This is a genomic window from Vibrio sp. ED004, assembly GCF_023206395.1.
In the GTDB taxonomy this organism is placed as follows: Bacteria; Pseudomonadota; Gammaproteobacteria; order Enterobacterales; family Vibrionaceae; genus Vibrio.
This window is the reverse complement of sequence record NZ_CP066149.1, coordinates 2,364,353-2,422,023: the sequence shown is the minus strand read 5'-3', so window position 1 is coordinate 2,422,023 and position 57,671 is coordinate 2,364,353. Positions and strand designations below refer to the sequence as shown.

51 protein-coding genes and 1 pseudogene (1 of these 52 cut by a window edge) are annotated in these 57,671 nt (G+C 44.7%); 18 read left to right on the top strand and 34 right to left on the bottom strand.

All coding sequences use genetic code 11. The features are described from left to right. The 3 genes from ettA to ITG10_RS10910 form a co-directional block, all read left to right on the top strand. Positions 1-307, top strand: the final stretch of a protein-coding gene (gene ettA, locus ITG10_RS10920; RefSeq protein WP_017629779.1) for an energy-dependent translational throttle protein EttA. 1,361 nt of this gene lie to the left of the window's left edge; only the last 307 of its 1,668 coding nucleotides appear in the window; the start codon falls outside the window, past its left edge; it ends in the stop codon at positions 305-307. A gap of 90 nt (positions 308-397) precedes the next feature. Beyond that, on the top strand, positions 398-766 hold the full coding sequence (locus tag ITG10_RS10915; RefSeq protein ID WP_017629780.1) for a PilZ domain-containing protein: 369 nt from the start codon (positions 398-400) through the stop codon (positions 764-766). Between the two features lie 48 nt (positions 767-814). Beyond that, positions 815-1,825, top strand: coding sequence for a M23 family metallopeptidase (locus ITG10_RS10910; protein ID WP_248386389.1), 1,011 nt, complete (start codon positions 815-817; stop codon positions 1,823-1,825). Positions 1,826-2,014: 189 nt separating this feature from the next. Here the strand turns inward: ITG10_RS10910 and tyrA are convergent, their stop codons facing one another. From tyrA to ITG10_RS10890, 4 genes are all read right to left on the bottom strand, one after another. Further along, a complete protein-coding gene (tyrA, locus tag ITG10_RS10905) occupies positions 2,015-3,142 on the bottom strand; it encodes a bifunctional chorismate mutase/prephenate dehydrogenase (RefSeq protein WP_017629782.1) in 1,128 nt (375 codons plus the stop codon). 101 nt (positions 3,143-3,243) lie between these two features. Next, positions 3,244-4,317 carry a 3-deoxy-7-phosphoheptulonate synthase gene (locus ITG10_RS10900; protein ID WP_017629783.1) on the bottom strand — a complete coding sequence of 358 codons (1,074 nt, stop codon included), beginning with the start codon at positions 4,315-4,317 and terminating at the stop codon, positions 3,244-3,246. Between the two features lie 246 nt (positions 4,318-4,563). After that, complete coding sequence (gene nagZ, locus ITG10_RS10895) at positions 4,564-5,553, bottom strand: beta-N-acetylhexosaminidase (protein WP_017629784.1); 990 nt, start codon at positions 5,551-5,553, stop codon at positions 4,564-4,566. An 11-nt stretch (positions 5,554-5,564) separates the two neighbouring features. Further along, on the bottom strand, positions 5,565-6,413 hold the full coding sequence (locus ITG10_RS10890) for a MurR/RpiR family transcriptional regulator (RefSeq protein ID WP_026084130.1): 849 nt from the start codon (positions 6,411-6,413) through the stop codon (positions 5,565-5,567). A gap of 247 nt (positions 6,414-6,660) precedes the next feature. Between ITG10_RS10890 and ITG10_RS10885 the strand changes: the two genes are divergently transcribed. From ITG10_RS10885 to murQ, 4 genes are read left to right on the top strand one after another with little or no spacing between them, the layout of a single operon-like run. After that, positions 6,661-8,253, top strand: a complete 1,593-nt coding sequence (locus ITG10_RS10885) for a sodium:solute symporter (protein ID WP_248386388.1) — start codon at positions 6,661-6,663, stop codon at positions 8,251-8,253. A gap of 3 nt (positions 8,254-8,256) precedes the next feature. Then, positions 8,257-9,141, top strand: coding sequence for a BadF/BadG/BcrA/BcrD ATPase family protein (locus ITG10_RS10880; protein WP_017629787.1), 885 nt, complete (start codon positions 8,257-8,259; stop codon positions 9,139-9,141). Beyond that, positions 9,138-10,250, top strand: a complete 1,113-nt coding sequence (locus tag ITG10_RS10875) for an anhydro-N-acetylmuramic acid kinase (protein WP_017629788.1) — start codon at positions 9,138-9,140, stop codon at positions 10,248-10,250. The genes ITG10_RS10880 and ITG10_RS10875 overlap by 4 nt, the downstream gene beginning before the upstream one ends. Positions 10,251-10,294: 44 nt before the next feature. Continuing rightward, positions 10,295-11,215 carry an N-acetylmuramic acid 6-phosphate etherase gene (gene murQ, locus ITG10_RS10870; RefSeq protein WP_128644333.1) on the top strand — a complete coding sequence of 307 codons (921 nt, stop codon included), beginning with the start codon at positions 10,295-10,297 and terminating at the stop codon, positions 11,213-11,215. Between the two features lie 143 nt (positions 11,216-11,358). Here murQ and ITG10_RS10865 read toward each other — a convergent pair whose 3' ends face one another. After that, positions 11,359-11,709 (bottom strand): DUF2799 domain-containing protein, encoded by a 351-nt coding sequence (locus ITG10_RS10865; RefSeq protein ID WP_017629790.1) that lies wholly within the window; start codon positions 11,707-11,709, stop codon positions 11,359-11,361. Positions 11,710-12,063: 354 nt separating this feature from the next. Between ITG10_RS10865 and ITG10_RS10860 the strand changes: the two genes are divergently transcribed. The 3 genes from ITG10_RS10860 to btsR all read left to right on the top strand — a co-directional run bounded on the left by ITG10_RS10860 (position 12,064) and on the right by btsR (position 16,313). Then, on the top strand, positions 12,064-13,554 hold the full coding sequence (locus ITG10_RS10860) for a carbon starvation protein A (protein ID WP_017629791.1): 1,491 nt from the start codon (positions 12,064-12,066) through the stop codon (positions 13,552-13,554). 264 nt (positions 13,555-13,818) lie between these two features. Beyond that, a complete protein-coding gene (locus tag ITG10_RS10855; RefSeq protein ID WP_017629792.1) occupies positions 13,819-15,489 on the top strand; it encodes a sensor histidine kinase in 1,671 nt (556 codons plus the stop codon). 92 nt (positions 15,490-15,581) lie between these two features. Further along, positions 15,582-16,313 (top strand): two-component system response regulator BtsR, encoded by a 732-nt coding sequence (gene btsR / locus ITG10_RS10850; protein ID WP_017629793.1) that lies wholly within the window; start codon positions 15,582-15,584, stop codon positions 16,311-16,313. Between the two features lie 99 nt (positions 16,314-16,412). Here btsR and ispH read toward each other — a convergent pair whose 3' ends face one another. The 6 genes from ispH to murJ form a co-directional block, all read right to left on the bottom strand. Next, complete coding sequence (gene ispH, locus ITG10_RS10845) at positions 16,413-17,369, bottom strand: 4-hydroxy-3-methylbut-2-enyl diphosphate reductase (protein WP_026084131.1); 957 nt, start codon at positions 17,367-17,369, stop codon at positions 16,413-16,415. A gap of 116 nt (positions 17,370-17,485) precedes the next feature. Continuing rightward, on the bottom strand, positions 17,486-17,917 hold the full coding sequence (gene fkpB / locus ITG10_RS10840; protein WP_017629795.1) for an FKBP-type peptidyl-prolyl cis-trans isomerase: 432 nt from the start codon (positions 17,915-17,917) through the stop codon (positions 17,486-17,488). A gap of 185 nt (positions 17,918-18,102) precedes the next feature. Beyond that, complete coding sequence (gene lspA / locus ITG10_RS10835) at positions 18,103-18,603, bottom strand: signal peptidase II (RefSeq protein WP_004739521.1); 501 nt, start codon at positions 18,601-18,603, stop codon at positions 18,103-18,105. Between the two features lie 158 nt (positions 18,604-18,761). Continuing rightward, on the bottom strand, positions 18,762-21,620 hold the full coding sequence (gene ileS / locus ITG10_RS10830; protein ID WP_017629796.1) for an isoleucine--tRNA ligase: 2,859 nt from the start codon (positions 21,618-21,620) through the stop codon (positions 18,762-18,764). Between the two features lie 63 nt (positions 21,621-21,683). Continuing rightward, positions 21,684-22,619 (bottom strand): bifunctional riboflavin kinase/FAD synthetase, encoded by a 936-nt coding sequence (gene ribF, locus ITG10_RS10825; protein ID WP_017629797.1) that lies wholly within the window; start codon positions 22,617-22,619, stop codon positions 21,684-21,686. A 70-nt stretch (positions 22,620-22,689) separates the two neighbouring features. Then, positions 22,690-24,252 (bottom strand): murein biosynthesis integral membrane protein MurJ, encoded by a 1,563-nt coding sequence (murJ, locus tag ITG10_RS10820; RefSeq protein WP_128644334.1) that lies wholly within the window; start codon positions 24,250-24,252, stop codon positions 22,690-22,692. A 251-nt stretch (positions 24,253-24,503) separates the two neighbouring features. Between murJ and rpsT the strand changes: the two genes are divergently transcribed. Further along, the gene (gene rpsT, locus ITG10_RS10815) at positions 24,504-24,764 is read left to right on the top strand and encodes a 30S ribosomal protein S20 (RefSeq protein ID WP_004739529.1); all 261 of its coding nucleotides are present in this window, start codon (positions 24,504-24,506) and stop codon (positions 24,762-24,764) included. Positions 24,765-25,033: 269 nt separating this feature from the next. Here rpsT and ITG10_RS10810 read toward each other — a convergent pair whose 3' ends face one another. Together ITG10_RS10810 and nhaR are read right to left on the bottom strand one after the other, a co-directional pair. After that, on the bottom strand, positions 25,034-25,327 hold the full coding sequence (locus tag ITG10_RS10810; protein ID WP_004735028.1) for a metalloregulator ArsR/SmtB family transcription factor: 294 nt from the start codon (positions 25,325-25,327) through the stop codon (positions 25,034-25,036). 100 nt (positions 25,328-25,427) lie between these two features. Beyond that, positions 25,428-26,318 carry a transcriptional activator NhaR gene (gene nhaR / locus ITG10_RS10805; protein ID WP_017629799.1) on the bottom strand — a complete coding sequence of 297 codons (891 nt, stop codon included), beginning with the start codon at positions 26,316-26,318 and terminating at the stop codon, positions 25,428-25,430. A 389-nt stretch (positions 26,319-26,707) separates the two neighbouring features. On the opposite strand from nhaR, the gene ITG10_RS10800 reads away from it, so the two are divergent. Then, positions 26,708-27,853, top strand: coding sequence for a Na/Pi symporter (locus ITG10_RS10800; protein WP_017629800.1), 1,146 nt, complete (start codon positions 26,708-26,710; stop codon positions 27,851-27,853). A gap of 18 nt (positions 27,854-27,871) precedes the next feature. Here ITG10_RS10800 and ITG10_RS10795 read toward each other — a convergent pair. The 6 genes and pseudogenes from ITG10_RS10795 to rppH all read right to left on the bottom strand — a co-directional run bounded on the left by ITG10_RS10795 (position 27,872) and on the right by rppH (position 34,571). After that, positions 27,872-29,115, bottom strand: a pseudogene (locus tag ITG10_RS10795) (ISL3 family transposase). Between the two features lie 146 nt (positions 29,116-29,261). Then, positions 29,262-30,113: a thymidylate synthase gene (locus tag ITG10_RS10790; protein WP_017630214.1), complete on the bottom strand. Its 852-nt coding sequence runs from the start codon at positions 30,111-30,113 to the stop codon at positions 29,262-29,264. Between the two features lie 9 nt (positions 30,114-30,122). After that, positions 30,123-30,944 (bottom strand): prolipoprotein diacylglyceryl transferase, encoded by an 822-nt coding sequence (gene lgt, locus ITG10_RS10785; RefSeq protein WP_017059338.1) that lies wholly within the window; start codon positions 30,942-30,944, stop codon positions 30,123-30,125. Positions 30,945-31,000: 56 nt separating this feature from the next. After that, positions 31,001-31,792, bottom strand: a complete 792-nt coding sequence (locus ITG10_RS10780) for a sulfite exporter TauE/SafE family protein (protein ID WP_017630215.1) — start codon at positions 31,790-31,792, stop codon at positions 31,001-31,003. Between the two features lie 8 nt (positions 31,793-31,800). Next, complete coding sequence (gene ptsP / locus ITG10_RS10775) at positions 31,801-34,050, bottom strand: phosphoenolpyruvate--protein phosphotransferase (protein WP_248386387.1); 2,250 nt, start codon at positions 34,048-34,050, stop codon at positions 31,801-31,803. A gap of 2 nt (positions 34,051-34,052) precedes the next feature. After that, entirely contained in the window at positions 34,053-34,571 is a 519-nt protein-coding gene (gene rppH / locus ITG10_RS10770) for an RNA pyrophosphohydrolase (RefSeq protein ID WP_004739545.1), read from the bottom strand. A gap of 616 nt (positions 34,572-35,187) precedes the next feature. Between rppH and mutH the strand changes: the two genes are divergently transcribed. Next, positions 35,188-35,853, top strand: a complete 666-nt coding sequence (gene mutH / locus ITG10_RS10765) for a DNA mismatch repair endonuclease MutH (RefSeq protein ID WP_017630217.1) — start codon at positions 35,188-35,190, stop codon at positions 35,851-35,853. Positions 35,854-35,921: 68 nt separating this feature from the next. On the opposite strand, the gene ITG10_RS10760 is transcribed toward mutH, so the two are convergent. The 8 genes from ITG10_RS10760 to xerD form a co-directional block, all read right to left on the bottom strand. Further along, complete coding sequence (locus ITG10_RS10760) at positions 35,922-36,233, bottom strand: DUF6482 family protein (protein WP_004735016.1); 312 nt, start codon at positions 36,231-36,233, stop codon at positions 35,922-35,924. A gap of 192 nt (positions 36,234-36,425) precedes the next feature. Further along, complete coding sequence (locus ITG10_RS10755; protein WP_017630218.1) at positions 36,426-36,677, bottom strand: hypothetical protein; 252 nt, start codon at positions 36,675-36,677, stop codon at positions 36,426-36,428. A gap of 568 nt (positions 36,678-37,245) precedes the next feature. Then, on the bottom strand, positions 37,246-38,580 hold the full coding sequence (vpsR, locus tag ITG10_RS10750) for a sigma-54 dependent transcriptional regulator (RefSeq protein ID WP_248386386.1): 1,335 nt from the start codon (positions 38,578-38,580) through the stop codon (positions 37,246-37,248). A 272-nt stretch (positions 38,581-38,852) separates the two neighbouring features. Next, positions 38,853-40,370 (bottom strand): lysine--tRNA ligase, encoded by a 1,518-nt coding sequence (gene lysS, locus ITG10_RS10745; protein WP_017630219.1) that lies wholly within the window; start codon positions 40,368-40,370, stop codon positions 38,853-38,855. Between the two features lie 80 nt (positions 40,371-40,450). After that, a protein-coding gene (gene prfB / locus ITG10_RS10740) for a peptide chain release factor 2 (RefSeq protein WP_102300662.1) occupies positions 40,451-41,549 on the bottom strand; the annotation gives its coding sequence in 2 pieces (ribosomal slippage) (positions 40,451-41,473 and positions 41,475-41,549; 1,098 coding nt in all). Positions 41,550-41,785: 236 nt separating this feature from the next. Next, the gene (recJ, locus tag ITG10_RS10735; protein WP_017630220.1) at positions 41,786-43,522 is read right to left on the bottom strand and encodes a single-stranded-DNA-specific exonuclease RecJ; all 1,737 of its coding nucleotides are present in this window, start codon (positions 43,520-43,522) and stop codon (positions 41,786-41,788) included. A 79-nt stretch (positions 43,523-43,601) separates the two neighbouring features. Next, positions 43,602-44,381 (bottom strand): thioredoxin fold domain-containing protein, encoded by a 780-nt coding sequence (locus ITG10_RS10730; protein ID WP_017630221.1) that lies wholly within the window; start codon positions 44,379-44,381, stop codon positions 43,602-43,604. Between the two features lie 26 nt (positions 44,382-44,407). Continuing rightward, entirely contained in the window at positions 44,408-45,322 is a 915-nt protein-coding gene (xerD, locus tag ITG10_RS10725; protein WP_017630222.1) for a site-specific tyrosine recombinase XerD, read from the bottom strand. 150 nt (positions 45,323-45,472) lie between these two features. Between xerD and fldB the strand changes: the two genes are divergently transcribed. Then, a complete protein-coding gene (fldB, locus tag ITG10_RS10720; protein ID WP_017630223.1) occupies positions 45,473-45,994 on the top strand; it encodes a flavodoxin FldB in 522 nt (173 codons plus the stop codon). Between the two features lie 120 nt (positions 45,995-46,114). Here the strand turns inward: fldB and brnQ are convergent, their stop codons facing one another. Next, the gene (gene brnQ, locus ITG10_RS10715; protein ID WP_017630224.1) at positions 46,115-47,428 is read right to left on the bottom strand and encodes a branched-chain amino acid transport system II carrier protein; all 1,314 of its coding nucleotides are present in this window, start codon (positions 47,426-47,428) and stop codon (positions 46,115-46,117) included. Between the two features lie 314 nt (positions 47,429-47,742). Between brnQ and ITG10_RS10710 the strand changes: the two genes are divergently transcribed. Together ITG10_RS10710 and srmB are read left to right on the top strand one after the other, a co-directional pair. Beyond that, complete coding sequence (locus ITG10_RS10710) at positions 47,743-48,471, top strand: methyltransferase (RefSeq protein WP_017630225.1); 729 nt, start codon at positions 47,743-47,745, stop codon at positions 48,469-48,471. Positions 48,472-48,578: 107 nt separating this feature from the next. Continuing rightward, positions 48,579-49,844 (top strand): ATP-dependent RNA helicase SrmB, encoded by a 1,266-nt coding sequence (gene srmB, locus ITG10_RS10705; protein WP_017630226.1) that lies wholly within the window; start codon positions 48,579-48,581, stop codon positions 49,842-49,844. Between the two features lie 111 nt (positions 49,845-49,955). Here the strand turns inward: srmB and yaaA are convergent, their stop codons facing one another. Both yaaA and ITG10_RS10695 read right to left on the bottom strand, forming a co-directional pair. Then, positions 49,956-50,732: a peroxide stress protein YaaA gene (gene yaaA, locus ITG10_RS10700; RefSeq protein ID WP_017630227.1), complete on the bottom strand. Its 777-nt coding sequence runs from the start codon at positions 50,730-50,732 to the stop codon at positions 49,956-49,958. Between the two features lie 207 nt (positions 50,733-50,939). After that, complete coding sequence (locus ITG10_RS10695; protein WP_032545312.1) at positions 50,940-52,367, bottom strand: sodium:alanine symporter family protein; 1,428 nt, start codon at positions 52,365-52,367, stop codon at positions 50,940-50,942. Between the two features lie 712 nt (positions 52,368-53,079). Here ITG10_RS10695 and ITG10_RS10690 point away from each other — a divergent pair. Next, entirely contained in the window at positions 53,080-53,268 is a 189-nt protein-coding gene (locus tag ITG10_RS10690; protein ID WP_008224353.1) for a DUF3545 family protein, read from the top strand. 181 nt (positions 53,269-53,449) lie between these two features. On the opposite strand, the gene ITG10_RS10685 is transcribed toward ITG10_RS10690, so the two are convergent. The 3 genes from ITG10_RS10685 to nfo form a co-directional block, all read right to left on the bottom strand. Beyond that, positions 53,450-54,001, bottom strand: coding sequence for a hemerythrin domain-containing protein (locus ITG10_RS10685; protein WP_026084176.1), 552 nt, complete (start codon positions 53,999-54,001; stop codon positions 53,450-53,452). An 86-nt stretch (positions 54,002-54,087) separates the two neighbouring features. Beyond that, positions 54,088-54,768 (bottom strand): uracil-DNA glycosylase, encoded by a 681-nt coding sequence (ung, locus tag ITG10_RS10680; RefSeq protein ID WP_017630229.1) that lies wholly within the window; start codon positions 54,766-54,768, stop codon positions 54,088-54,090. Positions 54,769-55,162: 394 nt separating this feature from the next. Then, positions 55,163-56,071 (bottom strand): deoxyribonuclease IV, encoded by a 909-nt coding sequence (gene nfo, locus ITG10_RS10675; RefSeq protein WP_248386385.1) that lies wholly within the window; start codon positions 56,069-56,071, stop codon positions 55,163-55,165. Positions 56,072-56,397: 326 nt separating this feature from the next. Between nfo and grcA the strand changes: the two genes are divergently transcribed. Continuing rightward, entirely contained in the window at positions 56,398-56,775 is a 378-nt protein-coding gene (gene grcA, locus ITG10_RS10670; protein ID WP_017630230.1) for an autonomous glycyl radical cofactor GrcA, read from the top strand. A 150-nt stretch (positions 56,776-56,925) separates the two neighbouring features. Here grcA and ITG10_RS10665 read toward each other — a convergent pair whose 3' ends face one another. Further along, a complete protein-coding gene (locus ITG10_RS10665) occupies positions 56,926-57,585 on the bottom strand; it encodes an NAD(P)H-dependent oxidoreductase (RefSeq protein ID WP_017630231.1) in 660 nt (219 codons plus the stop codon). Positions 57,586-57,671 lie beyond the last annotated feature (86 nt).

Sequence of the window (57,671 nt, the reverse complement as noted above, 5' to 3'; positions counted from 1 at the left end):
CTTAGCGAAACTGCTAAAAGCAGGCGGTAACGTACTGCTACTCGATGAACCTACCAATGACCTTGACGTTGAAACTCTACGTGCTCTTGAAGAAGCACTGCTTGAGTTCCCTGGTTGTGCAATGGTTATCTCGCATGACCGTTGGTTCCTAGACCGTATTGCGACCCATATCTTAGACTACCGTGATGAAGGTCAAGTTAACTTCTACGAAGGTAACTATACTGAGTACACTGAGTGGCTGAAACAGACTCTGGGCGCTCAAGCGGCAGAACCGCACCGCATCAAGTACAAGCGTATATCTAAGTAAATTAGCTTGTATTCTGAACAAAGGCCGCGATAATAGCGGCCTTTGATATATCTGGCTTACTATTTACCTATTGATATAGAGATATTACCTATGGTTGAAAGACGTCAATTTTCACGAGTTATTTATCAAGTCCCGACTGAGATCTCACAAGGACAAGTAAATGTATCCGGCTCAGTGCAAGATTTGTCGCTCCATGGTTTACTCATTCAATGTGAAGAATGGCAACAACTCAGACACGATGTGCCTGTTCATGTGAGCTTTACGCTGACAAACAGTGATATCAATATTCAGTTAGAAGCAACGATAGTCTCTACCATCAATACCTCAATGCGTTTACGCATAGAGCATTTAGATATTGATAGTATCAGCCACCTTAAGCGACTTGTTGAGCTTAACGTTGGTGACGATGAACTGCTTTATAGAGAGATTGAACACCTTACCGATTTAGGTAAAGAGTGACATCTCCATTACCCTTTTCTATTAGAAGCATTTAGTTAATACAAAACCATGTCTAAAAAAGTATCAATTACTATTCCCTCTAGTCAGGGGGAGCAGACGTTTTACTTCGGCCGTAAAGTCGTACTCATGTGCACCACTGCGATTTTTTCAGTACCGCTGCTGATTGGCGGAGCTGCGTACATGCACTTCGAGAGTAAACAAGAACTCGCACTGCAAGCGGGTGATGCCCAACAGTTGATTGAAACACTGATTGTTGAAAAAGAACAAACAGAATTTCTTTATGCTGAGCAGGTAGAAACCAACCATTCTCTATCGCAAATACTCACCGAGAAAGAAGGCACGATTCAGCTGCTTGGTAAGCGTGTATTTGATGTGGAATCAGTACTTGGTCTTGCCGATGAAGAACTACTTACTGATGAAGTCTCTTTAGAAGATCGCATTGATGCTGCAGCCGTCGATTCAGCGGTAAGAGCAACCATGTTCCGTTTGATTCCAAACGACAGCCCAATGGCGTACCAACGTATCTCATCTTCTTACGGTCGCCGCACCAACCCAATTACAGGTAAGCGCCACAACCATACCGGTATCGACCTGACCTGTAAGCGCGGCGAAGATATCTTAGCGCCTGCAGATGGTGTGATTGAAACGGTTCGCCCAAGTAATAAAGGCTTCGGCAACTTTATTACCATGCGTCACTCGTTTGGCTTCATGAGTTCTTACGCTCACCTACAGAAATTCAAAGTTCGTAGCGGTCAGTTCGTGAGTAAAGGCGATGTGATTGCGAGCTGTGGTAACTCAGGTAACTCTACCGGTCCACACCTACACTATGAAGTACGCTTCCTTGGTCGCTCGTTGAACCCTCAATACTTGATGGATTGGACACCTGAGAACTTCAACTACGTGTTCGAGAAAGAGAAAAAGGTTAAGTGGGGTCCACTGGTTCAACTGATTGATAATGTGGTTCGTTTGCAGATCAACCTAACAAACGTGCCTTACATCAGTTCGACCATCGACACAGTATCAAGTGAAGATACTAAAAAGCCTATCGCGACTAACTAGTTTTTAGCTGTTGGTTATTAGCTATTGGTTATTAGGAACAGTTGATTTGGCCTACGATGATCTAATTGCATTTAGCCTACGATGATCTAATTGCATTTAGCCTACTGTAGGCTAAATATTTTCATAGCGTTCAGCACAAACAAAAAGAGCGACCAAATGGTCGCTCTTTTTTATGATTTCAAACCGTACTTAGCCACGGTGAATCGAGTCATGTGCTTGTTTTAATAGGCTTTGACTCTCTTGCAAGAATTGTTGTGAGTAGTCACCAAACCAATCGCTCACTTGGTTAAAGCTATCAACAAACTTGGCTTTATCTTTCCCGTCTAAGATCTCTAGAGCTTCTCCGAAACAGCTATGGAAGCGTCGGATCATCTCAATATTCTCATCTGAAGACAGAATAATGTCTCCGTACAAGTTCGGGTCTTGAGCAAACAGACGACCAACCATCGCAATCTCAAGTCGGTAGATTGGCGAGCTTAACTTCAGAAGCTGATCGATATTCGGATTCTCTTTACTTAGGTGTAAACCGTAAGCAAACGAGGTGAAGTGACGCAATGCTTGAATCAAGGTCATACCATGATCATGCTCAGCGGCATCCATCTGGCACAAGCTTGCGCCCCAGATACCAAATTGATTCAGTAGCCATTGGTAGCTTTCAGAACCACGGCCATCACTGTAAACAATCACTTGTTTCGCTAGGCTTGGTACATCAGGGCCAAACATTGGGTGTAAACCAACCACAGGACCTTGGTGCATGTTCATCATTGCTTGAAGCGGTTTTGACTTAATCGATGTTAAATCACAAAGAATACAATCGCTTGGCAGGTTACCCAGTTTTGCAATCACACCTTCCGTTAGGTGAATTGGAACAGTAACAACCACAAGCCCTGCGTTATCTAAGATCTCATCGGCTTTATCCCAATCTTGGCTGCCAAGGATTTTAACTTCGTAGCCAGAAAGCTTAAACATACGGCCAAACAGACCGCCAAGTTGACCATTACCACCAACAATAACCACTGAACGTAACTCTGGGTTAAGACACTTAAAACCAGAATCTTTCTCGCTGGCATAAGACTCACGCATAGTACGACGCAAAATATCTTCGATTAACTGTGGTGGAACCCCTATTTTCTCGGCTTCTTGACGACGAGATGCCAGCATTGCCGCTTCGCGCTCTGGCACATAAATAGGTAAACCATGTTCACTTTTTACTTCACCAACTTTCTCTACTAGAGCCAATCGCTGAGCAAGTAAATCCAACATTTGTTTATCGACAGCATCGATTTGGTCGCGTAATTCGTTCAGTTCAACGGCCATTTTATTCCTTACTAATCTATAAGCCCGTACTAACCCAGATTTCGTTAGTAACAGATCTTAAAATGCCCCATTAGATGAGGCACTTAAATTTAAAACTCTGACTAACCTTTTAAGCGGTTCTCTAAGAACGGGACTAATTCCGTATGTGCATGTTTCAATAGTGCCTCAGTTGAATCCCAATTGATACACGCGTCGGTAATAGATACGCCGTATTTCATCTCATTGAGAGGTATATCCGAAGATTGGTTTCCTTCGTTAATATGGCTTTCAATCATAAGACCGATAATCGACTTGTTGCCTTCACGGATTTGGTGAATCACATCTTCTGCAACTAAAGGTTGGCGACGGAAATCTTTGCGAGAGTTAGCGTGGCTACAGTCAACCATCAGCGCCGCTTCTAAGCCTGATTTACCAAGCTCTTGTTCACATTCGTGTACCGATACTGAATCGTAGTTCGTTTGCTTACCGCCACGTAAAATAACGTGACCATTCGGGTTACCTTGAGTAGTAAGCAGTGCAACTTGACCTTCGCGGCTGATACCCATGAAGCGATGGCTAGAAGAAGCTGCCTGCATCGCATTGATTGCAGTACCTAAGTTACCGTCTGTACCGTTTTTGAAGCCGATTGGCATTGAAAGGCCACTTGCCATTTCACGGTGAGTTTGTGATTCAGTAGTACGCGCGCCGATTGCAGCCCAGCTGAATGTATCTGCTAGGTATTGTGGGCTGATTGGGTCTAGTGCTTCTGTTGCGAGTGGAATTTCCATTTCAGCAAGCTCAACAAGTAGCTCACGACCAACATGCAGACCATGCTCAATATCGAAAGTACCATCTAGGTGAGGGTCATTAATTAAGCCTTTCCAACCAACGGTAGTACGAGGCTTTTCAAAGTAAACACGCATTACAATATACAGTTGATCGCTCAGTTCTTCAGAAAGTGCTTTTAGGCGTTTCGCGTACTCTTTCGCAGCTTCAATGTCATGGATAGAACATGGGCCACATACAACAAGCATGCGATGATCTTTCTTATGAATGATGTTTGCGATAGTTTGACGAGACTCTTGAATGAAACGACGAGCATTATCACTCAAAGGCAGTTTTGCTTTTAACTCTTCTGGAGTAATTAGTACCTGTTCGTCGATGATATTGACATTGCTTAATTCACTTTTCTGCATAACTCAACCTGTATATTTATTTTTACACCCAACATTTCCATTTGGGCTAACAATCTTTAAAAACACAATAACAGCTACAAAAACGATTGCAAGTGTAAACATTAAAAAACATTTTCTGTAAATTTTAATTTACACCACCACTTTAGCCCGCCATGGGTATCAAATAGCTCTAAACCTCATTCTACACATACAAAAAAGGCGATATTTGTCATATCGCCCTATCTAAAATTATTATGTGTTTATTTATCACTCATTGCCTAGCATTCGCTTAATTTGCTCTGAAGCCTTTTTCCATCGGCTGTCTGAGTGAAGAGTCGATAAATCAAAGCTGTGTTTTTTAAGCAATGAGTTGGCTAAAGGCACCTCTTGGATAGCTAAGTGCTCGAGAGCCTCTATTTGTGCATCTCGTTTATTACACATTAACACCATGTCGCACCCTGCATTCAAAGCAGCCTTTGCTCTGTCGGCAGGACCGCCCATAATCGCAGCGCCTTCCATGGTTAAATCGTCAGAGAACACCAAGCCTTTAAACCCAAGTTGTTGTCTTAATACTTTCTGCAGCCAATACTGAGAGCCACTTGCTGGCTGATCATCATAGTGAGAGAAAACCACGTGTGCAGGCATCATCGCATCCAATATTCCGGCTTCAATTTGCGCCTTGAAGATAGCCATGTCGGTTTCAAAGATGTCATCTCTTGGGTCATAAGGCGTTTCAAGGTGTGAATCAGCAATCACACCGCCATGTCCGGGAAAGTGCTTTCCAGTTGTCGCCATGCCAACCGACTTCATACCCTTAATAAAAGCGCTGCTGTGGCGGACAATGGTATCGATATCTGCACCAAATGCTCGGCTACCAATTGCTTTACATTCGTGACCTTTGTCTAAAACGGGCGCAAAGCTCAGATCGATATCATGGGCAATCAATTCCGCAGCCATCAACCAGCCCGCTTGTTCGGCTAATTGTTCACCATTGTCTTTGGTCGCGAACTCTTGAGCTGCAGGGATAATTGAAAAGCCGTCACGGAAGCGTTGTACTCGACCGCCCTCTTGGTCAACACCAATCAAAAGAGGACGCTTAGCTACCTTGCGGATCTCTTTGTTTAGCGCCGATAGTTGTTTGCTATCGTGGTAGTTTCGAGCAAATAAGATGAGACCACCAACGGTTGGGTGCTCTAAAATCTCTCTGTCTTCAGCGGTCAGTTCGTAGCCTGCAACATCAACCCACAACGGTCCCATAAAATTTCCTTCTATTGCTTAAATTCCGCTACTGCAGATTTACTTTGTTCAATTAATTGGTCGGCTTGCTCTTCTTGCTGAGTTAACGCAATGAACAACAAGTCAGTAATAAAAAGTTGGCTATCACGAGCCGTAATCGATGAACTGCGAATATGGTTTTCGTCAGCTGCCGAGATAAGTTTGATATCCGCATATTTGTCTAAAGCAGAGGGAGATAACTGACTAATCACAATCACCTTTGCCTTTTTCGATCTCGCCAGCTGGGCTACCTTCACCACTTCTCTGGTTTTTCCTGAATAGGAAATCGCAACCAACACATCATTTTCAGAAAGAGAAGCAGCGTTAGCTATCTGAATGTGGGCATCTTGTTCTGCGTTGACAGCATGGCCTATTTTCATCAGCTTGTAAGCGAAGTCTTTGGCGACCAGAGACGATGCACCCACACCTGAAATCTGTACTTTATTAGCAAGATGCAGTAAATCAGCGGCGTTGCTCAGCTGTTCGCCTTCATTTAATAACACGGTACGCTCAAGCGATTGTGTTTTACTTGCAAGAAGTTTGTCCATCACGGTATCAGGCGGATCTTTTCTGGTGATGGTGCCATGGATCCCGCGCTGGGATACTGGCTGATAAGTCATGTCACTCTGGTACAGCTTCATCTTCATCTCAGAAAACCCTTTGTAACCGAGCTTCTGACTAAACTTTACGATCGTCGATTGGCTTACCCCTACCGCTTTGGCCAATTCAGGAGAGGAGAACTGCTTAACTTGTTGTGGATGATCCAATACGTAACGAGCCACTAACGAATCCGATGGAGAGAGTTTTGGTAATAACGCCTTAACTTTCGCAATGCCTTTCATTAAACGCTCTTCCCCTTCCATCTGACCACTCCTCGTTATCATAACGAGTTTTGTATTTTCATTGGAATAATTATTCCTTCACATTCTGCCGTTTGGAATAGCTGACATAACCTTCTGGGATCACTGTCAAAGAAAACCATTGGTCACTATTCCACCAAGGAATAGGTTTTGAAACTCATTATTCAAACTGACATTCTGAAAAAATAACAATAAACACCCTCTACTCTATTCATGCTACGGAGCTGCTATGAATTCACTATTTACCTCGCTGGACTGGGCGGTATTTGCGATATATTTCGCCATTATCGCTTTTACTGGTTGGCACTTTAGCCGAACAAAAATCACAAGTACCAAAGACTATTTCTTAGGTGGTAACTCCATGCCAATGTGGGTTGTTGCTATCTCGGTACTGGCGACCTCACAATCCGCAGCGACGTTTTTAGGTGGACCAGAGTCGAGCTACCGTGGTGATCTCACTTACCTAGCGACCAACATTGGCGGTATTCTTGGTGCGATTTTTGTCGCGCTGGTTCTAATTCCTCGTTTCTACCAAAACAAAGTCTCTACCGTTTATGAACTACTGAAAGTGCGCTTTGGTGAGAAGACCAAACAGCGCGCAGGTGTGATGTATTTGGTGGGGCGTGTATTTGCTTCTGGTGCGCGCCTATACATGGCGGCTATCGCAGTATCCATGATTCTGTTTACCAACATTGACCCAAGCAGTGTAGTCACATCGGTTGTGATTCTTGTCGCCGTTGGCCTCGCTTATACCTACATGGGCGGCATTCGTTCCGTTATCTGGAGTGACTTAATCCAACTCGTTGTTTATGTCGGCGCAGCTATTGCGGTAATTATCTACCTGTTAGGTCAGATCCCAGCTGACTTTAGCCAAATTGCTCAGGTACTTGCTAATCCGGGGGAAGGGCAATCATCGAAGCTGACCCTACTCGATTTCACGCTCGACTTTAGCCCTGCTGGCACCTTCAGCTTCTGGGCATGTATCACTGGTTTTGTGCTGTTAAACATCGGTGCGTTCGGTCTTGATCAAGATATGACGCAACGCGTTTTGACGTGTAAAGATGCCAAGCAAGGTTCAAAGGCGATGATCAACTCAATCATCTTCTCGATTCCTGTCGTGTTGGTATTTATGTCGATTGGCCTACTCTTGTATGTATTCTACCAAAGGCCTGAACTCATGGGTGTTGAAGGCAAAGACGTCGTACAAAATTTCAATGGCGAAAACGTCACGATCTTCATGTACTACGTGCTGAATGAAATGCCTGCTGGTCTTCGTGGCTTAGTGACTGTCGGGGTAGTGGCTGCAGCGCTTTCAACACTAAACTCTGGCTTAAACTCGATGTCTTCAGTTGCGGTTCAAGATATTTACAAGCCTTGGTTAGAAGCTCGTAAGGGAGAACAAGATGACTTCCATTACGTGAAAGCTGGCCGCTTTGGAATGGCTGCAGCGGCCGTAGCCTTGGGTAGCATGGGTATCCTTTGTTACTACTGGCAACAGTACACAGACATGCCACTGTTATCGTTCGCTTTGAGTGTGATGGTGTTTGCTTATACCGGGTTATTGGGCGTCTACTTCACGGCAATTTTCACTGATCGCGGCAACGAGACTTCTGTCGCTTTAGCTCTAGTGGCAGGCTTCTTAACGACATTACTGATGCAAGCTTATGTGTGGGACAGTGTGATGGGCTTGATTAACGCGGATTGGGAGGGTATTCGATTAGCCTTCCCGTATCAACTCTGTGTCGGCACGTTTGTATCATTAATCGTGTGCCTTGCAGGAAAGAAGCAGACTCAAGAAGTTAATAAACTACAAACGGTTTAGCCAATGATTACCCATACTTTGGCAGTCGATGGCGGTGGAACCAAAACCGCCATGAGACTGAAGCAAATATCACCCACACCAAGTGTCATTCAAGAACGCACTTTAGCGGCGACGTCATTGACCTTATATGGTGAAACGGCAATCACTCAACTAACTCATTATATTGAGGAAATGTTGAGTGTGAATCAGATTAAAGCTAAACAGTGCTATATTGTGGTGGGCGTGGCTGGTGCAGGAAATAAACAATTAAAAGCCAAGCTACAATCGGCATTAGCCCACTGCCCACACCTATATGTGACAACTGATGCTGAGGCGTCGGTATTTGGTGCTAACGCAGGGCAAGGCGTTAACTGCATTGCGATTGGCACAGGTTCAGTTGCCATTCAGTTAGATAGCGAATATGTGACTCATCAGTTTGGTGGGTGGGGGTTCCCGATTGGCGATCAAGGGGGCGGCGCTTGGCTTGGATTTCGAGCTGTGCAGCAAACTCTAGCCGAATTTGATGACAAGCATTCCTCTTTAACGAGCCAGTTTGTCATGAATAAAATAGGTAACGAACGTAGTGATATTCTTAAGTGGATCAATACAGCCAATGCGACCGATTATGCGCAATTTGCACGAGAGATCGTTGATATAGAGCAGTGCTGCTCAACGGCAAGTACCTTATTAAAACAAGGTACTGAAGAAATAGAGAGGCTCACACGAACATGCTCAGAAAATAACAGCTTACCGATTATGTTTTTAGGCAGCTTAGGACAATTCTATCGCCCTAAGCTTTCTCAAGAGCTTCAAGCTCGCGCCTTAGACATTCAAGGTGATGCTCTGAATGGTGCTGAAGTTATCGCTCACCAAAAGATCCACATGCTCAATTTAGGAAATGAACAATGAAGTCAGAGTTATATATCGGCGTGATGTCAGGCACGAGTATGGACGGCGTTGATACAGCCTTAGTGTCGATAGAAGGCACTCGTATCACATTGCTCGCGCATGATGAATTCCCTATGCCTGATGACCTAAAAACCCGTCTGCTTGAGGTGTGTATTGGTCAGAAAACGGATTTGATTGCTATTGGTGAACTCGACCACCAGCTTGGTCATCTATTTGCTGATGCAGTTCTACAACTTCTCGAAAAGTCAGATACACCAGCATCTTCTGTGACGGCGATTGGTAACCATGGTCAAACGGTATTCCACCAGCCAACGGGCGAATCACCCTTTACCATGCAGTTGGGTGATGCCAATATCATCGCTGCAAAAACAGAGATTCAAACCGTCGCCGATTTCAGACGCAAGGACATGGCGCTAGGCGGGCAAGGTGCCCCACTCGTACCAGCATTTCACCATACTATTTTTCACCCGCAAGACAGCTCGGTTGTGGTGTTGAACATTGGCGGTATCTCGAACATTTCGGTGCTACGCCCGAATCAGCCAACGCTTGGTTATGATACAGGCCCAGGCAATATGTTGATGGACGCTTGGGTAGATAAACACACGGGTGAAAAGTTTGACCGTGATGCGCAATTCGCTCTTAAAGGCCAACTAAATCAAGCTTTACTCGAACAGCTGCTGAACGAATCTTATTTATCTCAGATGCCACCTAAAAGCACCGGTAGAGAGTTGTTTAACTTACCGTGGCTAGAGCAACAATTAACAGAATTTAAAGACCTTGCAGCAGAAGATGTTCAGCGCACGCTTTGCGAATACACCGCATTGACGATAGCCAATGAAGTGGAGACTTATCGCTTAGGTAATCAACCTGCACTCTATGTGTGTGGCGGCGGTACGAGAAATCCATTGTTGATGAAAAGGTTGGCTGAACTGCTTCCGAGTTGGGAAGTTGATTCAACGACCAGTAAAGGCGTTGATGCCGATTATATGGAAGCGATGGCCTTTGCATGGCTTGCTCAACGTCATGTTCATCAACTGCCAAGTAATTTACCCGAAGTGACTGGCGCAAGCAGGGCTGCCTCTCTAGGCGTTCTCTATCGTGCTGACTAAACAAGTCATAACCATAATTTTAGAATCACCATTTAAGGATCATTATGAGTAACGACGCTCTCATATCAGCGCTCTCGCACCTCGTTTCGGAGGGGAGAAACCCTGACACTATGGATATTGATCTACTCACCTCTCTCGAAGTGGTTGAAAAGATTAACCAACAAGACAAACAAGTACCACTCGCTATCGAGGCCGAGCTTCCACAGATCGCTCAAGCCGTTGACAAGATCGCTCACGCCTTCCAAAACGGCGGTCGACTGATTTATATGGGCGCAGGCACCAGTGGTCGATTAGGTGTGTTAGACGCATCAGAATGCCCACCAACTTTCGGTGTCTCAGACAAAATGGTGATCGGTCTAATCGCTGGCGGACCAGAAGCCATTTTAAAAGCCAAAGAAGGCGCGGAAGATTCGCTGACACTTGGTATTGAAGATCTGAAAGCGATTCAGTTTTCAGAAAATGATGTTGTGGTTGGCATTGCAGCCAGTGGCCGTACACCTTACGTGATTGGTGCACTTAACTATGCCAATCAAATAGGGGCGGTGACCGTAGCGCTCTCTTGTAACCCCGACTCTCCAATTGCCGAGATCGCGCAGATTGCAATAAGCCCAGTGGTTGGCCCAGAAGCATTAACGGGGTCAACACGACTCAAATCAGGTACGGCACAAAAGCTGGTACTTAATATGCTGACGACTGCGAGTATGATTCGCATTGGTAAGAGCTACCAGAACTTGATGGTGGACGTAAAAGCAACCAATGAAAAGTTGGTTGCCCGCGCCGCTCGCATCGTGATTCAAGCGACTGAGTGTGATAAAGCACTGGCCGTGTCGACGCTAAAAACCACCGATTATGACGTGAAGCTCGCTATTTTGATGATTCTAACTGGGCTTGATTTTGAAAGTGCCAAGGCTCAGCTTGACCAGCAAAATGGCTTTCTGCGAAAAGCGGTTGAGAATAATCAGTAAAATATCGGATTAGTCTTCGATACAGATGAAAGCTTGATACAAAAAACCAGTACACATTAGGTACTGGTTTTTTATTTAGCTAGGTGCTTTTTATGTAGCGAGATTTGCTATTTAACGAGGTAACGAATTAACCGTAAACTAGATTAATAGTCGTTCGAGAACTCATCCCAGCCACGCTGCCATTCCATACGGAAACGTTGAGCGTCTTCCGTACCAGAACATACACCTTCATACACCTGACCTGACAGGCCAATCTGATAAGCATGATTAGGGTTACAGTATTCTGTCACACCTGAGTGATAACCTTCTGTGTAACTTGCTTGGTCAACAGCGCCAAGCGCAGCCATCTCTTGATAAGAACGCTGAGTGTGGCCTTTGATACCATCACGGTAACCAATCTCTTTCCAGTTACCTTCTGCTGCTAAATCTTGAATATTGGCGCTGCATCCTGCAAGGCTAAATGCCACGGCGAATAGTGCGATTATTTTTTTCATTTCAATCCTTTATATTATTACTTCACCACTTTCTGACGAAGCGCTGCCTTTGTGGTGATTCTCCGCTGAACGCCTGTCGATGTCCACTTATTGTCTAATGTTCGCCACTTTAGGTTCATTCCGACCACTCAGAATCAATAGTCGCCGTTAAGCCAACTCAAACAACCTCTCTATAGAGCTAATAGGCCTCTCGATAGAAATATCGGCCACTCAGCGCAGTGAACAAACCACTCAATCAGTTATAACACCGTTAAATTGGCTATTCGACCACTCACTCTTGTAGCGGAAGTTTCTTCTCATCGACTCCTTTAATATACACCCTGACTTAATTAATACATTCAGGGATAACAAATTATGATGTGGTTTCTTACCTGTGTTGCAGCACTCATTGGTGGCTACTTTATTTACGGTACCTTTATCGAGAAGATTTTCGGTATCAATGAAAAACGTCAAACACCTGCTCACACTAAGCAAGATGGCGTGGACTACGTTCCAATGTCAACACCAAAGGTTTACCTAGTTCAGCTGCTTAATATCGCAGGTGTAGGTCCAATCTTCGGCCCTATCATGGGTGCCCTTTACGGCCCAGCCGCAATGCTTTGGATCGTTCTAGGTTGTATCTTCGCAGGTGCAGTACACGACTACTTCTCAGGTATGTTATCTATCCGTAATGGCGGTGCTTCGGTTCCAACCATCACTGGACGTTACCTAGGCAATGGCGCAAAACACTTTATGAACATCTTTGCCATTGTTCTACTACTTCTTGTTGGTGTGGTATTCGTATCTGCTCCAGCGGGTATGATCACTAACCTAGTGAACGACCAAACTGATTTCGCGATGTCTGCAACGACAATGGTTGTTATCATCTTTGCTTACTACATCATCGCAACGATTGTCCCTGTCGATAAAATCATTGGTCGCTTCTACCCACTGTTCGGTGCACTGCTTATCTTCATGTCCGTTGGCCTAATCACTGCGATTGGTCTATCTGACGAGCACCAAATCATGGGTGGCTTCGAGATGAGCGACATGTTCACCAACATGAACCCGAATGACCTACCACTTTGGCCTGCTCTATTCATCACAATCGCATGTGGTGCTATCTCTGGCTTCCACGCAACTCAGTCTCCTTTGATGGCGCGTTGTATGGAAAACGAGAAGAACGGTCGCTTCGTATTCTACGGCGCAATGATTGGTGAAGGCATCATCGCTCTAATCTGGTGTGCACTTGCTCTATCTTTCTTCGGTTCAGTTGAGTCTCTGTCTGACGCGATTGCAAACGGCGGCCCGGGTAACGTGGTATACAGCGCTTCATTTGGTCTACTGGGTGTATTTGGCGGTATCCTTGCTTTTCTTGGCGTGGTTATCCTACCAATCACTTCTGGTGACACAGCGTTCCGTTCAAGCCGTCTTATCCTTGCTGAATACTTCAACATGGAACAGAAAACACTGCGTAACCGTCTACTAATGGCGTTACCACTGTTCGTTATCGGTGGCATCCTGACTCAAGTTGATTTCGGTATCATCTGGCGCTACTTCGGTTTTGCTAACCAATCAACAGCCGTAATGATGCTGTGGACAGCTTCAGCTTACCTACTTCGCCACAACAAACTGCACTGGGTAACAACAGTTCCAGCTATCTTCATGACGTCTGTGTGTATCACATTCATCCTGAACAACAGCCAACTGGGCTTCGGTCTACCAATGCAAATCTCAACCATCATTGGTGTGGTGAGTGCGCTAGGTGTTGCGGCTTACGTTATTAAGATTTCAAAAGGCAAAGGCGATATCGACCTAGCTGATGAAGAAGAGAAAGAAGCAAAAGGCGTCACCAAAACAGCCTAGTTCTTTAAGGCTCTTGGGAACAAGAGACCAATCTTCATAGAAAGAGACAAAAGAACAGCCAAATACAACTTCGCTTGCTCCCGTAATCACTCAGTGATTCGTGGAAACTAAGACTAAAGCCCGTCCACTGTGATGGGCTTTATTGTTTTCAGGCGTTAGTGCTTTCAACTCTGGGAAGCGAATATAACCCACTAAAACACAAGCAAAGCTACCGTTACCAAGCAATGAGCTTTACACTTAACAAGCGTCTCAATAGGTGAAAATATGGAACTCATTCTCTCTCTGCTGCAACAAACCTGTGTCTACTTAGTGATTGCTTACATGCTAAGTAAAACCCCACTGATTCTCCCTTTGTTGAGCATCTCATCTCGCTTAAGCCATAAGATCAGCTGCTACGTTCTGTTTTCCCTATTCTGCATTATGGGCACCTATTTCGGACTGCAGATCAATGACGCTATCGCCAATACGCGAGCGATGGGCGCGGTAATGGGCGGCCTGTTTGGTGGTCCTGTCGTTGGCTTTGCGGTCGGCTTTACTGGCGGGATACATCGCTATTCATTAGGTGGTTTTACGGACTTAGCTTGTGCTATCTCAACGACAGCTGAAGGCCTGATTGGTGGCCTGCTGCATGTGTACTTAGTCAGAAAGAACAAAGCCAGTCAGCTGTTTAACCCACTGGTAGTGTTCTCTGTCACCCTGTTTGCAGAGATCATTCAGATGTTGATTCTGCTCGCAGTCGCCAAACCGTTTGAGCAATCCTACGCGCTAGTTTCCGATATTGCTGCGCCAATGATCATTGCAAACTCAGTGGGTGCGGCACTGTTCATGAGTATCATCCAAGACAGAAAAACCATCTTCGAGAAATACTCCGCCACCTTCTCACGCCGCGCATTAACCATTGCCGAGCGTTCGGTGGGTATTCTGCATGGCGGCTTCACTTCCGATAACGCACAAAAGATCGTGCGTATCGTTTACGAGGAAACTAACGTCGGTGCGGTAGCGATTACCGACCGAGAAAAAATCCTCGCTTTCGTCGGCATTGGCGATGAACACCATATTCCAAACACACCGATTTCATCGCAGAGTACTCTCACTTCGATGGAAAAGAACGACATCATCTACCTTGATGGTAAAGAGAACCCATATCAATGTTCTCTATCTCAAGATTGTAAGTTGGGCTCTGCGCTTATTATCCCACTGCGTGCCGGTAATGAAGTGGTCGGTACCATCAAATTGTATGAGCCTAAGCTGAAACTATTCTCGACCATTAACATGTCGATGGCTGAAGGTATCGCTCAACTATTGTCGAGTCAGATCCTGTTCAGCAACTATCAGCAGCAGCAAACCCTGCTCACCCAAGCTGAGATCAAACTGTTGCACGCTCAGGTTAACCCGCACTTCTTGTTCAATGCGCTCAATACCATCAGTGCAGTAACACGTCGTGATCCTGATAAAGCACGAGAGCTTATTCAACACCTGTCTCACTTCTTTAGAAGTAACCTTAAGCAGAACATCAACACAGTGAAACTCAAAGACGAGCTGGCACACGTCAATGCGTACCTCACCATAGAGAAAGCACGTTTCACTGACAGACTAGAAGTGGAATGGGATATCGACCCACTGTTGTATGAATCTCAACTGCCTAGCTTTACCCTGCAACCATTGGTTGAGAACGCCATCAAACATGGTATTTCGAACATGTTGGAAGGTGGCACAGTGAAGATCTATAGCGAGGCTTTCCAAGGTGGATTCAAACTGATCGTCGAAGACAATGCTGGTAACTATCAGAAGCCGTCTCAAGATCATGTCGGATTAGGTATGGAGATTGTTGATAAACGACTCACTAATTTCTTTGGACAAGACTCAGCACTAAAAATAGAATCTCAACCACAGCAATTTACTCGAATGAGCTTTATCATACCTATACTAAAATAGCGGTCTTTTCGTAGGTGATAGCTTCTCGGTAAGCATATTTAGAAGACATATATAGAAACAAGCAGGGATAGAATCAAGATGAAGATTGTAGGATGTTAAAAGCACTAGTTGTCGATGATGAGCTTTTTGCTCGCGAAGAGTTGATTGAGCTACTGACTGAAACCGGAGAAGTGGAAGTCATTGGTCAAGCGAGTAACGCAATTGAAGGGCTTAAGCAGATCAACCTTCTCAAACCTGATGTAGTGTATTTGGACATTCAAATGCCTCAGGTCACTGGGATTGAATTGTTGAGCATGCTTGACCCGGAAACCATGCCTTACGTGGTGTTTGTGACCGCCTACGATCAATATGCGATTCAAGCCTTTGAAGACAATGCCTTTGACTACCTACTCAAACCCGTTGAACCTTGTCGATTAAACAAGAGTGTTTGTCGCCTGAATAAGGTCATCAAACAAAACCAGAAAGCGCCGGAACAAGACATCTCTGCGATAGCTCCCTGTCACTTAGAGCAGATTCCGTGTATTGGTCATAACCGCATTGTGATCATGGCAAGCCAAACGGTTGAATGCGCCTATTCCGATATCAGTGGCGTGCATGTTCGTAGCTCATCACAAACAGCAACCTCGCAACTAACCCTGAAGATCTTGGAAGAAAAGACCGATTTGATCCGCTGTCATCGACAGTATTTGATCAACATAAAATCGATCCAAGAGATCAAACTGTTAGAAAATGGATTGGCCGAGATCATCACACTGACGGGCTTTGAAGTCCCTGTTAGCCGTCGCTATCTCAAGACGTTGAAAGAGCTACTCGGCCTCCAATAAACAGATTCCGGACCGAGATATAGCACGATCAAAAAAGCCAACGCATCAACGTTGGCTTTTTACTGTTTGCGAATCGCTAGTATCACAAGTCGATAGAGATTAGTCGACTTGCTTAATCTGCAGCTCTTTTGGCACTTCGAAGAACATGTTCTCTTCACGACCTTGAATCTCTTCAACGTCAGTCGCACCTAGCTCGCGGATACGGTCTAAGATTTGGTTAACTAGCTCTTCAGGAGCAGAAGCACCAGCGGTTACACCGATTTTCTTCTTGCCTTCAACCCATTCTGTTTGAATGTCTTCAGGGCAATCCGTTAGGTAACCTGGTGTGCCTAACTTCTCAGCCAGCTCTTTCAAACGTGTTGAGTTCGATGAGTTCTTAGAACCCACAACAATCACTACGTCGACATCATTTGCCATCTCACGCACTGCGTCTTGACGGTTTTGAGTTGCGTAGCAGATGTCGTCTTTACGAGGACCTTGGATCTCAGGGAACACACGACGTAGTTCTTCAATCACATCTGCTGTTTCATCAACAGACAGCGTAGTTTGGCTCACGTAGTGCAAGTTAGTTGGGTCATTTACCATTAAGTTCTGTACATCTTCTGGTCTTTCAACCAAGTACATACCACCGGTTTGGCTAGCGTACTGACCCATAGTACCTTCAACTTCAGGGTGACCTGCGTGACCAATCAGTACCACTTCCATATGTTTGCGGCTCGCACGAGCAACTTCCATATGAACTTTAGTCACCAAAGGACACGTTGCATCAAATACAGTCAGTTCACGCTCTTTCGCTTCTTTACGAACAGCTTGAGATACACCGTGAGCAGAGAAAATTACGATGTTATCGTCTGGCACTTCACTCAGCTCTTCGACAAAAATAGCACCACGTTGCTTAAGCCCTTCAACAACAAAGCGGTTATGTACCACTTCATGGCGAACATAAATCGGTGGCTGATACATTTCAAGTGCACGCTCTACGATGCTGATCGCACGATCGACACCGGCACAAAAGCCACGAGGGTTAGCTAACATTATTTTCATTTCATTGCTCATCATTTACCGCGGTACTAAGGTTGTTTCTATAGAGTTCGCCGTCAGCGAGGTTCGCATTCTACAGTGAAGCGCCTAGACAGTGAAGCTCTGGGTTGTGTCACAGCTGTAAGGTGATGTTATTCGACAGCTAAGATATTGACATCAAACGTAACGTCTTGGCCTGCAAGTGGGTGATTAAAATCAACCGTCACTGAGTCACCTGCGATATCTGTAATAATACCTGGGATTTCCATACCGTCAGGGCCAGAGAATGCCATGATGGTGCCGACTTCAACATCATTACCACCAACAAATTTTGCTTTATCCATATGGTGAATATGGTCTGGATTAGGCATACCGAACGCATCTTGCGCTTTCAGTTCGATAGACTTTTCTGTGCCTTCTTCAAGTCCAAGCAGGCATGCTTCGAAGTTCTCGCTTAGGCTGCCATCACCCATAACGAACTTCGCTGGTTTGCCCATATTTTCCGTACTATCGGCAACTGAACCATCCTTCATCTTAATCGTAAAATGTAGGGTTACTGCTGAATCATTTTTAATTGCTGCCACGTTACTTTCCTTAGACTTCTTTTATTATTTGAGAACGCATTCTGCTTTGCTCTCATATTAGTTGCAGCATAAAAAAAAGCGCCACCGGAATCAACCGACAGCGCTTAGGGCTATTCTATTCTGTGAGTCATAGACTGACTTTAAGGCAATCTATTTCAAAGCGTTTTTACTTAAGGCTTATTCGCCTATTTGCTTTCATCTTTCTTGCGGAAACCATCGAGGATGATCATCGCAGCACCGATACAGATTCCCATATCCGCTAAGTTGAATGCAGGCCAGTGGTAAGTGCCCCAGTAGAAGTCTAAGTAATCGACAACAAAGCCGTGTACTACACGGTCAAATACGTTGCCAACCGCACCACCAATGATGATTGCATAAGCGATGTTGTTCCACTTTTCTGTCGCTGGTAGTTTGCTCATCCAGTACGTCAGCATGCCCGTTACTGCAAATGCGATACCGGTAAATAACCAACGCTGCCAACCACTTTGGTCGCTCAAGAAACTAAATGCTGCACCGTAGTTATGAACGTACAAGAAGTTAAAGAACGGCAGCACCTCAATACGGTTTGCCCAGCCATAACCCATGTTGTCCATGACAAAAAGTTTAATGCCGATATCTGCAAGGAAGACCAATAGAGCCAACCATAACCAACGCACACCAGATTGTTTTAACGAAACTTCACTCATTTCTATTCCTAGTATTTACGAAGCTGGTATTCATTCTCACCTGATTTAAGTGATCATCAGTACCCAACTTGGCGAAACACATTTCCTATAATTAAAAATAACCCCAGTTGATACTGGGGCTATAATTTTTACAAAAAGTTCAGTCTTTCTCTGAGCGGTTATGCGAATTTACGCACTTCGCCTTCACCGTCAATGTTCGACACACAACGACCACAAACTTTCTCGTGACCTTCGATAGTGCCTACATCTGGAGTGTGGTGCCAGCAACGGTCACACTTCTCAGCTTCAGTCGCTGCTACTTCAACAAATAGACCTTCAACGTCTGTCGCTTGAGCTGCATCAGACTTCTCGCTTAGTGGCTTAACAACCGCAGCAGAAGTGATAAGTACGAAACGTAGCTCATCTTCTAGCTTGTTGATCTTAGCCGCTAGTGCGTCGTCAGCGTATAGAGTCACTTCAGCTTGCAGAGCACCACCGATTGTTTTCTCTTTACGAGCGTCTTCAAGAAGCTTGTTCACTGCGCCACGAACGGTTTGGATTTCAGCCCAGAATTCGTTGCTTAGCTCTTCGCCTTCAGCAAGACCAAATAGACCTTCGAACCACTCATCAGTGAATACGAACTTGTCGCGTTGCTCTCCAGTTGGTAAAGAGCTTGGCATCTCGTTCCAGATTTCATCTGCAGTGAACGACATGATAGGTGCCATCCAACGAACTAGAGCTTCTACGATGTAGTAAAGCGCAGTCTGACAGCTACGTTGAGCATGGCTGCCCTGCTTTGCTGTGTACTGACGGTCTTTGATTACGTCTAGGTAGAAAGAACCCATTTCGATAGAACAGAACTGCATTAGACGCTGAGTTACACCGTGAGTGTTGTACTCACCGTATGCTTTAACGATCTCTTCTTGTGCAGCTTGAGCACGGCCAACAGCCCAGCGATCAAGTGCAACCATCTCTTCAGCAGGAACTAGGTCAGTTTCAGGGTTGAAACCGTTCAGGTTCGCTAGGAAGAAACGAGCTGTGTTACGAATACGACGGTAAGCATCAGCTGAACGCTTCAGGATTTCATCAGAAACCGCAACTTCACCCGTGTAGTCTGTAGAAGCAACCCATAGACGCAGAATGTCTGCACCTAGCTTGTTGGTTACATCTTTAGGTGCAACAACGTTACCGATAGATTTAGACATCTTACGGCCGTTACCATCAACCACGAAACCGTGAGTTAGTACTTGCTTGTATGGTGCTTCGTCTTTCATCGCGATAGATGAAATTAGAGAAGACTGGAACCAGCCACGGTGTTGGTCTGAACCCTCAAGGTAAAGATCAGCACTGTTGCCGTTGTATTCTTCACGAGAATCAACAACAGAGAAGTGCGTAACACCTGAGTCGAACCATACGTCTAGTGTATCCATTACTTTTTCGTACTTATCAGCGTCTTCTGCGCCCATAAGTTCAGCAGCGTCTACATCCCACCAAGCTTGAATGCCTTTCTCTTCAACTAGCTTCGCTACTTTTTCAATAAGTGCTGGGCTATCAGGGTGAAGTTCTGACGTTTCTTTATGAACGAACAGAGCAATTGGCACACCCCAAGTACGTTGACGAGAGATACACCACTCAGGGCGACCTTCGATCATACCTTCGATACGGCTTTGACCCCACTCCGGCATCCACTCAACATTCTTAGTTGACTCTAGTGCTTTTGCACGTAGGCCAGCTTGATCCATAGAGATGAACCATTGTGGTGTTGCACGGAAGATGATTGGAGTTTTATGTCTCCAACAGTGTGGGTAGCTGTGCTCGTAAGCGTGGTGATGCAGAAGTGCACCTTTCTCTTTTAGAACTTCTAAAACAGAATCGTTCGCTTTGAATACATGCTGACCAGCAAATAGCTCAGTATCTGGCAGGTAAACGCCGTTTGAGCCTACTGGGTTAGCGATTTCTAGGTTGTACTTCTTACCAACCACGAAATCCTCTTGACCGTGACCAGGCGCTGTGTGAACCACACCAGTACCTGAATCCGTTGTAACGTGGTCACCAAGAACAGCTGGAACAGTAAAGTCGTAGAACGGGTGGTTGAACTGAGAAAGCTCAAGATCAGCACCAGTAGCAAAACCAAGGTTATGGAAGTGCTCGATACCTGCACGATCCATTACGTCTTTTGCTAGTTCAGAAGCAACAACGATACGTTGAGCAGGCTGGTCGCCATTCGCTTCAACTTGGATAAGCACGTATTCAAGATCATCACGTAGACATACTGCGCGGTTAGCTGGCAGAGTCCATGGTGTTGTTGTCCAGATAACGATAGAGATTTCGCCCTGACCCGCGTGGCCTTCAGCTAGAGTAAATTTATCTAGAAGCGCCGCTTCGTCAGCTGCAGTAAATTTCACATCGATAGATGGAGAAACTTTATCTTTGTATTCAACTTCAGCTTCAGCCAGAGCAGAACCACAGTCAGTACACCAGTGAACTGGTTTGAAACCTTTAAGAAGATGACCTTTATCTGCGATTTTACCTAGAGAACGAATGATGTTCGCTTCTGTGCCAAAATCCATAGTGCGGTAAGGTTTGTCCCACTCGCCCATGATACCAAGACGTTTGAAGCTCTCTTTCTGACCTTCAACTTGGCCCGCAGCGTACTTACGACACTCTTCGCGGAATTCAGCAGCCGAAATCTTCTGACCAGGCTTACCTTTCTTCTTCTCAACCATTAGCTCGATTGGAAGACCGTGACAGTCCCAACCAGGGATGTACGGTGCATCAAAACCAGAAAGGGTCTTAGATTTAATAATAATGTCTTTAAGAATCTTATTCAGCGCGTGGCCAATGTGAATATCGCCGTTCGCGTATGGAGGGCCATCATGCAGTACGAAAGATTTTTTACCTTTCTTTGCCTTACGGATTTCGCCGTAAAGATCTTCTTTGTACCAACGCTTAAGCATTTCTGGCTCACGATTTGCCAGATTGCCGCGCATTGGGAACCCTGTTTCTGGTAAGTTCAGGGTATCTTTATAATCACTCATCGATTCTTAATTCCGTTATATTGGGCGAAGTTAGACATTATGTTAATCGGTGGAATCATCCGATTAATTCTTTAGCTGAAGCAGCCACACCCTTGCGGCTTCAGCATCCAATTCTATTTGATTCTTTAATGCGTCGAACGATTCAAATTTTATCTCGTCGCGCAGTTTGTGCAAAAGTCGTACTTCTAACTGTTTACCATACAAATTGGCTTTAAAGTCAAAAAAGTGCACTTCTAATTGCTGCCTTACACCATTAACTGTTGGTCGTTGTCCAATATTAGCAACGCCACCGACAGGAACCCCGTCGATATCCAATGCTTCAACAACATACACTCCCGATACAGGAGAAACACAACGCTTTAATGGAATATTAGCGGTAGGGAAACCTATGGTTCTCCCCAGTTTACGACCATGGGACACACGACCACTAATACTGTAATCACGTCCTAACATGGTAGCACTTGCAGCCAAGTCATCGACCGCTAATGCATTTCGTATCTCAGTACTGCTGACTCGTAATTGGTTTAAGCAATAACTTTGGGTGCTTACCACCTCAAAACCATACTTTTCGCCCGCTTCTTTAAGCATAGCGAAATTACCAGTGCGGCCTTTGCCAAAGCAAAAATCGTCACCAACCACCAAGAACTTCACACCAAGCTTATCAACCAAAAGATTTTTAATGAATGCTTCTGCGGATAAACTTGCAAAATACTGATTAAAATTGACACACAATAAACGACTGATATCCAGCTTGCTCAGTTGCACGTACTTATCGCGTAAGCGAGTTAAACGTGCTGGCGCTCTATCTCGGGCAAACAGCTCCATAGGCTGCGGCTCAAACGTCATAACAACAGAAGGTAGCCCTAATGCTGCAGCTTGTTTAGAAACCTGACTCAGAACCTCTTGATGTCCTAAATGAACACCATCGAAGTTACCTATGGTTAATACACAGCCATGATGCTGCGCTTTAATATTGTGTATACCTCGGATCAGTTCCATTATGATCAGCTAAAACCTGTTATTTGCATCATTTATTGTGTGAAACCGACGGATTATATACTAATCAGTATTAATCTGTCGCTGCTTTTAAATGTTTTACTCGGATACCTAAAATCAGTACCGAAACAATATAAACAAAGCCACCAAGTCCAATCAAGCCTGTTAATGTCAGCGCTCTCTGGCTAAAGCTCCATTCAAGCCAATGTTGCATATTATCCAGCTGCCATAAAATAGCGGCTACCATCACCACACCCGAGAGAATCAATTTGGCACTGAACAATAAGGTTGTCTTCGTTAATTGATATACACCCGCAAGATGTAATCCTCTATATAACAAGGCCATATTCACAAAGGCTGACAATGCGGTCGCAATCGCCAAGCCAACATAACCATAGAAATAAGCAAAGATCGCGTTAAACACCATATTGGTCACCATAGCGATAATGCCGTACTTAACCGGTGTTTTCGTATCTTGGCGAGAGTAGTAACCCGGAGCCAATACTTTTATCAGCATGAAGTTAAGCAAGCCAGATGCGTAAGCAACCAATGACATTGATGCCTGCTGTACATCGTGTGGAGAGAACTCACCACGCATGAAGAGCACCATTAACATAGGTTTAGCTAAAACGATAAGACCTAACATCGCAGGAATACCAAGCAGCAACACCATGCGTACGCCCCAGTCCATGGTATGTGCGAACCCTTCCCCTTGAGCGTCTACGTGCTTACGAGATAAAGCAGGAAGAATCACCGTCGCAATCGCAATACCAAACAACCCTAATGGGAATTCAAGTAAGCGGTCTGAGTAGTACAACCAACTGATAGAGCCCGTTGCTAGGAAACTGGCAATGAAGGTATCAAACAGTAAGTTGATTTGGCTAACAGACACACCAAACAGAGCGGGGATCATTAATGTGCGGATCTTAACGACGCCCGGATCTCTCCAGCCCCACTTCGGCTTAACCAACACACCCGCTTTTATTAAGAAAGGCATTTGGAATAGGAATTGGATTAAGCCACCGAGGAATACACCGATAGCCAAGCCGATTTCAGGCTGTTCTAGATTAGGAGAGATAAACCACGCTGCGCCGATGATCATTACGTTCAAGAACACGGGGGTAAAAGAAGAGACCGCAAATTTACCTAATGTATTAAGAATCGCACCAGATAAAGCAACAAAGGTGATAAACCATAAATAAGGAAAGGTAATCTTGAGCATGAAGCTCGCCAGCTCAAATTTAGGCGCCGCAGGGCCATCATTCAACCAGTCGATAAACCAACCTGCACCAAACATCGCGGTGATCACACCAGAGCCCAAGACCCCGATAACCGTCACGATAGACACTAAAACCCCGAGCGTACCAGACACCTTAGCAATTAAATCTCGAGTCTTATCTTTATCACCTGCCGCGTGATATTCCGTTAATACAGGAACAAACGCTTGAGAAAACGCACCTTCTGCAAAAAGTCGACGTAAGAAATTAGGGATTTTGTTAGCGAAGAAAAATACGTCGGCACTCGCTCCTGCCCCCATCAAATTTGCTACTACTACATCACGTACTAGCCCCAATACACGGGAAACAAAAGTCATAGCACTGACAATCAGGCCTGACTTTAATAGTCGTTTACTCACAGAAACCTCTGACACTAGTTGATTACTTTCAAGCGAGGATAAATACTATCCTATCCTAAGAAGCATATTTATTAGCATTGGTCTAAAAATGCTGTTAGAATCCCCGCCATCTTAACCGCGATGACCTTTCCATACCAAAGTTTGTTTGGCTACGATTGGTTTTTGCACAAATCATTTGACAATTAAGCGCTAATGAGGGATAGTCCTCGCCCTTAAATTGTCACCGAACTAAGTTTTTGGGAGTTAGACCCTTGGCAAACAGTAAATCTGCTAAGAAGCGCGCTATCCAAGCTGAGAAACGTCGCCAGCACAATGCTAGCCGTCGTTCTATGATGCGCACTTACATGAAAAAGACTATCGCAGCTATCGCAGCTGGTGATAAAGAAGCTGCAACTGCTGCTCTTGTAGAAGTTACACCACTTCTTGACCGTATGGCGACTAAAGGCCTTATTCATAAGAATAAAGCTGCACGTCATAAGTCTCGTTTCGCTGCTGCAATCAAAGCTCTTTAATAGAAATTTGATTACAACGCAAAACGAAAAAAACCGGCCTAGGCCGGTTTTTTTATATCTAAATTTTGAGTAACGCTGCTATTTACTGACTAAAAGCGACTTTACTCACTGAAAACAGTTTTGCTTATTCACCGAACCGGCTTTTCAATAAACAGAATAAGTCGATAGGAAAACAAGCTGTTCAGGATTAACGTTCGACGTGAAATACTGACACTTCCTTGTGTCGACCTTATCCCTGACAAGAAATCATCTCCCTCATCAGTAATAAGCTACTTGCAGTAAATACCATGCAGTAGGTTAATCATCGCTTTTACTTCTTCACTGCTCAATGTGTAATACACAGTCTGAGCTTCTTTGCGAGTTTCGACCAAACCATCTCTTCTCAACCAAGCAAGATGTTGAGATAAAGCAGACTGACTCAGTTCCAACTTGCCACACAACTCCCCAACCGACAGTTCAGTACCATGTAATAGGCATAAGATCTGTAAGCGACGCTCGTTGGCCATGGCTTTGAGTAGAATCACAGCTTGTGCTGAGTTCTTCTCCATCTCTTTTAAGTTCATAGTTTGGCTCCCTACAACCTTTTCGCCAACTACGGGCTATCAGTATTTCCGGCATATTGCGGAGTTATGATAATCGATATCAATTCATTAACAAACTATCTCACTCGAACAATTTGCTAAAATCTGCGTCACATACGTTTTTAACTGCTGGATGTTGGATCATCCTCTCAGCAAATATGACGTAGTACTCCTCTTTTAGCTCTTCAATACCACCCAATAATTGCAGCGAAGTATCTTCTTCCACTTCAGACATATACAGCGTCGGTGCCAAGAAAATAGCGTCATGATGATAACGAGCAAATGCTTTCATCAATGCCGCATCATCAAACTCACCCAAAATATCAGGTTTAAGCCCTTGTCTATCAAACCATTGCAGCACTTTACGTCCCATAGAGGTTCGGCTACCTGGGATCAAAAGCTTCCTTTGTTCTAATACTGCCGGGAAGTTAACGCCTTCAACCTTGCCTGAACTGAAAAAGCTCATGCCACTCTCACCCAGCTTCTTGCTAAACAAGCCCGGGCTTTGGCTAGAATCCACCGGACAGTCAGACAAAATCATATCGAGCTTATGTTGAGAGAGTTGCTCAAGGAGCATTTCGTGAGTCGATTCAAAACAGCGAAGGTGGATACTGTTATCTTCTGGAATCGTCGACATTAAGATCTTGCTCACGAGCCTTTTTGACAGCGCATCCGCTACACCCACATCAAACAGAATATTGGAGTGCTGGCTGTAATTCACGATATCGAGCATTTCATAACTCAGGCCAAACATGCGGTCAGCATACTTAAAGACCAGCTGCCCAAGCTCTGTTGGCTCAACACTACGTCCGTTGCGCTTGGTCAGCTTGCCGTCCATTCGCTCTTCTAATGCTTTTATCTGACCCGTTACCGTTTGAGGAGTGAGAAATAAAGCTTCTGCCGCTTTGGTAACAGAGCCTTGCTTGCAGACCATCCAGAAGTAATAAAGATGGTTATAGTTGAGGTGCGACATAGGTGTGCCGTAATAAAGGAGTAGATACCCTTTTATATCAAATATGACACTCCCACTCAACAAACTCGGAAAAACCTAACTTAAACTCTAGTTACCACTTATTTTTTCGAAGTGTGTGATTTCATAATGTAATATTTGAGCGATTATTTTCAATTTTTTTCTAACTTTTAAGATCTATATCACCTATAGAAACACCTTTTAAATTCATTTAAAAACAGACACTTAAAATAACCACATTAGCTGTAGGAATATTTAAAGAGTAAATCATCACAAAAAAGTCTTACCTAAACCAAAATGTAATATTACTGAAATATTTCCCCTCTAACATCACGCTCAGATTAAACAAACAGACCAAACACAGACTTAAACGGTCCAATGGAGAAAACATTATGAACCAAGCTACTACTGCAGCAGCGCCTATCTCGAGCACAACTCGTTGGCTACGCTGGGCTAACTTGGCATTCATGCTTTACCTACTATTACTTTCAGTTTCAATGGTTGGTACAGGCTTCAAATGGGCAACAGGCGAGCAAGCAAAGGTTCTTTTTGAATTTGCTTCACACCCAGTTGCAGGCTTAATGATTGGTTTAGTGGCAACAGCACTTATTCAGTCATCAAGTACAGTTACTTCAATTATCGTTGGCCTTGTGGCAGGTGGTTTACCTGTTGAGCTAGCAATCCCTATGATCATGGGTGCAAACATTGGTACTACGGTAACCAATACGCTAGTTAGTCTTGGTCATGTTCGTTGTAAAGAAGAGTTCAAGCGTGCATTCGCAAGTGCGACCATTCACGACTTCTTTAACCTATTAGCCGTTGCTATCTTCCTACCACTAGAGATGGCGTTTGGTATTCTAGAGAAGATTTCTCACTGGTTAGTATCTCCAATGCTAGCAACAGGTGATATGAGCATGAAGGGTCTTAACTTCATCAAGCCAATCACTAAACCTGTAGTAAGCGCGATTAAAGAGCCACTATCAACATTTGGCGACACTGTTGGCGGCATCATGCTTATCGTTCTTGGTATCGCGACTATCTTCGTAGCTATCACAGTAATGGGTAAGCTAATGAAGAGCCTAATGGTTGGCCGTGCTCGTGAGATTCTAAAGAACGCAATCGGTCGTGGTCCAATCCACGGTATCGCTTCTGGCTCTATCGTTACTATCCTTGTTCAGTCTTCTTCAACGACAACAAGCTTGATGGTTCCGCTAGTAGGTTCAGGTGTTCTTAAAGTACGTGACGTTTACCCATTCACTCTGGGCGCAAACATCGGTACATGTATTACCGCTCTACTTGCAGCAACAGCAGTATCTGGTGAGTTCGCAGTATTCGCACTACAGATTGCTCTAGTACACTTGGTGTTCAACATCATGGCAACGGTATTCATCTTCGGTATTCCGTTCCTGCGTGAACTACCAGTTAAAGCAGCTGACTTGATTTCAGACATGGCTGTGAAGAATAAAGCTGTAGTGGCTGGTTACCTTGTTGCGGTATTCCTTGTACTGCCTGGTAGCGTGTTAGCTCTTACTGCTTAACAGCAAAACAAACATCGCTTATAACAAAGCCCGCAACCTAAGTTGCGGGCTTTTTCTTGGTTCACATCGCGGCTTTCCGGGGAAAGCCGCTTTTATCTTCAAGAAGAAGTAGTCTGTATCTCGATACCCATACCCCATTCGCTTGATTAGTTTTATCTTGTTGTTTATCCCTTCCAGTGTGCAGGTGTTTAACGGGTAACTTGCCGATGCGATAATGCCGTGAAGATAAGGACTCAGTTTTCGTGCAAACTCTTTCAATGGTTTAATTCCACTCTCTTGTACCTGTTCATACCACGCATCCCAGAGCCCCTTAGCGGCAAGTGCCTTTCTGACTCACAATACCAAAGCTCTTTGAGTTGGGCTCCGAGTATATAAGTGGTCATCAAGTCCTTATTGATATTCAATATTTCGGTAAGATAGCTGTCTTGCCGAGTATTTAAGTTGCCTCTGTTCTTCAACAACACCCAGCGTGAGCGTTTGACCCATTGTCTCGCTTTTTTATCTTGCTTGAGTTTATTGGCTTGGTCGACTCTGACTCTATCCATTACCTCACGACCGAACTTAGCTACAACATGGAACAAGTCGTAAACGATTTTTGCGTTCGGGCAGTGCGCTTGAACTTCAAGGTCAAAAGCCGTATTCATGTCCATCGCGACCGCCTCGATATTATTGCCATGCTTGCCTAACTGCTCGAAGAACGGTCGTATGTCCTTGCGGCTACGGCCTAACCCTATCCAAATGACTTGGTGAGTCTTAGCATCAGCGATGACAGTGGCATACCGATGTCCTTTAAAGATGGCGAACTCATCCATGACGAGTTGTCTTAGTTCCTCCCATTTAACTGGCGGTACCACTTGTCTAAGTCGGCGTTTATCTATCTCTTTAATGGTGTGCCAATGAACGCTAGTTAGCTGAGAAATATGCTTAATGGGAAGAAGGGGTAAAAGTTGTTCTATATAGCTTTTTAGGCGCTTCGTTATACGAGCATAAGGCTCTAACCAAGATAGCGACTCTGTTTTTATGCCGCAGTCACTACACTTAACCCTTCGTGTTTGAACGGAAAGTTCAACAGGAACACCGAGTAACATGGCCTCTTTCACATTGCGCCATTGATATTCATGGATAGCCTCTGCCTCGAGACCACAAAGGCATTTAGCCTCAGAGTTAGGTTTAAGAGTAAGGGTAATAAGTGATGCTGTCTGGTGAGACTTTACTATTTGAAAGCCTTCCCAGAATGAAGATAGGAAAGTATGATTCGGCATGGAAACGGTAGTTTGTGTATGATTTTTGTTTGGCGACTAAACCATATCACTTACTACCGTTTTTGTTTTTAGTTCCCGCTAATCCGCGATGAACCATAAAAAAGGCTGCACAGTGGCAGCCTTTCTATCAAACAAAGCGGATTAAATTAAACCGAGAACGGGTACTTAATCGCTTCATGACATTCGTAGCCTTCAACCCAGAAGTCATCCATCGTTACCCACGTTTCCAAATCTTCTAGAGACTTAATCTCTGGATTGATATGGAATGTTGGGCCAGCTAGAGGCTCACGCTTCAACTGAATATCACGCATTGGCGCTAATTGGTCTTCGTAGATATGAGCATTAACCAGCTTGTGGTAAGCCACACCCGGCTTCTTGCCAGTGATTTGCGCCATGATAGCCAAGAACACATACACTTGAACCATGTTGAAGTTCAGACCTAGCGGCACGTCACAAGAGCGTTGAGTGCTGTTTAGGTACAGAGTGTCACCAAGTAGAGAGAAGTGGTGGCTGTACATACACGGACGTAAGCACCCCATGTGGAACTCACCTGGATTGTAGAAGTTTAGGATTTCACCACGGTCATCGATACCGTTCGTTAGATCATCAACAATCTTCTTCAGCTGGTCGACATGATCGCCATCAGGCTTTGCCCATGCTCGTCCTTGAACACCATAAACACGACCCATGTCATCTTCACCCTTGCGGTAAGGGTTGTTCAGCCATGCTTCGTTCAGGTTAGAGTTCGCATCCCAAGTTTTAGTGCCTAGTTTACGGAAGTCTTCAGCATTATCGTAACCACGGATGTAGCCAAGCAGTTCAGCAACCGCCGCTTTCCAGAAGCTCTTGCGTGTTGTTACTAGAGAGAACTGGTTATTACCAACATCATATTCCAGGTCAGCATTGATCACAGTTAGGCAGCGTTTACCCGTGCGTTCATTTTCAATCCAAGTACCGTCATCAACGATACGCTGACAGAGATCTAAATACTGTTTCACACCAATTCCTTACTTCGTTTGTTGTGGTAATTCGTCTTTGTAGTGACCGCGTTTGTATGCCCAAACCATCATCAGTACACCGATGATAACCATTGGCAGTGACAGGATTTGTCCCATCGAGATAAATCCGCCGAACAAGCCTAGATGAGCATCTGGTTCACGTACGTATTCTACTAAGAAACGGAATGTACCATATCCTGCTAGGAATAATCCTGATACAGAACCAAGAGGGCGCGGCTTTTTAATAAACCAGTTCAAGATGAAGAATAGAACAATACCTTCAAGCGCCATTTCATAAAGCTGAGATGGGTGACGAGGAAGTGGACCACCATTCGGGAACACGATTGCCCATGGCACATCAGTCACACGGCCCCAAAGCTCGCTGTTCATGAAGTTACCTAGACGGCCCATACCTAAACCAAATGGTACTAATGGTGCAATCATGTCTGCTACACCAAAGAAGGTGCGACCGTTCTTTTTCGCATACCAAAACATTGCGGTGATAACACCCAGCAAACCACCATGGAAAGACATGCCGCCAGTCCATACCTTAAATAGGTAAAGTGGGTCTGCTAAGAAAAGGTCGAAGTTGTAGAAAAGTACGTAGCCAATACGACCACCAAGAACCACACCTAGAAAGCCAGCAAACAGTAAGTCTGATACTTGCTCACGAGTCCAACCACTACCTGGCTGATCAGCTCGGCGATTTGCTAACCAAAGAGCGAACATAAAACCGACTAGGTACATTAGGCCGTACCAACGAACTGAGATTGGTCCTAGTTCAATAAGAACAGGATCGATATTTGGGAATTCGATAAAACCCTGAGACATACTTGGCTCTCTATCTAAATTGATCAACTGTTAGCTCACAGCTAACAGAAAAGACACTACAGCAACATTGTGGCTGCTATAAACATTAAAAATACCGCAAAGAATTTCTTCAACACAGGGGTTGGCAATTGAGTCGCCAGTTTCGCACCCACTCGCGTCGTCAAAACGGAAGTACAAGATATCGCAATCAAAGCAGGAAGATAAACATAGCCCAAGCTAAATGCAGGCAGATCATCGACAGAAGAACCATGCCAGATGAAACCGAGCATTCCCGAGATCGCAATAACACAGCCACACACCGAAGATGAGCCAACCGCTTTGCGCATTTCCACACCGTGATGGTTAAGAAAAGGCACAGACAACGACCCACCACCAATACCCGCTAAGCTTGATACCAAACCAATACCGCCGCCACATAACATGGTTTTAGCTGAGCCTGGCATCGCTTTCTGACTCTTAGAGCGAATCGACAACAGCATTTGCAAAGCCAACACCAACACGATCATACCGAATACTTTTGGCAGATACTGAGCCGGAATCACTTCGGCCACAAAAGAACCGAGGAAACCACCGACAACCACTCCTGGCATTAACCACTTAACGACAAAGATATCCACGTTACCCAACTTTAAGTGGTTAATCGCAGACGATCCCGACGTAACAATAATGGTGGATAGCGACGTAGCCAGTGCCATTTGCATTGCAAACTCTTGAGGTATACCCGCTTTAGGAAGCAAAAACAGTAAGGCAGGAACCACCAGCAAACCACCACCAATGCCTAGCAAGCCAGCTAAAACACCAACAATAGCACCAAGGCCTGCTAACAAGCCTATCAGTTCATATGACACGTTAAATCCTATTTTTTACCTGCTCGAATGAAGCCTGTAAATTCACGCTCTTCGAAATAGTTCAGCATCATACTATAGATGTCACTACCATACGGTTTCGAAAGTGCCTTATTTGCCAAATCCTGTAATTCACCCAAGTTAGATTGACGAATCAGATATTTGGTTCTGGCCACATTCGAGGTATTCATACTTAGTGTCTGATACCCCAACCCAATCAGTAACAGTGCGCCCATTGGATCACCGGCTAGCTCTCCACAAATACACACGGGTAATTGATACTGCTTACAAGTATCATGAATTTGTTTTAATGCCATGATCACCGCAGGGTGCATTGATTCATAGACATCGGAGACTCGTGAATTGTTCCGATCAACGGCCAATAAATATTGGGTTAAGTCATTGGTACCAACAGAAACAAAATCGACCTTATCCGCAATCAGTGGCAGCAAATAAAGCATTGATGGTACTTCGATCATGATACCAATGCGTGGCATACGCACTCGATTATCAAGCTCATGCACTTCATCATAGGCTTGCTCAATCAACTGTAGCGCGTCATCGAGCTCTTGAGCACCGGAGATCATCGGTAGCAGAATACTTAGGTTGTGGCTCTCACAACTCGCACGCAGCATGGCACGCAGTTGAATAATAAAGATGTCAGGATGATCGAGCGTAAAACGAATACCACGCCAACCAAGAAATGGGTTGTCCTCTTCAATCGGAAAATAAGGTAAGGCCTTATCACCACCGATATCGAGCGTACGCATCACCACTTGTTTCTCTGGATAACTTGCCAACACAGATCGGTACTGCTTGAACTGTTCGTCCTCTGACGGGAATCTCTGCTGCAACAAGAAAGAGATTTCAGTTCGATACAGCCCTACTCCATCAACCCCTTGGTTGATAGCAATGTTCGTATCGGCACTCAAACCCGCATTAAGCAGAATCTCGACCTGCTTGTCGTCTTGCGTTTTTGCCGGAAGGTACAGTTCGCGATTGACCATAGAGGAGAGCTCACTCTCTTCTAAAATCAGCCCACGATACTCTTTGAGCAGATTTTTAGTCGGCTCAATGAAGATCTCACCGCTATACCCATCAACAATCGCTCGCTTACCATTGGCTTGAGCTAGATTGAGATTTACTCCCATGACAGAAGGAATGCCAAGAGCCCGAGATAAAATCGCTGCGTGCGAGTTCGCCGCCCCTTCCAAGGAAATAACGGCCAATAGCTTTTCTTTTGGAATAGACGCTAAGACCGAAGCGGTTAATTCACGAACCACTAAAATAATCGGCTTATCTAACGTGCGAAGTTCATGTTCAGAGTTGTGGAGAAAATAGAGTAGCCTTTGCCCGAGCTCTCGAATGTCTTGTGCTCTCTCGCGAAGGTACACATCGGACATACGAGCAAAGCGATTCGAGTAGCTTTCAACCACCTGTCTTAATGCCCAGTCGGCCTTATCGCCTTTCTGGATTTGGCTTTTCAGATCCTTACGCAACATCGGATCATTGAGTAAGTGAGTAAACAGGTCAAAGATCGCCAACGCGTCTTTATTGATTTCGCTATCTAAGCGCTTTCGCATGCGCTTAAAATCGTTGAGGGCGTTTTCAACCGCTACCGCCAACAACTCATGCTCTCTTTCAACATTAAGCGTTGAAGCGGGATAAACATCGGTTAATTCAGGTTGCGTGTTGTCCCACCATAAATCACCAATCGCCACGCCCGATGAAGCGGCAATACCTTTAGTTGCAGGTAGCTTCTGTTGTTCTAATAACCAATGACCTTGAGTTTGGGCGTGCGCCACAATAACCGCAAGTTGCGCAGAGAGCGTGACAAGGAAGGATTCTTCCATCTCACTAAATAAACGAGGCGTCTTCTGTTGAATGACCAATACACCAAGCACTTGCTTGCGGTGGATGATCGGAGTACCGAGAAAGGAGTGATAGACGTTTTCTCCAAGCTCTGGAAAAAACTTATAAGCAGGGTGAGCAGACGCTTGTGCAAGGTTGATAGGTTCCGCACTTCGCTTAACAAGGCCAACCAGACCTTCATCAAAACCAATGTGGATACTATTGCCTTCAAAGATCAGGCCTTGAGTTGCCATCAACTCAAGGCGCTGCATATCATTATTGGCTAAATACACGGTGCAACATTCCGTCTGCATCGCACTGCATGTCTCTTTAACTAAAATATCAAGTGCCGTCGACACATCTTCAACTCTTGATACGTGTTCAACTATTTCCCTTAGTTGACTGAGCATGCTTAACCTCTACGCAATTTGCGTTTTCCTTTTGTTTTTCGCTCTTTAAACGGCATTGCTAAAGATGCGAATTCTTTCATCGCTCGACGGTAAACATCTCGCTTAAAAGAAACAACTTGTCGAACTGGGTACCAGTAACTCACCCAACGCCAACCATCAAACTCAGGTGTACTTCCACGCTGCATATTGATACGCGATTCATCGCAATCTAAGCGCAAAAGGAACCACTTCTGTTTTTGTCCAATACAGACAGGTTTCGAATCCCATCGAACCAGTCGTTTGGGTAGCTTATAGCGTAACCAATGACGACTTGTCGCGACGATCTTTACATCCTTTTTAGTAAGGCCAACCTCTTCATACAACTCTCGGTACATTGCCTGTTCCGGAGTCTCACCTTCATCTATTCCCCCTTGAGGAAATTGCCATGAATGTTGTCCGTATCGTTTAGCCCAGAAGACCTGACCATGGTTGTTACAGATTACAATACCAACATTTAATCGGTAACCATCGCCATCTATCACTGGCCAACCTCTATCTAAATTTTTAATTACACTGATTTTTCCACATATCCCCAATCGGAGCAAACTTAGTGACGTGATAAGCGCTATATTTATGAATATTAACTAAGAATATGGATAAGTTTTGTTCAAAATTTAGTTACCCACACAATAGTGAGACATAGACCACATTTATTCACCTTTTCTGTGAATAACTATGTGAAGAATTACCCGCAATCGTTTTTTTTAATCCATAGATTCATCAACACCAAAAACAACAAATCAACAGAAACCATTTTATCTTTATATAAATCAGTGCATTAAAATATAATTTTGGTTTTAAAAAACATTTGAAATGTAAAAGATCTTTCAGAAACCTGACATGGTTAAAGATCAACCACTCCGATGTTTATCCACACTAGTAAGTGAAAGATTCATTTTACCCCCCATTTGGCAAGCATTTTATCCACCATAAACCCCTGTTTATTTATCCACTAAATTAATATTTCAATTAATTACCTTTATGTCCTGTGGATAACCCTGACTTTGATCCCTTTTCTTGTAGGGAGATCATTTCTTAACCAGTCGTCATTTGGTGACAAGTTCTGATAAAATCGTTTTTTTGATCATACCTTTTATTATGAAACCAGAACCACAAACACAACAAGAGCTGTTAGACAGGGCCTATGCGATTGCAGGAATGACTTTCAAAGAGCTCGCTGACGAAGCCGAGATGGTCATGCCAAACGATCTTAAACGTGATAAAGGCTGGGTTGGACAACTGCTGGAATGGCACTTAGGGGCACCAGCAGGCAGTAAGCCAGAACAAGATTTTGCCAAGCTCGGTATCGAGCTAAAAAGCATTCCAATTGGCTACTCTGGAAAGCCGCTCGAAACCACCTTTGTTTGCGTCGCACCATTAATGGGTGTGCAAGGCATCACGTGGGAAACCAGTCACGTTCGTAATAAGCTATCCAAGGTATTGTGGATCCCTGTCGAGGGAGAAAGAGAGATCCCATTGGCAGAAAGGCATGTAGGCTCCCCATTATTGTGGACACCAAGTGAGGCTGAAGATGAGCTGCTAAAAAGGGATTGGGAAGAACTGATGGAGTTGATCGTGTTGGGCAATGTTGAACAGATAACAGCAAGACACGGTGAAGCGCTGCATCTACGACCAAAAGCCGCCAATAGCCGAGTGTTAACGGAAGCTTATGGTGCGAGTGGAAAACCCATCAAAACTAAACCGCGTGGTTTTTACCTAAGAACTCAATTCACCCACAAATTGCTGACGACACACTACGCATAGGTCGCTTAACGCACTTCAAAGATCGGATGATCAATGTGTTATCAACCGTCGGTAATAAGAAGCGAGTTCTAATGAGGTTTGAGCGCCAGTTCAATATCGCAGTAGCTTTGGCTTGGTTCATTGCCAAACTCATCATACGCGTTGTGCAAGCGAAGGTAGGCCTTTTCAAAGCCGAGCCGGAGTAACTCCTCTTTCACTTGATCCAAGGATCCAAAGTGAAGCGGCTCGCCGTCTTGCTTGACCGGTTCTAGCTTGTGTTTGTACTCCACCGCCAATAGATACTCTGAGATATCAGAACAACCAATAACGTACACTTTGGGTGTTTGATAAGAGTCTTTGTGCTCTCCATGTAACCACATGTCTAATTGATGCTTTTGCATAGCCGGCCTCCCTTGCTCTCTAAAGCTTAGTAGAACTATTTACCTTTACTAGATAACGACTTAAAAAAGCAAAAAAGAGAAGCAAGAGCTTCTCTTTTTTGGCCAGTTCTAGTTCAAAAGCTTGCACTTTCGACGCCATAACTATCACTGTGACTTATCTCTGGGGTTGAACGGTGCCATCAACCCCGCAGATTACGTCGGTATTCGCGAACTTAAGACACGACGAAGGTGACGGACTCGACGTTCAATAGTGACGACTTCTGGTTCAGAAAAACCAATAGGTCGACCGTCAGCTTCAAGACCAATATCTCTTAATAAATGAGTATTGTTCCACGGCAGATCGTATGAACTACGACGAACTTTTCGTTGCCATTCACGCTCTTCACGACGAAGATCGGCACGGATAAGGACTGTTGCTAATTTTAAATATACTGAGTGACGCATAATAACTCTCCAGTTGTTGAATCAACTGAGGAAAAATAGCGTGTTAGATAATATGAGGGCTTCTCACTTAGCTGCTATTTTTCCGCAGCCAAATAAGGGTACGGATCTATTAGTTAGGTTTATCTTGGGTGTTTCGATCGGCCATGGCTGATGTTTGTGACATATCAGTCACCATGTCAGTACACGGATCAAACGAAGCGCAAATATGCTGTATAAAATCGAAATGTTTCATTTGCGCCTCCAAGCTAACTAAAAATCCAAAAAGAAATGGGGTAGTAAAAGCAGACAAGTCTCTGTTAAATCGTTGCTTTCACGGTTAAAGTCTAACCAAGTGAGTATATTATTCAACCGCTAATTTGTTAACATTTTTAAAACAATGTATTCGCCTGAAATATCAGTTGCATATTTATTTGCATATAACATATTCACTATGATTATATAAAATCGCAGCATATTTATCTTAAGGCTGCTCGATAAAACAACGGACTATCCTTCAGAAACATAAAAGCCACGCAGATACGTGGCTCTTAAATTTGTAACGTTCGAATAAAGTCACTGAAAAAAGACTCTAAACAACGCCCTCAGAGATTAAGCTGTGTTTATTGAGTAATCGGTACATAGTCGCTCGTGATACACCGAGCTCTTTAGCTGCCAACGAAACCTGACCACCGTATGATTCCAAAACAATTAGCAACGCATCGCGCTCTGAACGTTCACGAATACTCTTCAAGCTTCGGCGTTCCTCATTCTGTTTTGGTAAATCTAGTTGGTGATCCTCGATGATCACAGCATCAGACATCAACACAACACGCTTGATCTGGTTCATTAGCTCGCGCACATTGCCAGGCCAATGGTAGCGATTCATAGAACGGATAGCATCGTCTGAAAAGCTCTTAGCCTGAGCATTAAACTCTTTCGAGTACTCACGCAGGAAATGATTCGCCAGCACTGAAATATCACTCACACGCTCTTTCAAGCTAGGAACATGAATACGCAGAACATTGATGTAGTGATAAAGCTCTTCATTGAAGTCCCCTTCTATTAAAGCTTTTTCAATATCAGAGGAGTTCGCGGCCAAAATACGCACATCGACAGACTTAGGACCATCTGCGGTTTCAATTTTACCTTCCTGCAAAAAGCGCAACAGGTTCAATTGTTGATTGCGTGGCATCGCTAAAACATCATTAAGCAAGATGGTACCGCCATCGGCTTCTTCCAACATACAGGGAGAAGACGTTGGTTGTGTGGATATACCAAATACCTCGGCCTCAATTCTCATTTCAGACAAGGCACGACAGTTAACCGTTAAAAATGGCTTCTGTGCTCGCGACGAGTTTTGGTGAATAGAGCGTGCAATCGTCTCTTTACCAGCCCCGCTCTCACCATAAATCAAGATACTGACATCGGTAGGCCCAATACGCTTTACTTGGTCTCTCAAGCGCTTCACTGCCACCGAATCGCCTAGAAGGCCCATGTTGTTATTGATGCCGTAATTTGGCCATACCTTCTGCTCAAGCTTAAGCATGCCCAGTTGGTGACCAATGGTACTCAGCAACTGAGCATCTGGGATTGGCGCCGTGAAAAAGTCGATACAGAAGTTAACGATAAACTGGCTAATCGTATCAGAGCTTAGTTGAGATTCACGGATAAAAGCGAGCCATCTCACCTGCTTGTTATTGCTCACAAGGTTAGCAATACCGTTGAGACTGAACTCATCATGACTAAGATCCACAATACCAATGCATGGGCCAATATCCGCAATCAAGGCATCGGCTTTTCGTAAATCTGCACACTGGGTACACTGCCAACCCACTTGTTCTAACACGGATAACCAGGGTTCGTACGCACCACCAACGACGATAAGAGAACCTGGTAAGGAATCCATCTTAAATTGAGTTCCCATCCTTCTTCCTTATTCTATTTTTATTTAAAATCAGGCTAATACGAGTCACTGCTTCATCGTCAGACAAAATGCCATGAGATCGTATTCAGCGCAGAGACGTATAGTAGTGAGACTATCTTAGATTTTATGTCTCAATAGTAAGACTATGTCAGAAATAACGATTTTTCGAATCAAGAGTGCGGTACAGACTAGGTTTTGAAGCCCAAAAACAGAAAAAGCCACCCGAAGGTGGCTTTTTAATTACATAGGCTGTTACGCCCTATAAGCGAGAATTACGCTTGTGGACGCATTGCCGGGAACAAGATCACGTCACGGATTGTGTGCGTGTTTGTAAATAGCATAGCTAGACGGTCGATACCGATACCTTGACCCGCTGTTGGTGGTAGGCCGTGCTCTAGTGCAGTAATGTAGTCTGCATCGTAGTACATAGCTTCGTCATCACCCGCGTCTTTTGCGTTAACTTGTGCTTTGAAACGCTCGTCTTGGTCTTGTGCATCGTTAAGCTCAGAGAAACCGTTCGCTACTTCACGGCCACCGATGAAGAACTCAAAGCGGTCGGTGAAGAATGGGTTGTCATCGCTACGACGAGCTAGAGGAGATATGTCCGCTGGGTAGCCAGTGATGAACGTTGGTTGAATTAACTGAGGCTCAGCCGTTTCACCAAAGATCTCTTCAAGAAGCTGACCACATGTCCAGAACGTTTCTACGTCTACGTGTACAGATTTAGTGATAGCTACCATCTTCTCACGGTCTTGTAGGTCTGCTTCTGTTAGCGCTTGAATCTCTGCGTGATCAGGGTTGTAGTGTTTGATTGCATCGAACATGCTCATACGAGCGTAAGTGCCACCGAACTCAACGGTTTCGTCACCGTAAGGCATAGAAGTAGAACCAAGAACGTCCATTGCTGCCGTGCTTAGCATCTCTTCAGTCAGATCCATAAGGTCTTTGTAGTCAGAGTACGCTTGGTAGAACTCCATCATTGTGAATTCTGGGTTGTGACGTGGAGACAGACCTTCGTTACGGAAGTTACGGTTGATCTCGAATACACGGTCAAAACCACCAACCACTAGACGCTTAAGGTAAAGCTCAGGTGCAACACGTAGGTACATGTCGATGTCTAGTGCATTGTGGTGAGTGATGAATGGACGTGCAGTCGCACCACCAGGGATCACGTGCATCATTGGCGTTTCAACTTCTAGGTAGCCTTTAGCGCTCATGAAGTTACGGATTGAAGATACAAGCTTAGAACGCACGATGAATGCATTGCGAGAATCTTCGTTCACGATTAGGTCAACGTAACGCTGACGGTAACGCATCTCTTGGTCAGTTAGACCGTGGAACTTCTCTGGTAGAGGACGAAGTGCTTTAGTCAGCAGTTCAAACTCTTCCATGTTCACGTAAAGGTCGCCTTTACCTGATTTGTGAAGCGCACCTTTAACACCGATGATGTCACCGATATCTAGGCCTTGGTACTTCTCTTTCAGTACTTTTTGTACGTCTTTCGCTGCGTATGCTTGGATACGACCAGAAGTTTCTTGAATCGCAAGGAATGGACCACGTTTCGCCATAACACGACCAGCGATCGCAACGATGTGGTTAAGCTCTTCTAGCTCTTCCTTAGTCTTCTCACCGAATTCCGCTTGAAGATCGCCAGCTAGGTGCTCGCGACGGAAATCATTTGGGTGACCATTTGCTTTGCAGTTTTGGCGGATGTGATCCAGCTTGCTACGACGCTCAGCAATTAATTTGTTTTCTTCTTGTACGTTTTCGTTTTGAACAGCATCAGTCATTAGAGATGTACCCTGCTTTTATAATTTGGACCGCTATATCTTTGCAAATATAGGCATTTTTACAAATATACTTGGTTAGCTTACAGACCTGATTTCAGGCTAGCTTCAATAAATTTGTCTAAGTCACCGTCAAGAACCGCTTGAGTATTACGGTTTTCGATGCCGGTGCGTAAATCTTTGATACGAGAATCATCCAGTACGTAAGAACGGATCTGACTGCCCCAACCGATGTCTGATTTCGTTTCTTCGCTCGCCTGTTTTTCAGCATTTTGTTTTTGAATCTCAAGTTCAAAAAGCTTAGCACGTAGCTGCTTCATCGCTTGATCTTTGTTCTTATGCTGCGAACGGTCATTCTGACATTGAACCACTGTGTTGGTTGGAACGTGAGTAATACGTACCGCCGATTCAGTGGTGTTTACGTGCTGACCACCAGCGCCAGAGGCACGGTATACGTCGATACGTAAGTCAGAAGGATTAATGTCGATCGTAATGTTGTCATCAATCTCAGGATAGATAAACGCAGATGCAAACGAAGTATGACGACGACCACTTGAATCAAATGGAGACTTACGAACTAGACGGTGAACACCTGTCTCTGTGCGTAACCAACCGTAAGCGTACTCACCAGAAATACGTACTGTTGCGCCTTTAAGGCCAGCAACATCACCATCAGACACTTCGATAACTTCAGTTTTGAAGCCTTTCGAATCTGCCCAACGTAAGTACATGCGCAACATCATTGAAGTCCAGTCTTGAGCTTCTGTACCGCCCGAACCTGACTGCAGATCGATGTAGCAATCTGATGCATCGTGATCACCAGAGAACATACGACGGAATTCCAGCTTCTCTAGCTTAGCTTCTAGCTCAGCCAGTTCTGGTTCAATTTCGTCAAACGTTTCTTGGTCTTCTTCTTCAACCGCAAGCTCTAATAGGCCATCAACATCCTCAACACCTTGGTCAAGTTGGTCGATCGTTTCTACTACCGCTTCCAATGCAGAACGTTCTTTACCTAGCGCTTGAGCACGCTCAGGTTCGTTCCATACATCTGGTTGTTCTAATTCTGCGTTTACTTCTTCTAGACGCTCTTGCTTAGCGTCATAGTCAAAGATACCCCCTCAGGATATTTGTGCGCTCAGACACATCCTGCAGACGGTTTTTTATAGGATTGATTTCAAACATTTTAGCTCATCATTTATGAGTAGAATTTAACCGGAGAATTGTACTCAAAAGTGTGACGGAGATACAGAAATTTTTAGGGTTCGAAACAAGATTCAATCACTTAGAGGAATATAATTTTGAAGGCTGGGAAAATCATGCCATTCAAGCGATCACTGGAAGGAAAACAAGCCCTGTATTATGTACAGAGCTTGTTGAATTTAACGCTAAATGTTTAACATTATTCAGCCGAGATCTGGCTATTTAGCTTCGATGTGATCAATCATCAACTGCAACGATTGGTTGCCACGAAACTCGTTGATATCGAGTTTAAATGCAAGGTGGACCGTTTTCACTGACGCATCAGGCCAGCGACGCAGATCCACGTTAAAGGCAATACCATCAATCATCACATTGGTTGGGTGACCTTTGTATAACGGCTCAAGTATCAGTTTAAGGTGCTTTTCACCCACCAGCTTTTGGTGCAGCACTTTAAATTCACCGTCGAAGATTGGCTCAGGGAAAGCTTGTCCCCACGGGCCACCGGCACGCAGTGTTTCAGCGGTGTGCATCGAAAACTCTTCAGGCAGCAACTCACCGTCAGACAAGATAATGCCTTTCAGTGCCGTTTCTCCCAGTTCTTTTTTCACCACGTCATTGAACAGTTTGCTAAAGCGTTCAAAGTCTTTTTCCATGATGCTTAAACCCGCCGCCATCGCGTGGCCGCCAAACTTAAGAATTAAACCTGGGTTTTGAGTATCAATGCGATCCAATGCGTCACGCATGTGTAAGCCAGGGATAGAGCGACATGAACCTTTGATCGTCCCTTCGCCGCCGTCAGCAAATGCAATCACGGGGCGGTGGTATTTGTCTTTGATACGCGAAGCCAAGATACCAATCACGCCTTGGTGCCAATCACGTTGGAACAAAGCTAAACCAGAAGGCAGGTCGTCTTTACCAAACTCAAGACGCTCACAAAAAGCCATCGCTTCTTGTTTCATGCCCTCTTCGATCTCTTTACGGGTTTGGTTCAAGCCATCCAACTCACTCGCCATTCTACGCGCTGCGTGGATGTTGTTGCTCATCAGCAGTTCAACACCAAAGGACATGTCATCCAATCGACCAGCAGCGTTAATACGAGGGCCCAGTGCAAAACCAAAATCAGAAGCAACTAAACGCTTAGCGTCTCGCTTGGCAATTTCAATCAAGGCTTGAATACCCGGACGAGCTTTGCCCGCACGAATGCGTTGCAAACCTTGGTGTACCAAGATGCGGTTGTTCTCATCGAGTGGCACCACATCGGCTACGGTGCCTAGCGCCACAAGGTCAATCAGCTCCATCAGCTTAGGCTCGGTCATGCTGCGTTCTGCAAACCAATTCAGCTTACGCATGTGAACACATAGCGCCATCATCAGGTAGAACGCAACACCCACACCCGCTAGAGCTTTAGAAGGAAAAGCACAGCTTTCAAGGTTCGGGTTCACCATCGCATCAACCATTGGCAGTTCATTGCCCGGTAAGTGATGGTCGGTAACCAGAACTTCTAGCCCTTTCTCTTTGGCAAAACGGACACCTTCAATCGAAGAGACACCGTTATCAACCGTCATGATCACTTCAGCGCCAAGTTCGATTGCCTGTTCGACAACCTCAGGGCTCAAGCCATAACCATCTTCAAAACGGTTTGGTACCAGATAATCGACGTTAGAGCTGCCCAACATACGCAGAGCAAGCACTGATAACGCTGAACTGGTCGCGCCATCGGCATCAAAGTCACCGACAATGATGATGCGTTTTTGATGCTGAATCGCGTTGAACAACAATTCAACCGCAGCATCGATACCGCCCAGTTTCTGATAAGAGTGCAAGCCTTTCGCAGCAGTCTCAAGTTGGTCAGCACTGTCGATACCACGACTCACATAGATGCGCTTTAACAAGTCAGGTAAGTGAGCTGGTAAAACTGAAATGTCGACCTCAGGACGGCGTTGGATCTCTATCATATAAAAATGGGCCCGATATCAATCAGGCCACTCCTTAAATCAAAAACATGGGGGATAAATTGGCAATCAGAAAACGAGATTATTGCTCTAAACGTTGAAGCAGTTGTGCTGGCGGTAAGTAACCACTCACCAACTCACCACTTTCTAATACGATAGCTGGCGTACCATTGATACCAAGCTCACGGCCTAGTTGGTATTGTTTTGCGATGATCTGTTTCTGATCAGCAAGGTCTTTGCCTGATGCAGGCATCTGACGTTCCACCTTCGCATTGTGCATTGCTGCTTTTGGATCTTCAGAAGCCCAAATAGCTGCCATTTGGTCTGCAACTTGACCCGTTGCACCTTGGCGTGGGTAAGCCATGTAACGAACAGTAATACCTAAGTCGTTATAGCCCTGCATTTGGCTGTGCAGACGAACACAGTAACCACACGTAATATCAGTAAACACAGTCACAACGTGCTTTTCGTTATCCGCTTTATATTCGATAACCGTATCGGACAGTGCTGCTACTTTTTCAGCATTAAGCGGCGCTTGTCGCTCAGCCAATACATCACTGAATTTGCCGTTCTCATCCAAAGAGTAAAGTGTGCCCGCTAGAAAGTGATCACCTTTTGGAGAAGAGAAGATAATGCCGCTGTTGGTTTGAATCTCTAACAGACCATCGATATCTGAAGGAACGATCTTATCAACTTTGATACCGATTTTTTCAAAACGCTTAGTTAACGCTGCTGTATCAATCGCTTGAGCTGGAGCAACTTCTGCGGCTGTTGATGTTTGTTCTACTTTAGCTTCTGATGCGTTACATGCAGTAATCATCAGTGGAAGCGCTAATAGAGGAAGACGGCGTAATACGCTCATTAAGTTCACCTTAAAAATAAATGGATTTAAGCACGAGGGTGATGCTGCGCGTGAATTTGCTTCAGCCTTTCAGTCGCCACGTGAGTATAAATTTGGGTTGTCGATAAGTCACTATGCCCAAGCAACATCTGTACGACCCTGAGATCTGCGCCATAGTTCAGTAAATGCGTCGCAAAAGCGTGTCTTAATACGTGCGGTGACAACAATTCAGTATCGATACCTGCGATAACCGAGTAATGCTTAATACGGTACCAGAACGTCTGACGGGTCATTTGCTTGGCTCGCTTACTTGGAAAAACCACGTCTGAACTGTTTTCACCAAGCAACTGCGGGCGACCTTGTTCAATAAACGTCTCGATCCAATCCACGGCATTTTCGCCCATTGGTACCAAGCGCTCTTTGCCGCCTTTACCAATAACACGCACCACGCCTTGTCTTAGGCTGATGTTTTCCATCGTCAAACTAACCAGTTCCGTCACACGTAAGCCGGTGGCATAGAGTAACTCAAGCATGGCTTTATCGCGAAGCTCGATAGGATCGTTCGGATCTGGCGCATCGAGTAAGGCGTCCACTTGTTCTTCGCTCAAATCTTTTGGCAAGCGTTGAGGAAGCTTAGGGCTTATTAACAAAGCGCTTGGGTCATCCGCTCGGATTTTCTCTCGGTGCAAATATTGAAACAGGCGACGCATTGCCGACAACATGCGTGCACGAGAAGTCTGCTTAAAATCAGCGTCGGCTAACCAGCCTTGATAATCTTGTAGTCCTGAAAGGCTAATGAAATCGAGGCGATAATTGTGCTGTTCCATCCAGGTAAGTAGCTTGGACAAATCGGTACGATACGAGACAAGCGTATTCTCAGATAACCCTCTCTCCATCCACATAGCATCTAAAAACTGTTCAACTAGACCGTGGTCTGCGCTCTGCCCTTGAGGCGACTGCATAGTGTTACTCACAATATTGGAAACTGTTTTGAGAGTATGCCAGAGCAAATATGAATGCCATAAAAATTACGACTTGAGCGGATAATCGCTGCAATCGAAGTCGATTTATGGTTAGAATTCGCCATCTGAAATTAAAATCGAACGTTTGCTATGAAAATTGGATTATTTTACGGCTCAACCACCTGCTACACCGAAATGGCAGCAGAAAAGATTCGCGGCATTATTGGTGAAGACCTAGTTGATATCCATAACGTGAAAGAAACCCCTCTTTCATTGATGGCAGACTACGACCTTTTGTTACTGGGCATCTCAACGTGGGACTTCGGTGAAATCCAAGAAGATTGGAATGAACTGTGGGACGACATCGCGACAACGCCAGTTAAAGGCAAGGTTGTGGCACTGTTTGGTTTGGGTGACCAAGAAGGTTACGGCGAATGGTTCTTAGATGCGATGGGTCTATTGCATGACGAACTGAAAACCGCCGGTGCAGAGTTTGTTGGCTTCTGGCCAAACGATGATAGCTACGAGTTCGAAGCGTCTAAAGCACTCACCGAAGACCAATCACAATTCGTTGGTTTGGCGCTTGATGAAGATTCACAATATGAACTGAGCGACGACCGTATCGCAAGCTGGGTAGAACAAGTTCTGGTTGAGTACAGCGAAAAGCTATAGCGCACATACGCTCTCGAAGACCTGTTCATATAGAAACACACAGAATACAAAAAGGCCTCATTACTGCGAAGTAATGAGGCCTTTTCTATGTCTAGTGACTATTTAATCTCAACGGAAAGATTAAACCGTCTCTTCTGCCATCTCTTGCTCTGTTGATTTACCAACAAAGAACATACAAATGATTGCTGCAGTTGTTGGCAGTAACCAACCCATGCCGATCTCAAACAGTGGCAGCATCTTCAGTGCAGATACATCCACACCCGCTACTTTAGCGCCATCAATTAGAGCAAACAGTAGAGACACTAATACCACCACGCGGTAAGCCGCTTTTGGATTAGGGAAACGGCTGCGCAAGAACGTAAGTGCTACTAGAGCGATAGCGACTGGGTAAAGTGCAAACAGTACTGGTACAGACAGAGAAATCAGTTGAGAAAGACCCACGTTCGCTACGGTTGCACAAGCGACACCGTTAATGATTACCCAAGTCTTGTAAGACAGGGGCGTTAGCGAGCTGAAGTAATCAGAACATGCTGATACTAGGCCAATGGCGGTGGTTAGACACGCTAGTAGTACGATCACAGAAAGCACTAGCTGACCAGAAGGACCAAACAAAGATTGAACGTATAGGCTTAAGATAGCACCGCCATTGTCCGCACCCGCTGCTACTGTTGCACTTGTTGCGCCTAGGAAGAACAGAGAGATGTAAACAAACGCTAGACCAGCGGCTGCAATGCAGCCTGCGCTGATCAGATACTTAGTCGTCGCTGCGCGGTCAGTAATACCTTTGCTGCGGATCGCGTCAACAATCAGCATACCAAACATCAAAGAAGCAAAAGTATCCATGGTGTTGTAGCCTTCAAGGAAACCTTTGGTCAGTGGTTGAGTGATGTACTCACCGTGAGCAGCAAGAACGTCGCCTTGAGGGTTAACGAATACAGCAATCGCCAGTACAACTAAGCCAACGAATAGTGCAGGTGTCAGTACCTTGCCGATTACATCGATAAGCTTACCTTGCGACCATGAGAAGAACATCGCTACTACAAAAAAGGCAATCGAAAAAAGAGTGAGGTGAGCTTGAGAGGCATCGATGAAGAACGGTTTCACCGCCATCTCATAAGCAACAAGACCGGTACGTGGTGCAGCAAATGCAGGACCGATAATGATGAAGATCAGCACAGCCATGATGGTTGCAGCTTGCTTAGGAAGATCTTTAGTTAGATGACCCCAAGAGCCACCAGCAACCGCAACGGCTACGATTGTGATTAACGGCAGACCAACGGCAGTCAGCAGAAAACCAGACATAGCTGGAAGAAAATGGTCACCAGCCAATTGGCCAGCTAGAGGTGGGAAGATGATGTTACCCGCACCCAAGAAAAACGCAAAAAGCATAAAGCCCAATGCCATTATATCTGTTAGTTTTAGACTCTGTTTCACAGATAATCCTTAATTATATTTATGAATTTATGTTGTGCTTACATGAATGTTACAGCTCAAGGCTGCCAATCAATCTATAAAATAGTCGCGCATAATGACGAAACACTTAGCTAGCTGCAAGTCACCATAAAAAAACACCATATAAATTTGCATATACGAACAAAAAGCAGTGGATTCCACTGGATATGGAAAAATAGCCATAATTATAAACTAACTATAATTCACAACAATAAATCACCAAGCAGAACATTGATTCATACAACTGGTTAACATTAGAGCTAATCACTTAAAATATCTCGATACTCAGAACATTCATGAAAGACAAAACAGTAGAAACCAAAAACTTCAATTTTAAGAAATTCTCTATTTACGGTGGACAGAGCGGTATGCCTGTCAGCACCGATGGCGTGCTACTTGGTGCGTGGGTTAGCCTTGCGCCGAAATCATCGGTACTCGACATAGGAACAGGCACAGGGTTGTTAGCTTTGATGGCTGCACAGCGCTTTGAAGATGCCGCTATCTCAGCGATCGATATTGATCAGCACGCCATTGATGCGGCTACCATCAATATTGAGCTGTCACCTTGGCAAGATCGTGTCTCGCTTCATCACGACAGTGTGCTATCGGCAAACTTTCCACAGAAGTTTGATGCGATCATCTGTAACCCGCCCTACTTCAACTCAGGCGAACAATCACAACAAAGCCAGAGAGCCACAGCCAGACACACAGACAGTTTGGATCACCTTGATCTTGCGAAGCGCTGCTTCGAGATAACAACCGACTCTGCGACGGCCAGTTTCATACTGCCAACGCCAGAGGGAGAAGGCTTCATCAAGCTTGCCGAGCAGTGTGGTTGGTACCTAGCAAAGCGCCTTGACGTGAAAACAACAGACAAGAAACCTGCGAGCCGAGTCCTGTTTGAGTTATCTAAAGATCCTGCTTGTGAGCAAGATTTGCAGCGTGAATCGCTTACAATTCATCATCAAGGTGGTTATAGCGCAGCATTTATTGCACTTACTAAAGATTTTTATCTCAAGATGTAGCAAATACCATGTGATCCTAATCACTAATGCTTCTATAATGTCCGACTACTCTTTTTTATCGTCTGCTTTTTGAGGCAGAAACATTTATTGCTTGTGGAGAAACAACAGTGATCAGAACCTTTGCAGAACTCGATCTAAACCAAGAGCTGCTTAAAGCAATTGACGAAATGGGCTATGAACGTCCAACACAGATACAAGCTGAAGCAATCCCACAAGCGTTAGATGGAAGAGACGTTTTGGCTTCTGCGCCAACAGGTACTGGTAAAACAGCATCATTCGTACTGCCAGCACTGCAGTACCTACAGGATTTCCCACGCAAGAAAGCGGGCCCTGCTCGTATGCTTATCCTGACGCCAACTCGTGAACTGGCAATGCAGATAACTGACCAAGCTCGTGAGCTTGCGAAATACACTGCGCTAAACATCTTCACCATCACAGGTGGTGTGATGTACCAAGAGCACGCAGACATCCTTGGCACAACACAAGACATCGTAGTGGCGACTCCTGGTCGTCTGATGGAATACATCGAAGCTGAGCGCTTTGACTGTCGTGCTATCGAATGGCTGATCCTAGATGAAGCAGACCGCATGCTAGACATGGGCTTTGGTCCTGTTGTTGACCGCCTGTCTGCAGAGTGTCGCTGGCGTAAGCAAACTTTACTTTTCTCAGCCACGCTAGAAGGTAAAGGTGTTGAAGGCTTCACTGAAGATCTACTGAAAAACCCAGCGGAGATCGATGCGAAATCATCACTTCGTGAGCGTAAGAAGATCACTCAGTGGTACCACCGTGCAGACACAGCAGAGCACAAGCTAAACATCCTGAAGCACATCATCACAGAACAAGCTGAGCGCAGCATCGTGTTCTTGAAGACTCGTGATCGCCTAGGTGATCTTCGTGCTCAACTAGAAAGCGCGCAAATCCCATGTGCATGGATCCAAGGTGAAATGCCTCAAGATCGTCGTAACAACGCGATTGCTCGTTTCCGTGACGGTTCAGTAAACGTATTGCTAGCGACTGACGTTGCGGCTCGTGGTATCGACCTTCCAGACGTAAGCCACGTAATCAACTACGACATGCCACGTACTGCTGACGTATACCTACACCGTATCGGCCGTACGGCTCGTGCTGGTAAGAAAGGTAACGCGGTTTCTATCATTGAAGCGCACGATCAACTAATGATTGAGCGTGTGGCTCGTTACACAGATGAACCAATCAAAGAACGCTTCATCGAAGGCATGCGCCCAACGCACAAGAAAGCGGCTGTGACGAAGAAGAAGAAGCCGAAGAAAGAAGATAAGAAAGCGGTAGCGAAACAGAAAATCGCTAAGAAGAAGAAAATCGCTAAGAAAAAGAAAGCGGTTAAAAACAAGTAATCTAACGCTTTCAACGATTCAATAAAAAGCCCCATGCAGTTCGCTGCATGGGGCTTTTTCTATCTGGGTGGCATCGCGCTATAGAGCGTGACGACCATTAATCAATCCTGCTTAGTTTTGCTCTTCGCGCTTGAAGACCAACTCTTTCGCGTTCGACTCTTCTTCAACGAAGTAGTAACCCGCAGTATCGAACTTGGTCAGCGCTTCGACTGAGTCCACTTTGTTTTCGATAATGTAGCGAGCCATCATGCCACGCGCTTTCTTCGCGTAGAAACTGATGACCTTATATTGACCATTCTTACAGTCTTTGAATACCGGTGTAACCACTTGGCCATCCAAGTTCTTCGGCTTCACTGCTTTAAAGTATTCGTTCGACGCTAGGTTGATCAACACATTGTCGCCTTGTGCGTTCAGCGCTTCATTCAACTTGTCTGTGATGATGTTGCCCCAGAACTGGTACAAGTTAGTTCCACGAGCATTCGCTAAGCGTGTGCCCATCTCTAGGCGGTAAGGCTGCATCAAATCTAAAGGCTTAAGTAAACCATACAATCCAGAAAGCATGCGCAGGTGATTTTGTGCGTAGTCGAAGTCTTCGTCCGATAGCGTCTCAGCGTCTAAGCCTGTGTATACATCGCCTTTGAAGGCTAGGATGGCTTGGCGTGCGTTGTCTTGGGTAAAGGTCTCGCTCCACTGCTCAAAGCGCGCTACGTTCAACCCTGCGATCTTATCGCTGACTTTCATCAATGCAGATACATCTGCAGGTGTCAGTTTACGGCACTCTTCAATAAGCTCGGCAGAGTGTTTAACAAAATCAGGCTGACTAAAGCGTTCAGTCGCTAATGGTGATTCGTAATCAAGTGTTTTGGCTGGAGAAACGACAACTAACATAACTTTACCCTAATCGGTTATCTAACTGGATGCTGCTAGAGTATAGAAAAAACATCAACTTGTCTTTATGACTCTTCCTATTACTTTGATAGGGAGAATGAGCTTTAATAGACAGAATGAGATAAATAACAGGCAAAAAAAAGGCTAAGGTCGAAACCTTAGCCTTTCTAATCGTTTTAGGATGAGCGGTTTATCGCTCCAACAAGATTACTTCTTGTTGTTGTCCCAAATACCGTCTTCCAGTTGAGACTTAAGCTCAGGGAAGTCATTCGAATCGAATGTCGGTACTTTACCCGCGTCTAGTTGGCGGTTGTAGTCTTTCGCTAGCTTAATCACGATGCCTGATAGCAGGATAATCGCCACCAAGTTAACAATCGCCATTAGACCCATCGATACGTCAGCCAGAGCCCATACCGTTGGTAGTGTCGCTAGAGAACCGAACATAACCATACCCAGTACAACAATACGGAACAGCACTAGGCCTTTCTTGTTGTTGTGCTCTAGGAAGATAAGGTTCGTTTCAGCGTACGAGTAGTTTGCAATGATTGAAGTGAAAGCGAAGAAGAAAATCGCTACCGCTACAAAGATGCCGCCCCATTCGCCAACTTGTGCTGTTAGTGCACGTTGCGTTAGTTCGATACCCGTTACTTCACCGTGTGGTACATACTCACCAGACATCAGGATGATTGCCACTGTTGCAGAACAGATAACAATAGTGTCCATGAATACACCTAGCATTTGCACATAACCTTGCGATGCTGGGTGCGGTGGGTAAGGCGTAGCAGAAGCTGCTGCGTTTGGCGCAGAACCCATACCCGCTTCGTTCGAGAACAAACCACGTTTGATGCCGTTAATCATCGCTTGTGCGATTGCGTAACCTAGGCCACCCGCTGCTGCTTCTTGCAGACCGAATGCACTCTTGAAGATAAGAGCCAATACTTCAGGCACTTTCTCAATGTTCGCGAACATCACGTACATAGCGATCGCTAGGTAAGCCAATGCCATGATTGGAACGATAATTTCTGCTGTACGTGCAATCTTACGGATACCACCGAAGATAACGAATGCAGAGATAATTACGATACCAACACCAACGTAGCTACGCTCAAGGTCAAATGCTGTGTTCATTGCGCTTGCAATCGCGTTCGCTTGAACCGCGTTGAATACAAGACCGAATGCAATGATTAGGAAGATAGAGAATAGAACCCCCATCCAACGCATGCCTAGGCCTTTCTCCATGTAGTATGCAGGGCCGCCGCGGTAGTTACCGTCGTTATCACGCGTTTTGTATAGCTGTGCCAGTGTGCTTTCAGCAAACGATGTTGCCATACCTAGCATTGCGATTAGCCACATCCAGAAGATAGCACCAGGGCCACCAGCGGTTAGAGCTACAGCAACACCTGCCATGTTACCCGTACCTACACGAGCAGCGAGACTAGTACAAAGAGCTTGGAAAGAAGAGATACCAGCACTGTCTGCTTTACGGCTGTTTCTTAGAACAGAGAACATGTGGCCGAAATGGCGGAATTGAATGAAGCCTAGTCGTACGGTGAAGTAGATACCCACACCAACCAGTAAGTAAACTAAGATAGATCCCCAAAGGAGATCGTTCATCAAATTGATTAAGTCTGTCACGTGAACCTCGTAATTGAGTTTAAGCACCGATCATGCTTCCTAGCCTTCCTCTAGATCACCTATGCCAGTGTCAATAGTTGTGTCGGCATTAGTTTTATATTTATTTGCTGCGATCTAGATTGTAAATGTCGCTTCATGCATCCATTTTACGTATCAGTGTATTTTTTGACGGGCGGATAATGCAGCGAGACGGCTTAAAAATCAATATGCAAACGCACTTATATTAAAATGACATTTCACTAATAACACACCTTTTGTTAACACATTTTTCAACAATACAGCCCAATAAAAGTCACATTATCGGGACATAATATCAACAACAACCATCGCCTCACCGCAACAAGAACACCATCCTATAAAAATGACGTCAGCCTAGGTTTTACAAGGTATAGTGAAGATCTGCGTTTTTTTCTAGAGCAATGAGATTGCTATCTCGTACATAGCAATACGCACTTACATGCATTGTGGCTAAAGTGCTATTCCTTTCGCACAATGAATTAACATTCAATAACCCCTAATTTAATCGTTTACTTCGGTTTGTTTGCTTGTTTTTTATACATAAAAATTCCCTCAATGTGTGAGCATGCATAAAAAAACAGAACAAAAGCTTCATAGATTTGAAACAAATGAGAAACAAATCAAGGTTATGGTGAACCTAAATATGATATTTAATGGTTCGTAAGAACTAGTCCCACGGAAGGAGATATGGCTTATGGATAGCTTTCAATTCGATGAAGTATCAGAACTAGAAATGCCTCGTGCAACTCAAAAAACACGCTCTAAACCACTCAAGCGTAAGTGGCGTGAAATCGAAGCAATCAACGATCGTAGGCAGCTTGAGAAAGAGCTAAGAGAGATGAACCTCGGTCTTGATTTTAGCCTTGACGATATAAAGCTTTAATCAGCACGATAAGAAATCAGATAGCAAAAGGCACCTATAAAGGTGCTTTTTTATTGTCTAGACTCTTTCATCCGTTCAAAGCGCCGCATTAAGACCTAATCATCTAATATAGAGGGAGTCTCAAACTCTCGCCTCTTATATAGAAGGCACTTCGAACTGGGAGACTCACTCTTAATATTATCTAAACGCACTCTTGCTCATTTTGTCGAACGCGAGCTGCGAGCTGGCGATATTGGTCAGCAATCGTGTCCCCAAAAACAGGGTCGTCTTCTGGTTGAAGCCACTGTGACTCGACCTCTTGCCAATCTTTCACCGTGAATGCATCAACAATCATTGGCAACACATGCTTCTCTTCATATTCCATGTGCTTACGCTGAGCTTTCACAAAGCTCTCAAGTTGGTCAATGAACACCTGCTGTGGCACCACAGCATCTTGGAGAATCATATCAACCACACCTAAGAAGTCGGCCGTTTTCTCAGATAGCAACTGATGCTCGAGTTCCAAGTCCTCAATCGCTTGGTCACTGCCATATTGCTTAAGGTAGTAGCGATAAATGACGTCTTCTTTAGGGTGATGTACTTTGTCTGAGTGGTTCATCAAGTAATGAACGACCTCGGCGATCAGGCTATAGTTAATTTCTCGCTCCTGCTTAAGGAACTCTAATTTATTGTTGAGTATCGCGAGTAAACGAGCCATATAGCCATGCTCTCGTCTTATCCTTTCAATCATCATAGTATTGCACTCCATTACACCTACTATTTATAAGTGTATACGAAGATGCTGATTTATGATTTGACCCTGCTCAGAAAACCACCAACCTACACTTCTGTTGGTAAATGCCAATCGATAGGTTGTTGATCCATAGAAGAAAGCAGCTTATTGGTTGTTGAAAAGTGCTGACAGCCAAAGAAACCACGACGGGCAGACAATGGTGAGGGGTGAGGCGCAGTCAACACATGGTGCTTGCCTGTATCAATCGCTTGGCCTTTCTTCTGGGCATGTGCACCCCACAACAAGAAGATGATCGGTTCAGAGCGCTGGTTTAGTTCTGCAATAATGGCATCGGTAAATGTTTCCCAGCCACATTTCGCGTGTGAGTGTGCTTTTGCCTCTTCTACAGTAAGCACGGTGTTCAACATCAACACCCCTTGCGATGCCCAAGCATCAAGATAACCGTGGCTAGGGATCTCAAAGCCCTCTATATCTTGTGCGAGTTCTTTATACATGTTGCGTAGAGAAGGCGGGATTTTTACACCGGGCAGCACAGAGAATGCCAAACCGTGCGCTTGATTGGCGCCGTGGTAAGGATCTTGCCCTAGGATAACCACTCGTACTGATTCGAAAGGTGTCATATCGAAGGCACTGAACACCTGCTCTTGTGGCGGGTAGATGGTTTTCCCACTATTACGTTGCTGTTCGACGAAAGCGAGAACACTCTGGAAGTACTCTTTCTCACGTTCATCATTAATAATGGATTCCCAAGTCTTTGGTGTGCTCATCGTTTTACTTCCCAATCATCAAGGTTTCTAGCTTTCGCCAGACAAAAAAATAGCTGTATCGGCTAACTGTCCTAAATAAGGCCCTATTTATACCTCATACAGCTATCAATAAACATGATGTGTAGGGTTCACTTGTTGATGAATCATAATAATCAGTTCAAGTTGTGTTGATCTCGATTAACCACTTTTCTGCTGTGTGCGATGGTGACCATGGCTATGCACGTGACGGTTTGGGGTTGGTAAACGGCGAGCAGGAGAAACAGTTGAAGTTTGGGCTTTTGAATACATAAAGGCACCTCCTCTAAGACATCGTGAAATACATATTCACTTTAAGACTATGAAAGAAAGGTGCCAATTTTTACAAATAGAAGAAAGTTAATTTTCCCCTCTATTATTACACCTCTTCAGTTGCGACCGTTGCTGAGCGATGAAACATTCTAAGTTGTTGAATTTCCTCTTTCCAAATCGTCGAGTCAATCGTTTCTAATATAAGAGGGATTCCGTTGAAGCGAGAATCTGAAGCAATATACTCAAAACAATCCCAGCCAATTTCGCCTTTTCCTAAAGAATGGTGTCTATCAACTCGGCTCGCGAACTCAGCTTTTGAATCATTGATGTGCATTGCTCTTAGATAGTGCATGCCCACAATGCGGTCGAACTCTGCAAAAGTATGCTCACACGCTTCTTTTGTTCGTAGGTCATAACCCGCAGTAAAGGTATGGCAAGTATCTAAACACACGCCAACACGCGACTTATCTTCTACTTGATCGATGATCTCTGCTAGATGCTCAAACTTCCAGCCCAAGTTAGTACCTTGGCCTGACGTATTCTCGATCACCGCAATCACATCTGGAACCGCTTGATGGGCTAGGTTGATCGACTCAGCTATCTTAGCCAAGCACTCCGTCTCAGAGATCTTCTTAAGGTGACTTCCAGGGTGAAAATTCAAAAGCGTTAAGCCAAGTTGGTTACAGCGTTCCATCTCATCAATGAAAGCTGCGCGTGATTTCTCTAGCTTCTCTTCTTCCGGTGCGCCAAGGTTAATCAAGTAAGAATCATGAGGAAGAATGTGCTCGGCAGCAAAGCCCAACATTTTGCAGTTGGCTTTGAATGCACTAATGGTTTTGGCTTCGAGTGGCTTTGCTGCCCACTGTCTCTGGTTTTTGGTAAACAGTGCGAACGCATTAGCGCCGATCTCACGCGCACGCATGGGTGCCTGATCAACACCACCCGCCGCCGACACATGAGCACCGATAAACTTAATATTTGTTTCAGGTTTTGAGGATGAAATTTTGTTTGTCATTAAATCACTTTACACTTTCAGAATGCATCATAAATAAAGGGTCATATCGGTTGTAGTTCAATTAAAACACAACAAATGTAGTAAAATTACACCAAATGAGACTGTTAAATATTTTTTATACTTTAAAATATTTTGTAATTACTTTGTTTTCAAAGGTTTTATTGATTTACCTCAATATAATCACCTTTGTAAAAATATGGTTTTTGGTTGTTTTTTGACTTAAATCAATGTTAACCTTACAAACATTAGGTATATATTACCCAGCTCAATAAAAATCGAAAGTTAACACCATAATCAAACCACGTTCAGTGGACTAGGAGATAGTTATGATCCAAGGTATTCAAATTACTAAAGCAGCAAACGATGACCTACTAAACTCAATCTGGCTACTAGATAGCGAGAAGAATGAAGCGCGTTGTGTTGTTGCTACTGCAGGTTTCGAAGCTGACCAAGTTATCTCAGCTGCAGACCTAGGCGAGTACGAAAGCCGTGAAGTTGCAATCGAAGCAGCACCACGCATCGAAGGTGGTCAACACCTAAACGTTAACGTTCTTAAGCGTGAAACGCTAGAAGATGCAATTGCTCACCCAGAGAACTACCCTCAGCTTACAATCCGTGTATCGGGTTACGCTGTACGTTTCAACTCTCTAACAACTGAACAGCAACGTGACGTTATCGCACGTACGTTCACTGAGTCTCTATAATCTCAGTAAACTAGAGTGTTAAAGATTTAAAAAGCTTGGTCAGAAATGGCCAAGCTTTTTTCGTTTTAGTGTTACCCATTTTTTATAGCTAACTGTCTCGCAGTTCGGAGCACTCTTGATCAACCCATCACGCTCACCAACTCGGTCTAACTATGGCGCGTTTCGTTGAGAAGGATCTTTGGTAAAGGCTTTCGCTAACGCAGTTGGATCCACATTGTCTCTTTGCAACGCTGCACCTTGCGCCCACCACATCAGTTGATGGAACGTTCGGTTCATGTACTCATCCCATTGTGCCTGTTCTGATTCTTGGACAACACAGCCCTCTTCATCAAACACTTCTTGTGCTTTAGGCAGATGAATCATCGCAGAAACGGGTAAACAACCTAACTCTGATAAGAAAGTTCTCATCGAAACGGATGCTCTTGCACCGCCCCACTGACCTGCTGAATAAGTCACAATCGCGCTCGGCTTATATGAGAATAACGAGCTACCAAAATGGTTGAGAATATTAGCCAGCGCAGGGCTCATTGAGTGATTGTATTCCGGGCTGACCATCACGTAACCATCCGCTTTTGCGATCTTGTCCGCTAACTCCGCAAGATGTGCAGGTACTTTCGAACGATGATAAGAAAACTCAGGCTTAAACACGTCACCAAAATCGTAATTCAGCGGATCGATGATCTCGACGGTATGCTCAGTGTGTTTATCCGCCAGTAACTTTGCACACGCTTTGCTAACTCTCATGCCTAATCGGGCTGGTCTTGGTGGGGTGCTCTCACGTACAGAGCCAAGAAAAATCAAAAAATTCATACTATCCCTTTCTATTTTACTTTGGTCAGTTCACCGCGAGCTTGAGCTAACCTCAAGCTTAAGAAAATACTTCATTAGAGCTTACT

What these genes read in the sequence shown, in the direction of transcription:
- ITG10_RS10915 (WP_017629780.1), top strand. Translation starts at nt 398, where the DNA reads ATGGTTGAAAGACGTCAATTTTCACGAGTTATTTATCAAGTCCCGACT.
- ITG10_RS10910 (WP_248386389.1), top strand. Translation starts at nt 815, where the DNA reads ATGTCTAAAAAAGTATCAATTACTATTCCCTCTAGTCAGGGGGAGCAG.
- tyrA (WP_017629782.1), bottom strand. Translation starts at nt 3,142, where the DNA reads ATGGCCGTTGAACTGAACGAATTACGCGACCAAATCGATGCTGTCGAT.
- ITG10_RS10900 (WP_017629783.1), bottom strand. Translation starts at nt 4,317, where the DNA reads ATGCAGAAAAGTGAATTAAGCAATGTCAATATCATCGACGAACAGGTA.
- nagZ (WP_017629784.1), bottom strand. Translation starts at nt 5,553, where the DNA reads ATGGGACCGTTGTGGGTTGATGTTGCAGGCTACGAACTGACCGCTGAA.
- ITG10_RS10890 (WP_026084130.1), bottom strand. Translation starts at nt 6,413, where the DNA reads ATGAAAGGCATTGCGAAAGTTAAGGCGTTATTACCAAAACTCTCTCCA.
- ITG10_RS10885 (WP_248386388.1), top strand. Translation starts at nt 6,661, where the DNA reads ATGAATTCACTATTTACCTCGCTGGACTGGGCGGTATTTGCGATATAT.
- ITG10_RS10880 (WP_017629787.1), top strand. Translation starts at nt 8,257, where the DNA reads ATGATTACCCATACTTTGGCAGTCGATGGCGGTGGAACCAAAACCGCC.
- ITG10_RS10875 (WP_017629788.1), top strand. Translation starts at nt 9,138, where the DNA reads ATGAAGTCAGAGTTATATATCGGCGTGATGTCAGGCACGAGTATGGAC.
- murQ (WP_128644333.1), top strand. Translation starts at nt 10,295, where the DNA reads ATGAGTAACGACGCTCTCATATCAGCGCTCTCGCACCTCGTTTCGGAG.
- ITG10_RS10865 (WP_017629790.1), bottom strand. Translation starts at nt 11,709, where the DNA reads ATGAAAAAAATAATCGCACTATTCGCCGTGGCATTTAGCCTTGCAGGA.
- ITG10_RS10860 (WP_017629791.1), top strand. Translation starts at nt 12,064, where the DNA reads ATGATGTGGTTTCTTACCTGTGTTGCAGCACTCATTGGTGGCTACTTT.
- ITG10_RS10855 (WP_017629792.1), top strand. Translation starts at nt 13,819, where the DNA reads ATGGAACTCATTCTCTCTCTGCTGCAACAAACCTGTGTCTACTTAGTG.
- btsR (WP_017629793.1), top strand. Translation starts at nt 15,582, where the DNA reads ATGTTAAAAGCACTAGTTGTCGATGATGAGCTTTTTGCTCGCGAAGAG.
- ispH (WP_026084131.1), bottom strand. Translation starts at nt 17,369, where the DNA reads ATGAGCAATGAAATGAAAATAATGTTAGCTAACCCTCGTGGCTTTTGT.
- lspA (WP_004739521.1), bottom strand. Translation starts at nt 18,603, where the DNA reads ATGAGTGAAGTTTCGTTAAAACAATCTGGTGTGCGTTGGTTATGGTTG.
- ileS (WP_017629796.1), bottom strand. Translation starts at nt 21,620, where the DNA reads ATGAGTGATTATAAAGATACCCTGAACTTACCAGAAACAGGGTTCCCA.
- ribF (WP_017629797.1), bottom strand. Translation starts at nt 22,619, where the DNA reads ATGGAACTGATCCGAGGTATACACAATATTAAAGCGCAGCATCATGGC.
- ITG10_RS10810 (WP_004735028.1), bottom strand. Translation starts at nt 25,327, where the DNA reads ATGAACTTAAAAGAGATGGAGAAGAACTCAGCACAAGCTGTGATTCTA.
- nhaR (WP_017629799.1), bottom strand. Translation starts at nt 26,318, where the DNA reads ATGTCGCACCTCAACTATAACCATCTTTATTACTTCTGGATGGTCTGC.
- ITG10_RS10800 (WP_017629800.1), top strand. Translation starts at nt 26,708, where the DNA reads ATGAACCAAGCTACTACTGCAGCAGCGCCTATCTCGAGCACAACTCGT.
- lgt (WP_017059338.1), bottom strand. Translation starts at nt 30,944, where the DNA reads ATGTCTCAGGGTTTTATCGAATTCCCAAATATCGATCCTGTTCTTATT.
- ptsP (WP_248386387.1), bottom strand. Translation starts at nt 34,050, where the DNA reads ATGCTCAGTCAACTAAGGGAAATAGTTGAACACGTATCAAGAGTTGAA.
- mutH (WP_017630217.1), top strand. Translation starts at nt 35,188, where the DNA reads ATGAAACCAGAACCACAAACACAACAAGAGCTGTTAGACAGGGCCTAT.
- ITG10_RS10760 (WP_004735016.1), bottom strand. Translation starts at nt 36,233, where the DNA reads ATGCAAAAGCATCAATTAGACATGTGGTTACATGGAGAGCACAAAGAC.
- ITG10_RS10755 (WP_017630218.1), bottom strand. Translation starts at nt 36,677, where the DNA reads ATGCGTCACTCAGTATATTTAAAATTAGCAACAGTCCTTATCCGTGCC.
- vpsR (WP_248386386.1), bottom strand. Translation starts at nt 38,580, where the DNA reads ATGGGAACTCAATTTAAGATGGATTCCTTACCAGGTTCTCTTATCGTC.
- lysS (WP_017630219.1), bottom strand. Translation starts at nt 40,370, where the DNA reads ATGACTGATGCTGTTCAAAACGAAAACGTACAAGAAGAAAACAAATTA.
- recJ (WP_017630220.1), bottom strand. Translation starts at nt 43,522, where the DNA reads ATGATAGAGATCCAACGCCGTCCTGAGGTCGACATTTCAGTTTTACCA.
- ITG10_RS10730 (WP_017630221.1), bottom strand. Translation starts at nt 44,381, where the DNA reads ATGAGCGTATTACGCCGTCTTCCTCTATTAGCGCTTCCACTGATGATT.
- xerD (WP_017630222.1), bottom strand. Translation starts at nt 45,322, where the DNA reads ATGCAGTCGCCTCAAGGGCAGAGCGCAGACCACGGTCTAGTTGAACAG.
- fldB (WP_017630223.1), top strand. Translation starts at nt 45,473, where the DNA reads ATGAAAATTGGATTATTTTACGGCTCAACCACCTGCTACACCGAAATG.
- ITG10_RS10710 (WP_017630225.1), top strand. Translation starts at nt 47,743, where the DNA reads ATGAAAGACAAAACAGTAGAAACCAAAAACTTCAATTTTAAGAAATTC.
- yaaA (WP_017630227.1), bottom strand. Translation starts at nt 50,732, where the DNA reads ATGTTAGTTGTCGTTTCTCCAGCCAAAACACTTGATTACGAATCACCA.
- ITG10_RS10690 (WP_008224353.1), top strand. Translation starts at nt 53,080, where the DNA reads ATGGATAGCTTTCAATTCGATGAAGTATCAGAACTAGAAATGCCTCGT.
- ITG10_RS10685 (WP_026084176.1), bottom strand. Translation starts at nt 54,001, where the DNA reads ATGATGATTGAAAGGATAAGACGAGAGCATGGCTATATGGCTCGTTTA.
- ung (WP_017630229.1), bottom strand. Translation starts at nt 54,768, where the DNA reads ATGAGCACACCAAAGACTTGGGAATCCATTATTAATGATGAACGTGAG.
- nfo (WP_248386385.1), bottom strand. Translation starts at nt 56,071, where the DNA reads ATGACAAACAAAATTTCATCCTCAAAACCTGAAACAAATATTAAGTTT.
- grcA (WP_017630230.1), top strand. Translation starts at nt 56,398, where the DNA reads ATGATCCAAGGTATTCAAATTACTAAAGCAGCAAACGATGACCTACTA.
- ITG10_RS10665 (WP_017630231.1), bottom strand. Translation starts at nt 57,585, where the DNA reads ATGAATTTTTTGATTTTTCTTGGCTCTGTACGTGAGAGCACCCCACCA.